Genomic DNA, 57312 nt, shown 5'->3' on the forward strand with positions numbered 1-57312 from the left:
GGACGCCGCCGAGCAGTTCGTCACCTGGCTCACCGGCAAGGAGGCGCAGCAGGCGATGGGCGAGTCGTACGCGCTGGAGTACCCGCTCAACCCCGACGCGGCCCTCGACCCGGCCGTCAAGCCCTTCGACGAGCTCGACCCGCCCCAGGTCGACGTCGCCAGCCTCAACGGCCCGCAGGTCACCGACCTGATGACGCAGGCCGGCCTGCTCTGACCGGGACCGGGCGCCGCACACCGCCCCTGCTGCTCGCAGCGGGGGCGGTGGTCGCGCTGCTCGCGCTCGTCCCGCTGGGCTACGTCGCCACCTACGTCGTGGTGATCGGGCCCGTCGAGCTGTGGCACCTGCTCGTCCGGCCACGGATCGGCGAGCTGCTCACCAACACCCTCACCCTCACCGCCTCCTGCATGGCCGCGACCGCCCTGCTCGGGGTCGTGCTGGCCGTGCTCGTCGAGCGCACCGACCTCCCCGGTCGCCGGGCCTGGCACGGCCTCCTGGTCGCACCGCTGGCGGTGCCGGCGTTCGTCAACGGCTACGCCTGGGTCTCCCTCGACCGCAGCGTCCACGGCTTCGGTGGCGCGTTCGCGGTGGTCACGCTGTCGTACTACCCGCTCGTCTACCTCCCCGTCGTCGCGATGCTGCGCCGCCTCGACCCGGCGCTGGAGGAGTCGGCCTGGTCGCTGGGCCACTCGCGGGCCCGCACGCTCGCCACGGTCGTGCTCCCGCAGCTGCGGCCGGCGCTGCTGGGCGGCGCGCTGCTGGTCGGGCTGCACCTGCTCGCCGAGTTCGGCGCGCTCTCGCTGCTGCGCTTCCCCACCTTCACCACCGCCATCTACGACCAGTACGGCTCGACGTTCAACGGCGCCGCCGCCACGGCCATGGCCGGCGTCCTGGTCCTGCTCTGCCTGGTGCTGCTGCTCGCCGAGCTCCGCCTGCGCGGCGACCGCCGCTACGCCCGGATCGGCCGCGGTGCCGCGCGCACCTCGGTGCCGCTCGGGCTCGGCGCCTGGCGCTGGCCGCTGCTCGCCACGCTCGCCGGCGTCGTGGTGCTGGCGGTCGGCGTGCCGGCGTTCTCGCTGGTGCGCTGGCTGGTCGTCGGTACGTCGACGGAGTTCCCGCTCGGCGACCTCACCGAGGCGCTGGCCTCGACCGTCGTCCTCGCCCTCCTCGGCGCACTGGCCACCACGGTCGCCGCCGTGCCGGTGGTGTGGCTGGCCGTGCGCCACCGCGGCCGGGTCTCGACGCTGATCGAGCGCAGCACCTACGTCGCCAACGCGCTGCCCGGCATCGTCGTCGGCCTGGCGCTCGTCGTCGCGTCGCTGCGCCTGGTGCCGCCGGTCTACCAGACCGCGACCCTGCTCGTCGCGGCGTACGCCATCCTCTTCCTGCCGCGCGCGGTGGTCACTGTGCGTGCCGGGCTGGAGCAGGCGCCCGCGGTCCTCGACGACGTCGCGCACAGCCTCGGTACCGGGCCGCTCGAGACCGCGCGCCGCGTGACGCTGCCGCTCATCGCGCCCAGCCTGGGGGCGGGCGCGGCGCTGGTCTTCCTGGCGATCTCCACCGAGCTGACCGCCACCTTGATGCTGTCCCCCATCGGCACCCGGACCCTCGCCACGGAGTTCTGGTCCGCGTCGTCCGAGCTCCGCTACGGAGCCGCCGCCCCCTACGCCCTCCTGCTGGTGCTCGTCTCGATCCCCGCGACGGTGCTCCTCATGCGGCAGGAGCGACTCTCCCTCCAGGAGGCCATGCCATGAGCTCCCTGACGATCACCGAGGTCACCAAGGACTTCGCCTCCACCGGACCGGGCCGCTCCGCGACCCGCGCCGTCGACGCGGTGAGCCTGCACGTGCCGCACGGCTCGTTCACCACCGTCCTCGGCCCCTCCGGGTGCGGCAAGACCACCCTCCTGCGCCTGATTGCGGGCTTCCTGCTCCCCGACGGCGGCTCGATCGCCTTCGGCGACACCGTCGTGGCCGGCGACGGCGTCAAGCCGATGCCCCCGCAGGTGCGCCGGGTGGGCTACGTCCCGCAGGAGGGCGCGCTGTTCCCCCACCTCGACGTGGCCGCCAACATCGCCTTCGGTCTCCCGCGCGAGGACCGGGGTCGCGGCGGCGACGACCGGGTCGCGGAGATGCTCGACCTCGTCGAGCTGCCCGCCGACTTCCGCCACCGCCGCCCCGACGAGCTCTCCGGCGGCCAGCAGCAGCGCGTCGCGCTCGCCCGCTCCCTCGCGCCGCGCCCGGCGGTCGTGCTGCTCGACGAGCCGTTCTCCTCCCTCGACGCCAGCCTGCGCGGCAGCACCTCGCTCGCCGTGCGCCGGGCGCTCGCGGCCAGCAACACCACGGCCCTGCTCGTCACCCACGACCAGAACGAGGCGCTGTCGCTGGCCGACCAGGTCGCGGTGATGCGCGCCGGGCGGCTTGTGCAGTCGGCCAGCCCCAGCGAGGTCTACCTCTCCCCCAGCGACCCCCAGGTCGCGGAGTTCGTCGGCCGCGCGGTCGTCCTGCCCGGCACCGCGACCGCCAGCCGCGCGACCTGCCCGCTCGGCGAGGTCGTCCTGACCGAGCCCGGCGAGGGGCCGGTGTCGCTGATGATCCGCCCGGAGCAGATCTACGTCGACCTCGCGCACGCCGAGGGGGTCCGCGGGACGGTCGAGGAGCTCAGTTACTACGGCCACGACTGCGCCGTGCAGGTCCGCCTCGACGACGGCACGCCCGTGCTGGCCCGGATGGCGGGCGTGCGCCATCCCGTGCCCGGTGACGTGGTCCACCTCCGGGTGACCGGCCTGGTCCGCGCCTACCGTCCCGTCGCCCACCCCCCGGCCTCGTGACCCTCACCCCCACCCGGCCGTCGCTGCGGCCGGTGCTCGACCACGTCGCCGCCGGCGAGGCCCCGGCGCTCGTCGCCGACGGCCGCACCCTCAGCCACACCGAGCTGGCCGGGCTGGTCGCCGAGCGCGCCCGCTCGTGGGGCCCGGCTCGCCGGCTGGTGCTGGTCGAGGGCGCCAACGACCTCGGCTCCGCGGTGGCCTACCTCGCCGCGCTCCAGCACGGCCACGTCGCGCTCGTCGTGCCCGACGGCAGGCCCGCGCAGCGCGAGGCGGTCCTCGCCGCCTACGACCCCGACGTGGTGTGCACCGCCGGCGCACCCGACGACGTGCGCCGCGCCACCAGCGCGCACGACCTGCACCCCGACCTCGCGCTGCTGCTCAGCACCTCGGGCAGCACCGGCTCGCCCAAGCTCGTGCGGCTCTCGCGCGACAACGTCGCGAGCAACGCCGCCGCCATCGCCGACTACCTCGGCCTCACCCCGGCCGACCGTGCGATCACGGCGCTGCCGCTGCACTACTGCTACGGCCTGTCGGTGCTGCACTCCCACCTCATCGCGGGCGCCAGCGTGGTGCTCACCGACCTGAGCGTCGTCGACGAGTGCTTCTGGGACCTCTTCACCGCGACCGGGGCGACCAGCCTCGCCGGCGTCCCGCACACCTTCGACCTGCTCGACGCCAGCGGCTTCGCCGAGCGCGACCTCCCGACGCTGCGCCAGGTCACCCAGGCCGGAGGACGGCTGGCCCCCGAGGCGGTGCGCCGCTGGAGCCGCGCCGGTCGCGAGCGCGGCTGGGACCTCGTGGTGATGTACGGCGCCACCGAGGCCACCGCCCGGATGGCCTGGCTCCCGCCCCACCTCGCCGAGGACCACCCCGCCGCGATCGGCGTCGCCGTGCCCGGCGGCGCGCTCCGCCTCGACGAGTCGGTCGACGACCGCCCCGACGTCGGCGAGCTCTGCTACTCCGGGCCCAACGTGATGATGGGCTACGCCCACACCCCCGCCGACCTGTCGCGGGGCGCCGGCCCCGACGAGCTCCGCACCGGCGACCTCGCCCGCCTGGTGGACGGCCTGTTCGAGGTGGTCGGGCGCCGCAACCGCTACGGCAAGGTGTTCGGCCTCCGCCTCGACCTCGACGCCGTCGAGTCGCACCTGCGCGCCGAGGTCGACCGTCACGCCCGCGTGGTGGCCACCGACCGGGCCGTCCACGTCCTGCTGCGCCACGGTCGCGGCAACGAGGCCGCCCGCATCCTCGTCGTGGACCAGTGCGGACTGCCCGTCCACGCCGTCGAGGTCCACCTGCTGGCCGAGGACCCGCTCACGCCGAGCGGCAAGGTGGACCGCGCGGCCCTGCTCGCCCTGGCCACCGCCGCGGAGCAGGACGACCGGCACGAGCGGGACGGGCGGGCTGCCGACCCGGGCGTCCGCGACGTGCGCGCCGACCTGGTGCGGGTGCTGGGACGACCCGACGCCCGCGACGACGACTCCTTCGTCTCCCTGGGCGGCGACTCGCTGTCCTACGTCGAGCTGGCGACCCGGCTGGCCGACCACTTCCCCGACGGCGTGCCCGCCGGCTGGCACACCCGCACGGTCGCCGAGCTGCAGCGGCTCGCCGACACCGCCGCGGCGCCGGCCCCGGACCGGCGGCGCCGGTGGGTGCGCCTCGACACCACCGTCGCGCTGCGGGCGCTGGCGATCCTCTTCGTCGTCGCCAGCCACGTCGACCTCGTGCACCTCGAGGGCGGCGCCCACCTGCTGCTCGCCCTGGCGGGCTTCAACTTCGCCCGCTTCCAGCTGTCCGCGGCGGGCGGTCCCCGCACGCGGCTGCGCCACGGCCTGGCGGGGCTGTCCCAGCTGGTGGTGCCGTCGGTGCTCTGGGTCGGCACCGTCGCGCTCGTCCTCGGCAGCTACGACTGGACCACGACGTTCTTCCTGCGCGAGCTCGTGAGCTCCTCGGAGTGGGACGACCAGTGGCAGCTGTGGTTCCTGGAGTCGCTCGTGTGGCTCACCGTCGGCGCCCTCGCGCTCACGTGCGTGCCGGCGCTGCACCGCCGCGAGCGGCGGGACCCGTTCCGGTTCGCCCTGGCCGTGCTCGCCGTGACCGCCGGCGCTCGCTTCGCCGAGGTCGGGCTGCGCGCCGGGCCGACGGAGCGCTACACCACCCTCGTCGTCGCATTCTTCTTCGCCCTCGGCTGGGCCGGTGCCCGCGCCGACAGCACCCGGCGCCGGGTCCTGGTGTCGGTGCTGGCGACCGTGCTGACGGTCGGCTTCTTCGGCCAGGCCCACCGCGAGGCCATCGTGCTGGGCGGCTTCCTGCTGATGCTGTGGCTGCCCCACGTGGGTGTCCCGGCTCGCCTGGCGCGGGTCGCGGGGGTGCTCGCGAGCGCCAGCCTGTTCGTCTACCTGACCCACTGGCAGGTCTACCCCCGGCTCGAGGACGCGGGCCACCAGTGGCTGGCGCTGGGCGCCTCGCTGGCCGTCGGCATCGCCTACGGGCGCCTCGTGCGTCCGTTGCACCATGCGGTCGGACGGGCCGTGCTCGGCTCGCGGTAGCCTGCCCAGCGGTACGCCCCCCGGCCGCCCCCGGCCGTCCAGATCCGTGTCACCGCCAGGAGTCCAGCGTGAGCTTGAAGAAGGTCCTGATCGCCAACCGTGGCGAGATCGCCGTCCGCGTCATCCGCGCCTGCAAGGACGCCGGCATCGGCTCCGTCGCGGTCTACGCCGACCCCGACCGTGACGCGCTCTTCGTCCGGCTCGCCGACGAGGCGCACTCCCTCGGTGGCGCGACCCCCGCGGAGTCGTACCTCGACATCGCCAAGATCATCGCCATCGCCGAGAGGTCCGGCGCCGACTCCGTGCACCCCGGCTACGGCTTCCTCGCCGAGAACGCCGACTTCGCCCAGGCCGTCATCGACGCCGGGCTGGTCTGGATCGGCCCGCCGCCGGCCGCGATCGAGGCGCTCGGCGACAAGGCGAAGGCCAAGCACATCGCGGACAAGGCCAACGCCCCGCTCGCGCCCGGCACCAAGGACCCGGTCAAGGACGCCGACGAGGTCGTCGAGTTCGCGAAGGCCAACGGGCTGCCGGTCGCGATCAAGGCCGTCTTCGGCGGCGGCGGGCGCGGCCTCAAGGTCGCCCGCACCCTCGAGGAGATCCCCGACGCCTACGAGTCGGCCGTCCGCGAGGCCGTCACCGCCTTCGGTCGCGGCGAGTGCCTGGTCGAGAAGTTCCTCGACAAGCCGCGCCACGTCGAGACCCAGTGCCTGGCCGACCAGCACGGCAACGTCGTGGTCGTCTCCACCCGCGACTGCTCGCTGCAGCGCCGCAACCAGAAGCTCGTCGAGGAGGCGCCCGCGCCGTTCCTCTCCCAGGAGCAGCTCGACGAGCTCTACGACTCCTCCAAGCGGATCCTCAAGGAGGCCGGCTACCACGGCGCCGGCACGTGCGAGTTCCTCGTCGCGCAGGACGGCACGATCTCCTTCCTCGAGGTCAACACCCGCCTCCAGGTCGAGCACTGCGTCTCCGAGGAGGTCACCGGCATCGACCTCGTGCGCGAGATGTTCCGCATCGCGGCCGGTGAGGAGCTCGGCTACGACGACCCCGAGATCCGCGGTCACTCCATCGAGTTCCGCATCAATGCCGAGGACGGCGGCCGCAACTTCATGCCCGCCCCCGGCACCCTGTCGGCGTGGTCGCCGCCGAGCGGCCCGGGCGTGCGCCTCGACGGCGGCTACGAGAACGGCGAGACCGTCCCCGGCTCGTTCGACTCCCTCATCGCCAAGCTGATCGTCACGGGCACCACGCGCACCCAGGCGTTGGAGCGCTCGCGCCGCGCCCTCGACGAGTTCGTCGTCGACGGCATGCCGACCGTGATCCCGTTCCACCGTGCGGTGGTCTCCGACCCGGCCTACGTCGGTTCCTCCACGCCGTCGGGCGAGGGCGAGTTCACCGTCTACACGCAGTGGATCGAGACGGAGTTCGACAACCGGATCGAGCCCTACTCCGGCGCCGTCGCCGAGGCCGACGAGCCGGGCGAGCGCCAGAAGGTCACCGTCGAGGTCGGCGGTCGCCGCCTCGAGGTCGTCCTCCCGGCCGGCCTCGGCGGGCTCTCGGTCGGCAGCGGCGGGTCCGGCGGAGCCAAGAAGGCCGGCAAGCGCGCGGCGAAGAAGGCCGGCGCCGCCGCCTCGGGCGACGCGGTCACCTCCCCGATGCAGGGCACCATTGTCAAGGTCGTCGTCGCCGAGGGCCAGGAGGTCGCCGAGGGCGACACCATCGTGGTGATGGAGGCGATGAAGATGGAGCAGCCGCTCAAGGCCCACAAGGCCGGCACCGTCACCGGCCTCCAGGCCGAGGTCGGCGCCACCGTCACCAACGGCGCGGTCATCTGCGAGCTCAAGGACTGACAAGTTAGATAGCGAGCGCTCGCTTTCTGTGTCAGACTGACGGGCGTGACCACCGCGCCCGTCCGTCGTACCCAGGCCGAGCGCCGGGAGGGCACGATCGCGGCGCTGCTCGACGCGACGGTCGCGTGCCTGGCCCAGAGCGGGTACGCCGCCACCTCGACCGCCGCGGTGTGCGCGCGGGCGGGCGTGAGCCAGGGGGCGCTCTTCCGGCACTTCCCCACCCGGCAGTCCCTGCTCGTGGCGACCGCCGAGCACGTGGCGCGCCGCAACGTCGAGGAGTTCCGCACCTCCGTGGGGCTCGAGGTGGGCACGGTGGACGAGGTGGCGGCCGTGCTCGGCCGGCTCCGCACGGTCGTCCTCTCCCCCGCCAACCAGACGTGGCGCGAGCTGCTGGTCGCGGCCCGCGCCGACGGCGAGCTGCGCGCGGCGCTGCTGCCGGCCAGGGAGTCGCTCCAGGCGCAGATGCTGGCCGCCGCCGGCGAGCTCTGGGCCGACCGGCTGCCGCCCGACGACCTCGCCGCGGTGCTGAGCATCGTGGTCAACATGCTCGACGGGCTGGCGTTCTCCGCGCTCGACCCCGACCCCGCGGCGCCACCGGGGCGCACGGTCGAGCGGGCCCTGCGCCTGCTCGCCGAGATGATCGTCCGCCACTACCCCGAGGAAGCCCGATGAGCACCCCCGACACCTTCACCCCCGACGTCGTCGTCGTCGGCGCCGGCCTGGCCGGCCTGGTCGCCACCCACGAGCTGGCGCTGGCCGGCAAGCGGGTCCTGGTCCTCGACCAGGAGAACCGCGCCAACCTCGGGGGCCAGGCCTGGTGGTCGCTGGGCGGGCTGCTCTTCGTCGACAGCCCCGAGCAGCGCCGGATGGGCATCACGGACTCGTTCGACCTGGCCTGGCAGGACTGGCAGGGCTCGGCGCAGTTCGACCGGCTGGGCGACGGCACCGACGGCCCCGGACGCGGCGAGGACCACTGGCCGCGGCGCTGGGCCGAGGCCTACGTCCGGTTCGCGCACGAGGAGAAGCGCGACTACCTCCGCGCCCTCGGCCTGCGCTCGCTGCCGTTCGTCGGCTGGGCCGAGCGCGGCGACGGCCGCGCGCTGGGCCACGGCAACTCCGTGCCGCGCTTCCACCTGACGTGGGGCACCGGCCCCGAGGTGGTGCGGATCTTCGCCGAGCCCGTGGAGCGCGCCGAGGCGTCGGGCCTGGTCAGGTTCGCCTTCCGCCACCGCGCCGACGAGCTGGTCGTCGAGGACGGCGCCGTCGTCGGCGTGCGCGGCACCGTGCTGGCCGAGGACTCCTCTGAGCGCGGCGTGAAGTCGTCTCGCGAGGCGGCGGGCTCCTTCGAGCACCGCGCCCCCGCCGTCGTCGTGACGAGCGGCGGCATCGGCCACAACCACGAGCTGATGCGTCGCAGCTGGCCCACCGAGCGCGTCGGCCCGGCGCCCGAGCACATGATCAGCGGGGTCCCCGCCCACGTCGACGGCCGGATGCAGGGCATCGCGGTCGACGCCGGCGCCACGATGGTCAACAAGGACCGGATGTGGGCCTACGTCGAGGGCATCCACAACTGGGACCCGGTCTGGCCCGACCACGCCATCCGCATCCTGCCCGGCCCGTCGTCGATGTGGTTCGACGCCACCGGCAGGCGGCTCGAGGGCATGTCGGGCGTCCCGGGTGCGGACTCGATCGGCGCGATGAAGCAGATCCTGGCGGCCGGCCACGACTACTCGTGGTTCGTGCTGACGCAGTCGATCATCGAGAAGGAGTTCGCCCTGTCGGGCTCGGAGCAGAACCCCGACATCACCGGCAAGGACCTGAAGTTCCTCGCCCAGACCAGGCTGGCGAAGGGCGCGCCGGGCCCGGTCGAGGCGTTCAAGGAGCACGGCGTCGACTTCGTGGTCGCCGACACGCTCGGCGAGCTGGTCACCGGCATGAACGCGCTGGCGCGGGGGCCGCAGCTCGACGCCGAGGCGCTGGAGCGCGAGATCGTCGCCCGCGACCGCGAGGTCACCAACGACTTCAGCAAGGACGTGCAGGTGATGGCGATCCACAACGCGCGCCGCAGCCGCACCGACAAGCTGATCCGGGTCGCGAAGCCGCACCGGATCCTCGACCCCGCCCACGGCCCGCTCATCGCCGTGCGCCTCAACATCCTGTCCCGCAAGACGCTCGGCGGGCTGGAGACCGACCTCGACGGCCGCTGCCTGGCCGCCGACGGCGCCCCCGTCCCGGGCCTGTACGCCGCAGGCGAGGTCGCCGGCTTCGGCGGTGGCGGGGTCCACGGCTACAACGCACTGGAGGGCACCTTCCTCGGCGGCTGCATCTTCTCCGGGCGCGCGGTCGGGCGGGCGCTCGCGCGCCAGGCGCGGCGGTGACGGGCTGGCTCAGGCGGTGGCCAGCAGGAGTCGGCCCTCGGGCGCGTCGGCCGGCCCCTTCACGTGGTGCGTCACGGAGGTGAACCCGGCCGCTGCTGCAACGTCTGCGACCTCTGCCTCGGTGTCGTACAGACGGTGTCCCGCGACCGGGAAGCGCTTCTGGGCCATCGCGGGCATGTGCTGCCGCAGCTGGTAGCCCAGCGCGAGGAGGCCTCCCGGGCGCAGGCTCGAGCGGATCGCGGCGAGGTCGGCGACCGGGTCTCGCAGGAAGTACAGGACGTGGTTGGCCATCACGGCGTCCGCCGGCGCACACGCCGCCAGCGACGCGATCCCGCCCTCGACGAGGGTCAGCCGGCCCGACGCGCACGCAGTGCCGTTCCGCCTGCGCGCCTGCGCGAGCATGACCGTGGAGAGGTCGACGCCCCACACGTGCGCCTCGGGGAACTGCGCCAGGAGCGCCTGGAGCCCCACGCCCGGTCCCGGCCCGAGCTCGGCGACCCGGGTCGCCCCGGGACCGAGCCGTTCGCCCGCCCGCTCGACGACCCAGCGGCTGAGGGCCGCGTTCCCCCTGGCCATGCCGAGACCGACGACGGCACCGAGGATCCCTGACGGACGACCGAACTGCTGCGCGAGGCCCATCCGGCCAGTATCGGCTCGCACGGGCCCCGCGGGAAGCGGTCGTCGTTCAGACGGTGGGGACCGTCCCGCCGTCGATGACGTACTCGGCGCCGACGATCGAGGACGCCCGGTCGGAGACGAGGAAGCCGACCAGGTCCGCGACCTCCTCCGGCGTGGCGAAGCGGCCGAGCGGGACCCCGCCGAGCGAGTCGAAGATCGTCTGCTTCGCCTGCTCGCGGGTCAGGTCGTTGCCGCGGGCGAGGAGGTCGACGAAGCCCTCGTAGGCCTCGGTCTGGATGCCGCCGGGGCTCACCGCGTTGACCCGCACGCCTCGTGGCGCCACCTCGTTCGCAAGGCCCTTGCTGTAGGTGCGGAGCGCCGCCTTGGCCGCGGCGTAGGGCAGCGTGGCGTCGTGCAGCGGCATGACGCCCTGGATCGAGGTCACGTGGACGACCGCCCCGGACCCCGCCCCGACCATCGCCGGCAGCAGCGCCCGGTCCAGGCGTACGGAGCCGAGGAGGTTGAGGCCCAGCTCGGCGAGCCAGTGCTCCTCGCCCGCGGCCGCGAACCCGCCCGGCGGGGTCGACGAGCCGCCGACGACGTGCACCAGGACGTCGAGCGGGCCCTCGACGGAGACCCGGGCGGCCACGGTGTCGACGCCCGCGACGGTGGAGGTGTCCGCCTCGATGAAGCGGTCGGGCCGTGGGTGGCCGTCGGGCATCGTGCGCGCGGACGTCCAGACGTCCGCGCCCATCTCGCGCAACCGCTCCACCACCGCCCTCCCCGCACCCCTGGACCCGCCGGTGACCAGTGCCCGGCGGCCGTCGAGGCGGTCGCGTCCGGATGTGGACATGGTGTGCTCCTCTCCTGGCCGGGCGCCGTCAGACCGTGATCTCGAGCTGCTGGATCGTGTCGTCGGCCAGCGTGAAGATCATCCGGAGGTCGACCTCGCCGCCGGGGAAGTCGCCCGAGAGGTGGCTGCCCACCTCCCACACGTCGTCCGCAGGTCGCGAGACGGATCCGAGCGTGGTCTCGACCCGGTAGTCCTGCGCCGACCGGTCGAAGACCTCGAAGGTCGCCTGACGGCCGTGGAGCGTCTTCCCGTCGTCGAGGACCGCGACGTCCTCGGCGAGGTAGGTCATCGCCGTCGCGAAGTCCTGGGCCACGTGGGCGCGGAGGTAGCTCGCCAGGACCTCGGGGAGCGCGTCCCAGTCGAAGGTCGTCGTGTCGGTCGAAGCCGTCGTGTCGTTCATGGTGTCGTCCTCTTTCGTGGGTGGTGGTGACGTCGACCCACGCTGCCGCCTCCCCGTCCGGCAGGGTCAAGGGCGGGACTCTCCCCCGGGGAGAGGGTGCAGACTGCCGCCATGCTGGCCATCGGGGAGTTCTCGAGACTGACGCACCTGAGCGTGCGCACCCTGCGTCGCTACCACGAGGCGGGCCTGCTGGTCCCCGCCGCGGTGGACCGCTCCACCGGCTACCGCTCCTACGACGCGGACCAGATCCCGACCGCGCAGGTGATCCACCGCCTCCGCGAGCTCGACGTCCCGCTCCCGGACGTGCGGCGGATCATCGACTCCAGCGACCCGGGCAACCGCGCCGCGCTCGTGTCGGACCACCTGGCGCGCCTGGAGGCCGAGCTCGACCGGACCCGCGCCGCGGTCGTGTCACTGCGCCGCCTCCTCGACCCCGACCCCGTCCCGCTGAGCGTCGAGCTGCGGGCCGTGCCCGAGACGGGGGTGGCCGCGATCGAGGACGACCTCGAGATCGACGCCGTCGACGCCTGGTTCGCGGGGGCGATGGCCGAGCTCCGCGCCGCGGTCGGCACCCCGGCCGGACCAGCAGGCGGGGTCTACGACAACGCCCTCTTCGAGGACGGCCGGGGCCACGTGCTGCTCCACCTGCCGGCCGCGGACCCGCCGCACCGCGGGAGGGTGCGCCCGGTCACCCTGCCGGCGGTCGAGCTGGCGGTCGCCACCCACGTGGGGTCCCACGACGACGCCGACATCACCTACGGCGAGCTCGGCTCCTGGGTGGTGGCCAACGCGCTCGCGGTGGCCGGCCCCGTCCGGGAGACCTACCTGGTCGGGCCCGCCGACGACCCCGACCCGGCCGCGTGGCGCACCGAGATCGGGTGGCCGATCTTCCGGATGGCGTAGGACCTGGCGGCCAGCCGGCCTCGTGGCCGAGGCCCGGTGGCGTCTGACGCCGGGCGAGTGTGCGTCCGCTCACCGGGGGCCCGGACATCGCCGGCCATCCTCCAGGAGTGCGGTGTCTGTGACGTACCAGGCACGTCACGGACACCGCACTCCCGACGGCCGCGTCAGCCCTTCCACTCCTCAGCGAGGAGCGCGTAGGTGTAGCCGTCGATCCAGCCGAGCTCGGCGTGGAAGGAGTCCTTGACGCCGTGCTGCTCGCGTCGCATCCCCAGCTTCTCCATGACCCTCCACGACGCGACGTTGTCGGCGAAGCAGCCGGCCTGGACCCGGCGGAGCCCCAGCCGGGCGAAGGCGTTCGCGAGCGCGTCGCGCGCCAGCGCCGTCGCGATGCCCCGGCCGGCGTGGTCCAGGTGCACGAAGTACGAGAGGCGCCCCTCGCGACCGGTGAGCTCCGCCCCGTTGCCCGACTGGCCCATGCCGTCGACGACGCCGAGGGCCGCCTGGCCGACCATCGCGCCGTCGAGGACCGCCACCACCCGGTGGTGGTCGCGGCCGTCGTAGGCCGCCCACTCGGCGACGTACTCCTCGGCGTCCTCGATGCGCTGCTGCAGGAACCAGCGGGTCACGTCGGGCCGGTGGCGCCACGTGAGGAACTGCTCGGCGAGCTCGCCTGTCGGAGAGGTGAGCCGAAGCCCTGAGGTCGTCATGTCGGGCGACTCTAGACAGGTACGGGGCTCGCCAGGTCCGGTCGGCCTCGTCGCCGCGTCTGCATACGCGCCCGGGCGCCGCACGTGCGGCGGTTCCTGCCCACGACTTCACTTGCGCGGGGTCACCTCGCCGAACGCGCGCCCCTACACGTGTACGACGCCGTGCTCGTCGGAGCGGGAGAGCCGGACGTAGCGCTCGTGGCGTGTCGTCGTAGGGGACGGCGTGGTCGTAGTCGACGCTGTCGCGGGTGGCTGATCTGGGGGAGTAGGGGTAGCAGTCAGCGCACTGCTGGCGCACCTCGCGGGGCATGATCCATCCGCCCGACCGACTTCGGGCGAAGCGCTCCCGGGCGGGCACTGCCGGTGTTCTACTGTGGTTCGCGTCGCTCCGTCCTGGGTCGTTGCGCTTCTGGAGCGAGGGTTGTCGATGTCTGCTGTGCGCCGCACGTCCGTGTTCGTGGTGGGTGGCCTGGCGGCCTCGGCGCTGGCCTGGGTGCCGGCCGCCGCTCCGGCGCTCGCCGAGCCGGTGACGCCGACGTACACCACGGCCGGCCTCGCCACCGGCGCCAGCCCCTACTCGGTCGCGGTCGGTGATCTCGACAGTGACGGCGACCAGGACCTGGTCACCGCCGACTCCAGCGCGTCCACCGTCACCGTCCTGACCCGAGGCGTGGGCAGCGGCTACACCCCGACCGCCACGGTGTCCACCGTGGTCGCCGGTGCCGGGGTGGGCCCCGCCTCGGTGGCGATCGGTGACCTCGACGACGACGGCGACCAGGACCTCGTCACCGCCAACGTCGACGGCAGCGTCACCGTGCTGACCCGTGACTCCGGGGGGTCCTACGCCGCAAGCACCGCCTCGCTCACGGGCACCGGCTCGTACTCCGTCGCCATCGGTGACCTCGACGGTGACGGCGACCAGGACCTGGTCACCGCGAACCGTGACGAGGACTCCGTCAGTCTGCTGACCCGCGACCCCGGGGGCACGTTCACCCGCACGGACGTCGGCGTCGGCGCCCCCGGGAGTGAGCCGCTGTCGGTGGCGATCGGTGACCTGGACGGCGACGGCGACCAGGACCTGGCCACCGCGAGCTCCGGCTCCGACCAGGTCTCCGTCCTCACCCGCGGGCCCGGCGGGGCGTACACCGCCACGGAGCACCCCGCCGGGGACTATCCGGTGTCGGTGGCGATCGGAGACCTCGACCGGGACGGCGACCAGGACCTGGCCACCGCCAACGCCTTCTCGGACGACGTCACGGTGCTGACCCGCGGTGCCGACGGCGCCTACTCCTCCACCGCGCCCGTTGCCACCGGGAGCTTTCCGTACTCGGTGGCGATCGGGGACTCCGACGGTGACGGACGCCAGGAGCTCATCACCGCCAACGCCGGTTCGGACGACGTCACGATCCTGACCCGTGGCTCCGGTGGCACCTACACCCCGGCGATCGCCGGCACCACCGGCACCAGCCCGATCTCGGTGGCGATCGCGGACCTCGACCGTGACGGGGACCAGGACCTCGTCACCGCCAACGTCGGCTCGAACAACGTGACGGTGCTGACGAACACCGCCGGGCACCGGCCGCCGAACTACTACGCCTCGACCACCGCCGGGGCGACCGGCGACGGTCCGTACTCGGCGGCGATCCGGGACCTCGACCGCGACGGGGACCAGGACATCGCCACCGCCAACTCCAGCTCGAACGACGTGACCGTCCTGACTCGCGGCACCGCCGGCACCCACGCCTCCACCGTCGCCGGGACTACCGCGAGCCTCCCGTTCTCGCTGGCCATCGCCGATCTCGACGGCGACGGCGACCAGGACATCGCCACCTCCAACGCCGACTCGAACAACGTCACGATCCTGACCCGCGGCACCGCCGGCACCTACACCTCCACCATCGCCGGCACCACCGGCGGTGGCCCCTACTCGCTGGCCATCGGGGACCTCGACGGCGACGGCGACCAGGACCTCGCCACCACCAACTACGCCTCGAACAACGTCACGATCCTGACCCGCGGCGCCGACGGCACCTACACCTCCACCATCGCCGGCACCACCGGCGGTGGCCCCTACTCGCTGGCGATCGGGGACCTCGACGGCGACGGCGACCAGGACCTCACCACCGCCAACTACACCTCGAACAACGTCACGATCCTGACCCGCGGCGCCGACGGCACCTACACCTCCACCATCGCCGGCACGACCGGGGCTTCCCCGGTCTCGCTGGCGATCGGGGACCTGGACGGCGACGGGGACCAGGACCTCGCCACCGCCAACCTCGGCTCCAACAACGTCACCGTGCTGACCCGCGGCGCCGCCGGCACCTACACGCGGACCGTCGCGGGCGCCACCGGGAGCTCCCCGATCTCGCTGGCGATCGGGGACCTGGACGGCGACGGGGACCAGGACCTCGCCACCGCCAACCTCAGCTCCAACAACGTCACCGTGCTGACCCGCGGCGCCGCCGGCACCTACACCTCCGCCATCGCCGGCACGACCGGAGCTACCCCGGTCTCGGTGGCGATCGGGGACCTCGACGGCGATGGCGACCAGGACCTCGCCACCGCCAATGTCACCTCGAACAACGTCACCATCCTCACCGCCGGGCGCGACGAGGCGACTCCGACGACCACGGACAACGTGCCGACCGGGCCCCGGAACGCACCGGTGCCCGTGACGTTGACGGCCGACGACACGGGTGGGTCAGGCATCCGGGAGATCCGGTACGCCGTCGGCACTGCTCCCGGCACCCCGACCACGCTGTACAACCCGGCTTGCAAGCCCACCCTCGGCAACGGGGAGTCCATCCGCTACTTCGCGGTCGACAACGCCGGCAACGCCGAGACCGCCCACACCTCGATCGCGGCCCAGGTCGACACCACCAGGCCGACGGTCACCTTGTCGGCACCCACCGGGCCGGTCGGCGGCCCGTTCACCGTGACTGCCACCTTCTCCGAGGCCGTCACCGGTCTCGACGCCTCCGACTTCACCATCGGCAACGGCACCGCCGGCACACTGACCGGGTCGGGCGCCACCTACACGCTGTCCGTCACCCCGGCCACCGACGGCACCGTGACGGTCGACCTGCCCGCCGGATCCGCCACTGACGCTGCCACGAACACGAACACCGCGGCCGCCCAGCTGACCCGCACCGCTGATCTGACCCGACCCAGCGTGACCCTGTCGGCGCCCGCGGGCCCGTCCAACGGCCCGTTCACGGTGACCGCGACGTTCTCCGAAGCCGTGACCGGTCTGGACGCCTCCGACTTCGCCATCGGCAACGGAACCGCCGGCACCCTGACCGGGTCGGGCGCCACCTACACGCTGCCCGTCACCCCGGCCACCGACGGCACCGTGACGGTCGACCTGCCCGCCGGATCCGCCACCGACACCACCGCCAACCCCAACACCGCCGCCACCCAGCTGACCCGCACCGCGGACCTGACCCGACCCAGCGTGACCCTGTCGGCGCCCGCGGGTCCGGTCGGCGGTCCATTCACGGTGACCGCCACCTTCTCCGAAGCCGTGACCGGTCTGGACGCCTCTGACTTCGCCATCGGCAACGGAACCGCCGGCACCCTGACCGGGTCGGGCGCCACCTACACGCTGCCCGTCACCCCGGCCACCGACGACACCGTGACGATCGACCTGCCCGCCGGGTCCGCCACCGACACCGCCGCCAACCCCAACACCGCGGCCACCCAGCTGACCCGCACAGTCGCGCAGCCGACGTTCTCGACCGGTCCGGACGCGACCGTCACCGGCACCCCGGTCGTCGGCGGCACCCTCGCCGCCGACACAGGGACCACCGTCCCACCGGCCGAGTCGTTCACCTACGCCTGGTCTGCCGACGGCACCCCGATCGCCGGCGCGACAGCCTCGACGCTGACCCTCGACGCCAGCCAGCTCGCCAAGACGATCACCGTCGCGGTCACCGCGACGAGGACCGGTTACGACGACGCCACCGACACCTCGGTGGCCACCTCGCCGGTCGGCGCGGGGACCTTCAACCCCACCCCGGCTGCCGCAGTGACCGGCACCGCCCACGTCGGGCAGACGCTGACCGCGACCACAGGGGCGCCCGTCCCGTCCCCTGACTCCTACGCCTACACGTGGTACGCCGACGACGTCGCCGTTGCGGGACAGACCGGCCCGCAACTGACGCTGACCAGCGCACTGGCGCACCGTCGGATCAGTGTCGAGGTCACCGCGCGCCGGGCCGGGTACACCGACGCGGTGTCCCGCTCGACCGCGACCGACCCGGTTGCCGCCGACCTGGCACCACAGCTGACCCTGGACGTCAGCGCCGCCACGACGGCCGGGCGGGCCACCGACGGCACCGCTGCCGTCCGGCGCGGCACCAGGATCACCATCACCTGGTCGGCCACCGAGGGCGCCACCGTGACCGCGACCGGTGAGCTCGGCGAGATTCTCGCCCGGCGCTACCCCCATGGCCCGCTCCCCACGAGCGGCCAGGTCACACGCAAGCTCAAGCGGACCGGCCTGCACCGGTTCCGGATGCAGGCCACCGGCCCCGGCGGGAGCACCGGCGCGTACGCCGCCATGACCGTCGTACGGGGACCGACCCGCTTGCGGGTCGAGGCGCCGGCGGTGGCCAGGTCCGATCAGAGGGTGGCGCTACGCGTGACCGGTCTGGGGGGCCACGAGCGGTACACGATCATCCTGACCCGGGCCGGTACCCGGACGCCGATCGTGTCGGCCATCACCGGCCGCGCCAACCGGGCCGGCGTCATCCACCGACGCCTCCTGCTCCCCGACCTCGCGGCCGGCAAGCGGCGAGTCACCGTCACGGTCACCGGGCGCACCACTCGCAGGACCGGGAACACCACCATCCGGCTGAGATAGGCGGCCCGGAGAGGCATCAACACCTCAGCAACGCCTGCAGCGCAGGGCTCCGGGAGCTGGTCACGTCGCCTGGACCACCGGCGCCGCACCCGCGCGCCGGTGGTCGCGCGGGCTGACGCCGCGCTCCCGCTTGAAGGCCGCGCTGAGCGCGAAGGGGCTGGCGTAGCCGACGCGGTGGGCCACCGAGGCGACGGTGGCGTCGGGCTCGAGGAGCAGGTCGGCGGCCAGCGTGATCCGCCAGTCGGTGAGGAACGCCATCGGCGGCTCGCCCACGAGCTCGGTGAACCGGCGGGCGAAGCCGGCCCGGGACACCCCGGCCCGCGCGGCGAGCTCCGCGACTGACCACGGGTGGGCGGGATGGTGCTGCATCAGCCGGATCGCGGGACCGACGACCGCGTCGGCCTGCGCGTCGTACCACGCGGGGGCGTCGCTGCGCGGGCGCGCGAACCAGGTGCGCAGCAGGGTGATCAGCACCAGGTCGAGCAGCCGGTCGAGCACCGCCTCCTGCCCCGGGGCCTCGCGCACCACCTCGTCGGCCAGCAGTCCGAGGAGCGGGGTGTCGAGCTCGTCGGCGCGCAGCACCAGGGTGCGCGGCAGGGAGCGGACGAGGCGGCGGGTGACCTCGCCCTCGAGCTGGTAGACGCCCGTGAGGAGGACCGTGTCGCCGACGGTGCTGTTGCCCCAGGTCCGCACGCCCTGGCGCATCTCCTCGACCACGACGTGACCGTCGACCGTCGTGCAGACCTGGCCGGGACCGATGACCACCTGGTCGGCGGTCCCGGGGTCGTCCGCCATGGTCCAGTGCTCCGGACCGACCCACACGACGACGTCCCCCGGCCCGAGCCGGACCGGCTCCTCACCGTCGGGCCGCACCCACGCGTGGCCCCGGACCACCGACGTCACCGACAGCGGCGCCTCGTCCTCGAGCCGCACCGACCACGGCGGGTCGAGCAGGATCCGGAGGAGGAACGCGCGCCGCGCGCGCGGACCGTCGAGCAGCGCGCTCAGGGCGTCCATCCGGCCACGATAGACGTCCGCGCATGTGCGCGCGGTCCTCGACCATGGAGATCCTCCACGCGAGACGGTGGGATCGGGACATGACCACGCACTCGCTCCCCCTCCCGTCCCAGACCCTCACCGTCGCGGCCGTCGTCGTCGCCGGGCTCCAGGCGGGGACCTACTTCACCTGGGCGACCGGCGTCATGCCCGGGCTCGCGCGCACCGACGACCGCACCTTCGTCGCCACGATGCAGCAGGTCAACGTCGCGATCGTCAACCCGGTCTTCATCGCGACCTTCCTCGCCGCGCCGGTGCTCGCGGGCGCGGTCGCCGCGGTGGGTGGCGCCCCCGCCCGGACGTGGGCGATCGCCGCGACGGCCCTGGCCGTCGGGACGGTGCTGATCACGGTGGCGGGCAACGTCCCGCTCAACGACGCGCTGGCCGCGGCGGGGGCGGTGGACCGGATCCAGGACCTGGCCGCCGTCCGCTCCGACTTCGAGTCCCGCTGGGTCGTGCTCAACGCGTGCCGGGCGCTGACCTCCGCCGGCGCCCTGGCCTGCCTGGGCGCAGCAGTCCTGCGGATGCGGGGCTGAGGTCACTCCAGGCCGACGGCGGCCACCAGCAGGTCGAGGTGGTGCTCGAAGACGTCCTTGGGATCGGTGAACGTGGCCGCGCCGTACTGCCCGAACAACTCGAAGCTCACGCAACCGAACAGCGCCGCCCACGCCAGCAGCCCGCGGGCGACGAGGCCGTCGGGTGCGGTGATGCCCATCTCGCGGCGGATCCGCGCGAGGTCGCGCGCGAGCCGACGCGGCCCGACGGGCTCCTCGGCGACCACGCCGACGCCCGCGACCCCCGCCTGCCAGGCGTCCTCCCACACCTCCACCAGCCGGCGCACCACGCGCGTCCCCGGTCCGGTCGTCTGCTCGGCCGGCGCCTCGTAGCCCGGCACGGGACTGCCGAAGAGCAGGGCGTACGTCGCAGGCTCGGCGAGCGCCCACGTGCGGACCGCGCGCCCGACCGCCCGCATCCGACCCGCGTGGTCGCTCCGGTCCACCTTCGCCTCCGCGGCGTCGACCGCGTCGCCGAGCTCGTCATAGCCGTCGACGACCAGCAGGGTGAGCAGGTCGTCCCGGCTCGCGACGTAGCGGTAGACGGCCGACGACACGACGCCCAGGTCACGGGCGACCGCCCGCAGGGACAGCGCCGCGGCGCCGTCCGTGGCGAGGTGCGCGCGACCGATGCGGACGATGTCGCGCATCGTCTGCTCGCGGGCCCGGGCGCGGGGCGAGGTCTCCGACATCCCACCAGTGTGCCACGTCCGTGAGCGCTGATGACTTATGAGAGCACTGCTCTTGCTTTTGGTCCAGAGAGAGTGCAGGATGCTCGAACGAGAGCAGTGCTCTCTTTTCACACACCATCACCCGCAGGAGAAGCCATGTCCGTCCACGTCGTCACCGGAGCCGGTCCCGTCGGCTCGACCGTCGCCCTCCAGCTCGCCGAGGCGGGCGAGCAGGTCCGCCTGCTGACCCGCTCCGGGTCCGGGCCCGACCACCCGCTCGTGGAGCGGCGGCGCGTCGACGTCTCGCGACCCGACCAGCTCGACGAGGCCTTCGCCGGCGCCGTCGCGGTCCACCACTGCATCCACGGCTCGCGCTACGACGCCCGCACGTGGCGCGCCGAGCTGCCGCAGGCCGAGCGCGTGGTGCTCGAGACGGCCGGCCGCGCCGGCGCCGTGGTGGTCTTCCCGGAGAGCCTCTACGCCTACGGGCCCGTCGACGGGCCGATCACCGAGGACCTGCCCCGCGCGGCCACCACCGGCAAGCTCGGCGTCCGCACCGAGCTGCTCGCCCAGCGCGACGCCTCCCCGACGCCGACCGTGAGCGTCGCCGCCTCCGACTTCTACGGACCGCTCGTGCGCAACGCGCACGCCGGCGAGCGCATGGTGCCCACCGTCCTGGCCGGACGCACGATGCGCGTCGTCGGGAGCGCGGACCAGCCCCACTCCTTCACCTACGTCCCCGACCTGGCGGCCGCGATGATCCGGGCGGCCGCCCGCGAGGACCTGTGGAACTCGTTCCTGCACGCCCCGACGTCCCCGGCACTCACCCAGCGCGAGCTGGTGGCGATGGTCGCGGCGGCCGCCGGCGTACCCGTCCCCAAGGTCTCCGCGGTGCCGGCCGGGCTCTTCTCCGCCCTGGGCCTGGTCTCGCGCGACATGCGCGAGCTGGCCGAGACCTCCTACATGTTCAGCGCACCCTTCGTCCTCGACTCCGGCCCCAGCGAGGAGCGGCTCGGCCTCACCCCGACGCCGCTGGAGGAAGGTCTCGCGGCCACCGTCGCCTGGTGGCGCGCCCAGCTGGCGGTCGCCGCCTGAGGGGTGAGCCACGGTACGGACGAGTAACCCACCTCACCCCGCCCACTCGGTAGGTTGCGGCCCATGTTCTCCAAGGTGCTCGTCGCCAACCGTGGCGAGATCGCAGTCCGGGCCTTCCGAGCGGCGCGCGAGCTCGGTGCGCGCACGGTCGCCGTCTTCCCCTACGAGGACCGGGGCTCCGAGCACCGGATGAAGGCCGAGGAGGCCTACCAGATCGGTGAGGAGGGGCACCCGGTCCGGGCCTACCTCGACCCCCAGGCGATCGTCGCGGTCGCGGTGCAGTGCGGCGCCGACGCGATCTACCCCGGCTACGGCTTCCTGTCGGAGAACCCGGCGCTCGCCGAGGCCTGCGCCGAGGCCGGCATCACCTTCATCGGCCCCAGCGCCGACGTGCTCACCCTCACCGGCAACAAGGCGCGCGCGATCGCGGCCGCGAAGGCCGCCGGGGTGCCGGTGCTGGAGTCCGTGCCGCCGTCGACCGACGTCGACGAGCTCCTCGCCGCCGCCGAGCAGATCGAGGCGCCCCTGTTCGTCAAGGCCGTCGCGGGCGGCGGCGGCCGCGGCATGCGGCGCGTCGACGACCGCGCCGACCTCCGCGAGGCCATCGAGACCTGCATGCGCGAGGCCGAGGGCGCGTTCGGCGACCCGACGGTGTTCATCGAACAGGCCGTCGTCGACCCGCGCCACATCGAGGTCCAGATCCTCTCCGACGGCACGGGCACCGACGAGGGCGTCATCCACCTCCACGAGCGCGACTGCTCGGTCCAGCGACGCCACCAGAAGGTCGTCGAGATCGCCCCGGCGCCCAACCTCGACCCCGACCTGCGCGAGCGCATCTGCGCCGACGCCGTTCGGTTCGCCCGCGAGATCGGCTACAAGAACGCCGGCACCGTCGAGTTCCTGCTCGACCCCACCGGCAGGTACGTCTTCATCGAGATGAACCCGCGCATCCAGGTCGAGCACACCGTGACCGAGGAGGTCACCGGGGTCGACCTCGTCCAGTCGCAGATGCGCATCGCCGCCGGCGCCACCCTCGCCGACCTCGAGCTCACCCAGGAGTCGGTGCAGCCGCGCGGCTTCGCGCTCCAGTGCCGCATCACCACCGAGGACCCCGCCAACGGGTTCCGGCCCGACACCGGCCGGATCACGATGTACCGCTCCCCCGGCGGCCCGGGCGTCCGCCTCGACGGCGGCACCACCTACACCGGCGCCGAGATCAGCCCCCACTTCGACTCGATGCTGGCCAAGCTCACCTGTCGCGGCCGCACGTTCGAGGCCGCGGTGCAGAAGGCCCGCCGCGCGCTGCTGGAGTTCCGCATCCGCGGCGTCTCCACCAACGTCGGCTTCCTCCAAGCCGTCCTGGCCGACCCCGACTTCGCCGCCGGCGGCGTCACCACGTCGTTCATCGAGGACCACCCCCAGCTGCTCAAGGCGCAGGTCGGCGGCGACCGCGCCACCCGCCTGCTGGAGTTCCTGGCCGACGTCACCGTGAACCAGCCGCACGGCGCCGCCCCGGTCACCGTCGACCCGGTCACCAAGCTCGCACCGCTCGACCGCACCCAGCCGCCGCCCGACGGCACCCGCCAGCTGCTGCGCGAGGTGGGCCCGGAGGAGTTCGCCCGCCGGCTCCGCGCGCAGGACGGCGTCGCGGTCACCGAGACGACGTTCCGCGACGCGCACCAGTCGCTGCTCGCGACCCGCGTGCGCACCCGCGACCTGCTCGCCGTCGCCGGCCACGTCGCCCGGACGACGCCGCAGCTGTGGTCGGTCGAGTGCTGGGGAGGGGCGACGTACGACGTGGCCCTCCGCTTCCTCAACGAGGACCCGTGGGAGCGGCTGGCCGCGCTGCGCGAGGCGATCCCCAACATCGGTCTGCAGATGCTGCTGCGCGGCCGCAACACCGTCGGCTACACGCCCTACCCGACCGAGGTCACCGAGGCGTTCGTGCAGGAGGCCGCCGAGACCGGCATCGACGTGTTCCGCATCTTCGACGCCCTCAACGACGTCTCGCAGATGCGCCCGGCCATCGACGCGGTCCGCGCCACCGGCACGTCGGTGGCCGAGGTCGCGCTCTGCTACACCGGCGACCTCTCCTCGCCGAGTGAGCGCCTCTACACCCTCGACTACTACCTCCGCCTGGCCGAGCAGATCGTCGACGCCGGCGCCCACGTGCTGGCCATCAAGGACATGGCCGGACTGCTGCGCGCGCCGGCCGCCCGCACGCTCGTCACGGCGCTGCGCGAGCGCTTCGACCTGCCGGTGCACCTCCACACCCACGACACGCCCGGCGGCCAGCTCGCCACCCTCCTGGCCGCGATCGACGCCGGCGTCGACGCCGTGGACGCCGCCTCCGCCGCCATGGCGGGCGGCACGTCGCAACCCGCGCTCTCCGCGCTCGTCTCCGCGACCGACCACTCCGAGCGCGAGACCGGGCTCTCGCTGGCCGCCGTCAACGCGATGGAGCCCTACTGGGAGGCCGTGCGCCGCGTCTACGCGCCCTTCGAGTCCGGCCTGCCCGCCCCCACCGGTCGCGTGTACCGCCACGAGATCCCCGGCGGCCAGCTGTCCAACCTGCGCCAGCAGGCGATCGCCCTCGGCCTGGGTGAGCGCTTCGAGCAGGTGGAGGACATGTACGCCGCCGCCAACGACATCCTCGGCAACGTCGTGAAGGTGACGCCGTCGTCGAAGGTCGTCGGCGACCTGGCCCTCGCCCTGGTGGCCGCCCACGCCGACCCGGCCGAGTTCGAGGCCGACCCGGGCTCCTACGACGTCCCCGACTCCGTGGTCGGATTCCTCAACGGCGAGCTCGGCGACCCGCCGGGTGGCTGGCCCGAGCCGTTCCGCACCAAGGCCCTGGCCGGTCGCACGTGGAAGAAGCCGGCCGAGGAGCTCACCGCCGAGCAGCGGGCCGGCCTCGGGACCGACCGTCGCGCGACCCTCAACGAGCTGCTCTTCCCCGGCCCCACCGCCGCGTTCCGCGAGTCCCGCGAGGCCCACGGCGACCTGTCCGGCGTCTCGACCATCGACTACCTCTTCGGACTGCGCCGCGGCGAGGAGCACCGGGTGCGGGTGCGCGAGGGCCGCGAGATGCTCTTCGGCCTGGAGGCGATCGGCGAGCCCGACGAGCGCGGCATCCGCACGGTCATGGCCACCGTCGACGGCCAGCTCCGTCCGGTGCAGGTCCGCGACCGCAGCGTCTCCGCCGACGTCGCCTCGGCCGAGCGCGCCGACCCGAAGGCCACCGGCCACGTCGCCGCGCCCTACGACGGCGCCGTGACGGTGCTGGTCTCCGAGGGCGACACCGTCGAGGCCGGCCAGACCGTCGCCACCATCGAGGCGATGAAGATGGAGGCCTCCATCACCGCGCCCGTCGCCGGCACGGTGAGCCGCGTGGCGATCCCCTCGACCAAGGCGGCCGAGGGCGGCGACCTGGTGCTGGTGATCGGCTGAGCGCACCCGCCCCAGGGGTGCAGTTTGCGCATTCGTCCGCGCAGCGGACGCGGCGTCCCTAGCCTTCAGCGGTGCAGCACATCCGCGTGACCGCCCTCGGCCTGTCCGCCCTCCTCCTCCTCGCCTCTCCCACCGCTGCCGGCGCCGGTCGCGCCGACGCCTCGCCGGCGGCCGGTTCGCCCGGCGACACGGTGTCCGCGGCCGCGGCCGCGCCGAAGGTGGCGCCGGCAGTCACGACGACCGAGCGCGACCACCGCAGGAAGCCCCGCTTCGAGGTGCTCCCGCCGACCGACCTGCAGGAGCCCGCCCGCGGCGCAGCCGCCATCCGGCAGCTCGGCGACGACCTGCCCGTGGTCGCTGCCGCGAACGACCTCACCGCGGCCGAGCTGCGGACCACCCTGCGGGAGGACACGACCCTGTGGGTCGCCCCGACCGGCCAGCTCGTCGTCAAGGAGCAGGTCCACAGGGGAGAGGGCTTCGCCCCCGCCGCGTCGCCCTCGGCCCCGCTCGACCAGGCGCTGTCGTTGCACAGCCTCCCCGGTTCGCAGCACACCCTCTACCTCGACTTCGACGGCGTCGGCGTCACGTCCGGCAGCGTCTGGGCGCAGTACTTCGACCTCCCTGCCGGCAGCTACGAGGGTTGGGACCCGATGGGCGACGGCCCCGGCTTCTCCGCCGACGAGCGCGCCGCCATCGCGGACATCTGGACCCGTGTCGCGGAGGACTACGCGCCCTTCGACATCGACGTGACCACGGCCGATCCCGGCGAGGCGGCGCTGGTCCGCAACGGTGCCGACGACACCGCGTTCGGCACCCGGCTCGTCATCACCGACAGCACGTCGGCACCCGCAGCCCTGTGCCCCGACGGGTGCGGAGGAGTCGCGCTGATGGGCCAGGTCGACCGCCTGGCACCGGTCGGCGAGCCGGCCTGGGTGTTCGCCGGCTCCGTCGGGCAGTCGCCCAAGGGCATCGCCGAGGCCGCCTCGCACGAGGTCGGCCACACGTTCGGCCTCGCCCACGACGGCCTGGTCGCCGACGGCGACACCGCCGCCCAGGACTACTACCTCGGCCACGGCACGTGGGCGCCGATCATGGGTGCGGCCTACTACCGGCCCGTCACCCAGTGGTCGAACGGCTACTACCCCGGTGCGGACAACAACGAGCGCGACGTCGACCTCATCGCCGCGATCGCCGGCCGCCGCACCGACGAGGGCGGCGACACCTGGGACTCCCCGCTGCGCGTCCCCGACACCACGGCGTACATCACCGCCGAGGACGACGTCGACACCTACCTCGTCGACGACTGCACCAGCGGCGCGCACATCGCGGCCGCGGTCACCGGGGGTGGCGCTGCGAACCTCGACGTCGACCTCACCGTCGCCCACCCCGGCGGGTCGGTCGTCGCACACCCCAACCCCCTGGTCTCCAGCGTCGACACGCCCGACCACTGGCCGTGGTACGGCGGAGCCACCTACGTCGGCAAGGCCGCCGCGGGCCTCGACGCGGAGGCGGCCGTCCCCGAGGGCGGTCCGTACGTGGTGCAGGTGGGCAGCAGCCTGGGGTGGACCTCCGACGACGGCAGGACCGACTACTCCACCGACGGCAGCCTGGGCGCGTACCGGCTCGTGGTGCAGGGGTGCAGCACCCCCGACGTGGCCCCGAGCCGGCCCACCGGGCTGACGCTCACCGTCTCCGGCGCCGACCTGGTCGCGAGCTGGGGCGCCCCGGCCAACACCGGCGGGCAGCCGGTCACCGGCTACCGCGTCACCCTCAACGGCAAGGACGCCGTCGACCTCGGCGCCGACGTCACCACGCGGACGTTCCCCGGCGCGGCCACCCGCAACTCGACCGTCGCCGTCCGCGCGATCAGTGCCGTCGGGGTCGGGGGTCCCGCATCGGCGACCTCCAACCCGACGACCGTGCCGAGCCAGGTCACCGACGTGGCCGTCGCGACCGAGGGCGTCACGTGCTCCGGCCTCCGCAGCATCCGGGTCGCCTGGACCTCGCCGGCCACCAACGGCGGCTCCACCATCACCGGCTACGAGCTGCGGCAGCGCGACGGCGACAGCTGGTTCAAGGTCTTCGACCTCCCCTCGACGGGCCGCACCGAACGGAGCGAGGTCTGCTTCAACCCCTACCCCGGCGAGGTCTACGACTACCGGATCGTCGCCCTCAACGCCAACGGTGAGGGCGAGGCCTACGACTTCACCGCCCTCCTCAAGGGCAAGCCGACCCGCATCACCCCGACCATCACCACCGATCGCGACGCCCGCACGGTCACCGTCGACTGGGCGACGCCCTTCGACGGCGGCGAGCCGATCCAGCGGATCTTCCTCACCCTGACCACCGGGACGTTCGCGAACCCGGTCACGGTGACGCTCCCGCCCGGCGCCACGACCTACACCTTCACCGGAGTGCGCACGGGCCACAAGCACGTGCTCCTCGCCGCGTCCAACCTCTGGGGGCCGGCCAACGCGACGGAGTACTCCTCTGCGCAGAGCGACACGTCGTTCGACATGCCCGCGATCTCGCCCTTCCCGGACCGGGTGGAGCCGATCTCGATCCGGGTGACCTCGGCTGATCGCGCCACCGGCACCCTCCGGGTCGCCTGGGACCCCGTGGTGCCGGCTGATCCCGGCCACGACCCGATCCTCTGGTACGACGTGTGCGTCGACGTGCCGGGCGGCGTCCACCTGCCGGGCGACGTCGACTTCGGCGACGGCGCCACCCGCGGCACCGACCTCTGCGAGGACCGCACCACGCTGGCGCTCACCGCCGACGCCACGTCGACCCCCCACATCGACCTCACCGGCCTGACCGTCGGCGACCACCTGGTCTCGATCACGCCGGTCAACCCGGGCGGTCCGGGCTACCTCTCCACCATGGCCACGCTCGACTTCAAGCCGACCGCGATCACCTGCCCGGCGAGCTACTCCTCCACCAACCACCAGCTGAGGTGGGAGTGGGAGTGGTTCGACACCAACGTCAACTACTGGAGCGTGCGCACCCGACGGGCGCCGGAGACGGCGTGGACCGTGGTGTCGGACAGCCTCCCGTACTACACGACCTCGATCCCGATCTCCCCCGGCCAGTGGGAGGTCGAGGTGACCGCCCACCTGCGCACCGGGCGCACCGGCGCTCCCGTGGTCTGCGGCGTCACGGTGCCCGACGGCCCGGTGACCCCGACGCCCACCGACCCCACGCCCACCGACCCGACCCCGACCGACCCGACCCCGACCGACCCGACGCCCACCACCCCGGACGTCCCGGGACAGCCTCCGGTCGTGACGCCCCCGACCCCGCCGGTCGTCACGCCCCCGACGGCACCCACCGGCGGCACCGGCACGCCGGCCCCGCCGCGCGTGCCCGACGCACCGGGACGCCCCACCGTCAAGCCGGGCAGCAAGGGCGGCAAGGCCACGGTCACCGTGACGTGGGCCGCGCCGCGCTCGGCCGGCTCCGGTCCTGTCACCGGCTACGAGGTCGTGGTCTACCGCCTGAAGAAGGGCAAGCCGGTGGTCGCCTCCCGCATGACCGTGACGGCGGGCAAGCGCGTCGCCGAGCTCACGCTGAAGGCCGGCTCCTACCAGGTCGCGGTGCGGGCCAGGAGCGCGGCCGGGTGGGGCGCGACGTCGTCGATGTCGAAGGCGTTCTCGCCCCGCTGAGGCCTCCCGGCGCCGCGGTCAGCCTTGGTTGGTGACCGTGGCGTCGGGGTCGGGCTCGGCGTACTCCGTGACGTCGGGGTCGTCGCCCGTGACGGCGCGGAAGAGCTCGGTGGCCACGGCGCGCATCCCGTTGATCTTCGGGTGGAACGGCGCCGCGACACCGGGACGCAGCCGCGGCCCGTTGACCCACGCCTTGCCCTTCGCGCACACGTCGTGGCCCTCGGAGACGGCCTCCATGTCGATGTAGGACGCCCCGCCGGCCTCCGCGCCGCGCCGCAGCGCGTCGTTGAGCGTCCCGGCCACGGCTGCGACGCTGCCGAGGTCGGCCCCCGACGCGCCGACCGCGCTGCAGGTGCCGTCGGTCGGGAGGATGTCGGGGTAGCCGACGACGTAGACGTCGGCATCGGGGGCGATCCGCGCGATGTCGCGCACGGCGGTGCGCACGTGCCCGGCCACCTTCCGCGCGTCGGCCTCGAGGCGACCCACGTCGCAGGGGGCGCTCGCCCCGTCCTGGCAGCGGATCAGCGACTCGTAGATGCCGAAGTCGTTGCCGCCCATGCCGAGCGTCACGAGGTCCGTGTCCGCGCTCAGGGCGTCGAGCTGGGGGGCCGTCCTCGTGCCGTCGAGCAGCCGCATCGTGCCCGTGAGGTCGGCCGTCGTGGCGCCGGAGCAGGTGACGTCGGTGTAGCTCTCGACGTCGAGCCAGTCGGCGAGGAAGGCCGGGTAGTTGTCGCGCGAGCGGTAGCACCCGGTGGGGTCGTTGCGCATCGTCGTGATCAGCGGCCCGGCCGAGAACGAGTCACCGAGGGCGACGTAGTCGATCCCGGTGGTCACCGGCAGGGGCTTGGTCAGGTCGCGCAGGGGGCCGTCGGGGGCCGCGGCGCCGTCCGAGCAGGCGGAGGTGGTCGAGGCGGCCAGGGCCAGCACGCCGAGCAGCCCGGCGAGGCGTCGTCGGGTGCTCACGGGCGCACGCGTCCCTGCTGCCGCGGGGTCACCGAGAAGGTGAACCAGTCGGAGCTGAGGCCCAGCGCCGAGCGCACGGTGTCGCCGTCGACCCGCACCGAGCCGGCCGTGCCGGTGAAGGCCATGTCGGTGACGCGGCCGCCCCACTCGCCGTTGCCGTCGCGCGAGGTGACCTCGATGCCGGTCAGGTCGCCGACCTGCGGCCACTGCGCCTCGATCCGCGCGTCGTCGACCGTCGCGGTCCACGTGGCCCACCTCGGGTTGTCGACGCCGTCGTAGGGGTCGGGCTGGGCGACGAGGTAGGGCATCGAGCCGGCGGACGACCAGCCACCGTTGCTCGCCGAGAACTGCGTGAAGGCCGGGCGGCCGTCGTAGGACAGGCCCTGCTGCGCCGTGGCCCGGATCGCCTCGGTCGCGGCCGGGTGCTCGGCGTCGACTCCCCCGTAGACCTGGCACTGCGAGGTGTCGCAGAGGTCGTAGTGCCCGGCTGCGGGGTGCGAGCGCTCGAACGCGGCGTAGGTGCGGGCGGCGACCGACTGGGCGCTCACCGCCGCGGGCTGCCAGAGGGCGGGGACCTCCTGCGGCACGACCCCGCGGAGGTAGGCCTCCAGGCCGAGCCGGTTGACGGTCTGGCGCTTCCCGTCGCGGCCGGCGACCGACTGCAGCGAGCCGCGGTAGCGGTGGCGGCCGGCGGGGGTGACCAGGGTCAGCGGGCCGCTCGTCGAGGACAGCTCGGCCTCGCCGCGGACCGTGCGCCAGGTGCGCCACCCGCCAGCGGCGCTGCGCTGCACGACGGTGTCGCCCCCGGCGCCGACCAGGCGCCACCGCCGGGCGGACCCCGACGGGAGAGCGCGGGTGCGGCCGGTGGACAGGCTGGTCACGCGGGTGCCGGGCTGGGCCAGCACCTGGACGTCACGACCGGTGTCGGCGGTGATCAGCACCCGGACCTTGCCGCGGAGGCGGGTCCAGGTCGTGCCGGGGTAGTAGAACTCCACGATCTGCTGCCACCCGAGCCCCTGCAGCGCCGCACCCTGGGCGCCGTACTGGGACAGGCCGTGCCCGTGGCCGTAGCCGTGGCCGGTGATCGTGATCGCGGTGGCGCCCGGCGTGGACCAGGTCTCCACCTTCCTGCGCGGCTCCGCGGCCGAGGCGGGCGCCGACGCCAGCACGGGCAGCAGCGCCGCGCTGGTGGCCAGCGCGAGCAGGGTGCGGGTGCGGGACATGGGCGGTTTCTCCCCCGAGGTCGACGTGCAGGACGCGGAACCTCCGAGCGTACAGGCGTACGCCGACGCGCTGCAGGCGGACGCCGGGCCTGCCAGACTCGACCCATGGCCGGAGGATGGTTCGGGGGACGGCGCCGCAGGCGCGAGGACGAGCTGGCCGCGAAGGAGCGCTGGCGTCTCGCCCGGCGCATGGTCGACGAGGACGTCACGGTGCTCGGCGAGCAGCTCGCCGACCTCCACGTCGACACCCTCGGCGACCAGCTCGACCCTGCGTCGCGCGACCACTACCGCCGCGCCCTCGAGCACTACGACCAGGCCAAGCACCTCCTCGCCGCCAGCGTGACCGAGGAGGACGTCGCTGCCGTCGAGCAGGTCACCGCCGACGCCCGCTACCACCGCGCCGCGGTCCTCGCCCTGCGCGACGGCGACCCGCTCCCCCAGCGCCGCGAGCCCTGCTTCTTCGACCCGCGTCACGGACCGGCGGTGCAGGACGTCGCCTGGACGCCGCCGGGAGGCACCACACGGACGATCGCCGTCTGCGCCTCCGACGCCCGCCGGCTGGGGTCCGGCGACGAGCCGCTGGTGCGGCTGGTGCGGGTCGGCGACCGGTGGGTGCCGTGGCACCTCTCGGGCGGCGTCGTCGGCACCGGCGACGCCGCCGCCAGGCTGGCCCAGGACCCCTCCTACGGCGTGCACGGCCAGCAGAACCTCGCCCAGGCCCACCTCAACCGGGCCGTCGACGGCCCCAACGGTGCCGGCTACATGGGCTCCTGAGCCACGGCGCCCCTGCACTGTCGCACCCGCCTGTGACACTGGCAGCGTGCCCGAGGGAGACAGCGTGTGGAAGCTCGCCCGGCGACTGGACCGCCAGCTCGCCGGTCACGCCGTCGTGCGCTCCGACTTCCGCACCCCGCGCCTGGCCACGCGTGACGTCGCCGGCCGCACGGTGCTGGGCCACGACACCCACGGCAAGCACCTGCTGACCCGCCTCTCGGGCCTGGCCGGGTCCCCCGCGGCCACGCTCCACAGCCACCTCCGGATGGACGGGTCCTGGTCGACGCTCGCGCCAGGCAAGCGGCTGCCCGGGCGCGTGCAGCCCCACGTGCGGCTCGTGCTCACCCTCGACGACGACCGCACCGTCCACGGCATCCGGCTCCACGACCTCGACCTGGTGCCGACCGACCGCGAGCACGACCTCGTCGGGCACCTCGGTCCCGACCCGCTGCGCGAGGACTGGGACGCCGACGAGGCGGTGCGCCGGCTCCGCGCCGACCCGGCGCTGCCCCTGGTCACCGCGCTCCTCGACCAGCGCCGGATGGCCGGTCTCGGCAACCTCTGGGCCAACGAGCTCGCCTTCCTCGTCGGCGTCAGCCCGTGGACGCCGATCGGCGACGTCGACGTGGAGCGACTGGTGGGGCGGGCGGCCACGATGCTGCAGCACTCGGCCACCGTCGACGGCGCCTACCAGGTGACCACGGGGTCGCCGGTCAGGGGCGACGACCACTGGGTCGTCGGGCGCCAGCGCTTCGGCTGCCGCCGGTGCCGCGGACCGGTGAGCACCGCCGAGGAGGTCGCCGGCGACGCCGCCAACCGCTTCACGTGGTGGTGCCCGGCCTGCCAGCCCGGCCCGGGCCCGGAGGCCCGGGTGGGGGTCAGACCCGGTGCAGCCGCCGCGCGGCCTCGGCGATCGAGCCGCTCATCGAGGGATAGACGGTGAAGGCGTGGGCGAGCTGGTCGGCCGTCAGCGACTCCGCGACCGCGATCGAGACGGGGTGTATCAGCTCGGAGGCCCGCGGTCCCACGACCACGCCGCCCACCACGATGCCCGTGCCGGGACGGCAGAAGAGCTTGACGAAGCCGTCGCGGACGCCCTGCATCTTGGCGCGCGCGTTGCCCGCGAGCGGGAGGGTGACGACCTCGGCGGTGATCTCGCCGGCGTCGACCGCCTGCTGCGACCACCCCACGGTGGCGATCTCGGGCGAGGTGAAGACGTTGCTCGAGACCTTCTTGAGGTCCAGCGGCGCGACCGCGTCGCCGAGGAAGTGCCACATCGCGATCCGGCCCTGCATCGCCGCCACCGAGGCCAGCATCAGCACGCCGGTGCAGTCGCCCGCGGCGTAGATGCCGCGCGCGGTGGTGCGCGAGACCCGGTCGACGACGATGAAGCCGCCGTCGTCGGTCGCCACGCCCGCCTCCTCGAGGCCGAGGTCGGCGGTGTTGGGGATCGAGCCCAGCGCGAGGATGCAGTGGCTGCCGGTGACGGTGCGCCCGTCGGTCAGCGTGACCGTGACCTCGTCGCCCTCGCGGGTCACCGACTGCATCCGGGACTTCCCGAGCACGTGCATGCCGCGCCGGGTCAGCACGTCCTCGAGCACCGCGGAGGCGTCGGCGTCCTCGCCGGGCAGGACGCGGTCGCGACTGCTGACGAGGGTGACGTCGATGCCGAGCGAGAGGTACGCGCTGGCGAACTCCGCGCCGGTGACGCCGGAGCCGACCACGATGAGCTTCTCCGGCACCTCGGTCAGGTCGTAGACCTGCTCCCAGGTGAGGATCCGCTCGCCGTCGGGCTGGGCGCTCGGCAGGGTGCGGGGGGCGGCGCCGGTCGCGACGATGATCGCGTCGGCCTGCAGCACCTCCTCGCCCACGTGCACGGTCAGGTCGGGGCCGAGGCGACCACGACCGGTGACCACCCGCACGCCGTCGCGCTCGAGGCGGGCGGCGATGTCGGCGGACTGGTCGGCGGCGAGCTGCTTGACCCGCGCGTTGACCCGGGCCAGGTCGACCGTGATCGAGGTCGCCGCGTCGCCCTGGTGGTCGTGGAAGTTGACCCCGAGCTCCTGCGCGGTCGACATCTCGGTCATCAGCTCGGCCGTGGCGATGAGCGTCTTGCTCGGCACGCAGTCGGTGAGGACGGCGGACCCGCCGACACCGTCGGTGTCGACCACGGTCACCGTGGCGCCGAGCTGGGCGGCGACGTGGGCGGCCTCGTAGCCGCCCGGCCCGCCGCCGACGATGACGATGTGGTCGGACATCAGAGGTTGATCATGTGGCCGGCGATGCCGTGGACGGCCTCCTTGACGGCCTCACCCAGCGTCGGGTGCGCGAAGACGTTGCGGGCGACCTCGTCGGCGGTCAGGTCCCACTTCTGGGCCAGCGTCATCACCGGCAGCAGCTCCGTGACGTCCGGGCCGATCATGTGGGTGCCGATGATCTCGTTGTGCTCGGCATCGGCGACGACCTTGACGAAGCCGACCGCCTCGCCGAGACCCATCGCCTTGCCGTTGGCGGTGAAGGGGAACGTTGCGGTCTTGACGTCGTAGCCCTTCTCCTTGGCCTGCGCCTCGCTGAAGCCGAAGGAGGCGATCTGCGGCATGCAGTAGGTCGCGCGGGGCACGAAGTCGTACTCGACCGGCATCGTCTCGGCGCCGTTGATGGTCTCGGCGGCCACGATGCCCATCGCCTCGGCGACGTGGGCGAGCATCATCTTGCCGGTGCAGTCGCCGATGGCGTAGACGTTCGGGACGTTGGTGCGCCCGAAGTCGTCGATCGCGATCGCGCCGCGCTCGGTGAGCTCGACGCCGACGTTCTCCAGGCCGTAGCCCTCGACGCGCGGGGCGAAGCCGAAGGCGGCGAGGAACTTGCCGGCCTCGAGGACCTGCTCGTCGCCGCCGGCGGCGGGGGCGACGGTGACCTTGACGCCCGAGCCGGTGTCCTCGACGTTCTTCACGGCCGTGGAGGTCAGCACCTTCACGCCGAGCTTCTTGTAGTGCTTGAGGAGCTCCTTGGAGATGTCGAAGTCCTCGGTGGGCACCATCCGGTCGAGGAACTCCACGATCGTGACGTCGACGCCGAAGTTGGCCATCACGTAGGCGAACTCGACGCCGATCGCGCCCGAGCCGCCGATGATGATCGACTCCGGCAGCTGGTCGGTGAGGATCTGCTCCTCGTAGGTGACGACGTTCTCGCTGAGCTCGACGCCCGGCACCAGCCGGACCGTCGCGCCCGCGGCGATGATGAGGTTGTCGAAGGTGTAGCCGGTGGTCTGGCCGTCCTTGTCCTTCACGTCGATCCCGGTCGCGCTGGTGAGCGTGCCCCAGCCGTCGATCTCGGTGATCTTGTTCTTCTTCATCAGGAAGTGGACGCCCTTGACGATGCCGGCGCTGACGTCGCGGCTGCGCTTGTGCGTCGGGCCGAACGACATCGTCGCGTCGCCCTCGATGCCGAACTTGGCCTTCTCGTGCTGGAGGGTGTGCGCGAGCTCGGCGTTCTTCAGCAGCGCCTTCGACGGGATGCACCCGACGTTGAGGCAGACACCTCCCCAGTACTTCTCCTCCACCACGGCCACCTTCTGGCCGAGCTGGGCTGCGCGGATCGCGGCGACGTAGCCACCGGGGCCGGCGCCGAGGACGAGGGTGTCGAAGTGCGTGTCGGTCACGCCCCCAGCCTAGTTGTCCGGCTCCGCTGGGGCACACCGGGAGGCGACGGCTCGGTAGCCTTCCTCCCGTGACGCTCTACGCCGCCTACGGGACGAACCTCGATCCGGCCCGCATGGGCGAGCGCTGCCCCCACTCGATCCTGCACTCCACGGGCTGGCTGACGGGGTGGCGGCTGACCTTCGGCGGGGAGGAGCACGGCTGGGACGGCGCCCTGTCGACCATCGTGCAGGACCCGTTCGAGCAGGTGTTCGTCGCGGTCTACGACGTCACGCCCGAGGACGAGCGGGCCCTCGACGGCTGGGAGGCCGCCGACACCGGGCTCTACCGCAAGACCAAGGTGCGGGTGCAGACCATGACCGGCCCGCTGGTGGTGTGGGCCTACGTCCTCGACGCCTACGAGGGCGGGCTGCCCTCCGCGTCCTACCTCGGGGTGCTCGCCGACTCCGCCGAGGCCGCCGGCGCCCCCGAGGACTACGTCGCGGCGCTGCGCCGACGCGCCTGCCGCTCCACCGGTCTCTGAGCCCTGGCCCTAGAGTGCGGGCCATGAGCGACCAGAGCCCGTACGACGCCGCCACCTCCGCCGCCGAGAAGCTCGCCGAGCTGACCGGGGTCGAGCACCACGACATCGCCCTGGTCCTGGGCTCGGGCTGGCTGCCGGCCGTCGACGCGCTCGGCGAGGCGACCGCCGAGATCTCCACGACCGACCTCCCGGGCTTCAGCGCGGCCGCCGTGGCCGGCCACAGCGGCAAGATCCGCTCGATCCGCAACGGTGGGAAGAACCTGCTCGTGTTCTTGTCCCGCACCCACTTCTACGAGGGCAAGGGCGTCGCGGCGGTCGTGCACCCGATCCGGACCGCCGCGGCCGCCGGCTGCTCGGCCATCGTGCTCACCAACGGCTGCGGGGGCCTCAAGGAGGGCTGGCAGCCCGGCCAGCCGGTGCTGATCTCCGACCACATCAACCTCACCGGCACCAGCCCGATCGTCGGCGCGAACTTCGTCGACCTCACCGACCTCTACAGCCCGCGCCTGCGCGCGATGTGCAAGGAGGTCGACCCGACCCTCGACGAGGGCGTCTACGTCCAGTTCCCCGGCCCCCACTACGAGACGCCCGCCGAGGTGCGCATGGCCGGGATCATGGGCGGGCACCTGGTCGGCATGAGCACCACCCTCGAGGCGATCGCGGCCCGCGAGGCCGGCATGGAGATCCTCGGCATCAGCCTGGTCACCAACCTCGCCGCCGGCCTGAGCGGCGAGCCGCTCAACCACGAGGAGGTCCTCGAGGCGGGCAAGGCCGCCGCGAGCCGGATGGGCGGCCTGCTCAGCCAGGTCGTCACCCGGATCTGACGTGCGCGTCCTCGTCACCGGCGCGGCCGGCAGCCTCGGCCGGACGATCTGTCCCGGCCTGGTCGCCGCCGGCCACGACGTCGTGGGCCTCGACCTGGTCCCGGCGCCCGACGGCACCACCTTCGCCTGGCACGAGGCCGACTGCGCCGACCCCGACGCCGTCGAGGCCGTCCTCGACGCCGAGCGCCTCGACGCCGTGGTGCACCTCGCCGGCTTCCCCGACGAGGCGTCGCTGCCGACCGAGCTGACCTCCCACGTCGTGACGACCGCCGCGCTGCTCGACGCGATGGTCGCCCACCGCGTGCCGCGCATCGTGTACGCCTCGTCCAACCACGCCGTCGGACGCACCCCGCGCGAGGAGGGGGTGCTGACCGAGCACGCGCTCCCCCGCCCGGACACCTACTACGGCGTCGCCAAGGTGGCGGCCGAGGCGCTCCTGCGCCTGTTCGTCGACCGCCACGGCCTCGACGCGGTGGCCTGCCGGATCGGCTCGTTCCTCGAGCAGCCGGCCACCGTGCGCGGGCTGTCGACCTGGCTCTCCCCCGGCGATGCGGTCCGGATGGTGCTCGCCGCGCTCACCGCACCCTCGCCCGGGTACGCCGTGCTCTACGGCACCAGCGCCAACACCCGCGGCTGGTGGGACCTCGAGCCGGGCCGACGGCTGGGCTTCGAGCCGCAGGACGACGCCGAGGACTTCGCCGACCAGGTCGAGCCGGGACCCGACGACGAGGCCGAGGCCGAGCACGTCGGCGGACCGTTCGCGCTCGAGCGCTTCCACCGCCCGGCCCTGGGGTCCTAACGGGACCCCTTGACTTGGAGCGCACTCCAAGTCCGACACTGGTGCGGTGACCAGCCTGAGCATCGCCGAGGCCGCCGAGCAGACCGGCCTCACCGCGCACACCCTCCGCTACTACGAGCGCGACGGGCTGATGCTGCGCTCGGTGGAGCGCGCGTCGTCGGGCCATCGGCGCTACACCGACGAGGACCTCCGCTGGATCGAGATGGTGACCCGCCTCCGCGCCACCGGCATGCCGATCCGCGACGTGCGCCGCTACGCCGCCCTGGTGCGCGAGGGCGCCGGCAACGAGGACGAGCGGCTCGCGCTGCTGCTGGCCCACCGCCAGACCGTGGAGCAACAGCTGGCCGAGGTCACCTCGCACCTGCGTGCGATCGACCACAAGATCGCGATCTACGAGCACACGGTCAGGCCTGCCTCCTGACAGGTGTTCCCCAGGTCGGCGCACCCGCTCTTGACTTGGAGCGCGCTCGAAGGAGTTGGGTGGAGTCATGACCACACCAGACATCGGACAGCGCACCCTCGGCACGACCTCCGCCCTCGCCCTCAGCACCCTCGGCCTCGGCTGCATGGGGATGTCGGAGTTCTACGGCACCCCTGACGAGCAGTCCGGCATCGACACCATCCACCGCGCCCTCGACCTCGGCGTCAGCTTCCTCGACACCGCCGACATGTACGGCCCGTTCACCAACGAGCAGCTCGTCGGCCGCGCGATCGCCGGTCGTCGCGACGAGGTGCAGCTCGCGACGAAGTTCGGCAACGAGCGCAACCCCGACGGGTCCTGGGTGGGCATCAACGGCTCCCCCGACTACGTCCGATCCGCCTGTGACGCGTCGCTGCAGCGCCTCGGGGTCGACCACATCGACCTCTACTACCAGCACCGCGTCGACAAGTCGGTCCCCATCGAGGAGACGGTCGGGGCGATGAAGGAGCTCGTCGAGGCCGGCAAGGTGCTCCACCTCGGTCTGTCCGAGGCGGGCGCGGAGACCATCCGCCGGGCCCACGCCGTCCACCCGATCACCGCCCTGCAGTCGGAGTTCTCCCTCTTCACCCGCGACATCGAGGACGAGGTGCTGCCGGTCCTGCGCGAGCTCGGCATCGGCCTGGTCCCGTACTCCCCGCTGGGGCGCGGCATCCTCACCGGCGCCGTCTCGCGCGAGACGCTGGAGGCCGGCGACTCGCGCGCGGCCGGGCGCTTCCCGCGCTTCGAGGGCGAGGCCCTCGACGCCAACCTCGCCCTCGTCGAGAAGGTGACGGAGCTCGCGGCGCAGAAGGACTGCACGCCCGGCCAGCTCGCCCTCGCCTGGGTGCTGGCCCAGGGCCAGGACGTGGCGCCCATCCCCGGCACCAAGCGCGTGAAGTACCTCGAGGAGAACGTCGGCGCGGTGGGCGTCGAGCTCACCGGCGACGACCTCGCCGCGCTCGAGCAGGCCGTCCCGCGCGACGCGGTGGTCGGCGAGCGCTACGGCGACATGTCCACGATCGACGCCTGACCGTCCCGGGGCCGGGGTCGGGCGCGCCGCTCAGGTCGCGGCGATCCCGACCCGGCCCTCGCGGAAGGCGTCGACGAACAGCGCGTGGTCCGCACGGACCTGGGCTGCGTAGGCGATGCCCCAGTCGCACAGCCAGCCGACGTAGTCCTTGCGGCGACCCTCGAGGGACCGCGCGATCGCCTCCTCGACCTGGAAGTCCACGAGGTCCTGCTGGCTGTCCTCGTCGGAGGCGCAGTGGATCTTCGCCGTCGCCCGGCCCAGCAGCTCGACCACGGCGCGCATCTGGTCGGGCTCGTTGATCTCGTCCCAGTCGAGGTCGACCTCGTAGGGGGAGACCTCCGCGACGACGTAGCCGACGCCGTCGATGCTGGTGTGCCCGAGCAGCGGGTCGGTGTGCACCTGGAGCGCACGCTGGCTGACCACCGTCCGCTGGCCCTCGTGCTCGAAGTAGGCGTCGACCTCGGCGGTGTCGACGAAGCGGCTCACGGCCGGGACGTTGGCCTGCTTCATGCTGAGCACGACGTCGTTGTCCAGCGCCTGGCTGTAGCCCTCGACGAGCACGTTGTAGGCCGGCAGGCCGGCGCTGCCGATGCCGAAGCCCGACTTGCCGACCACGTCGCGCAGCTCGTAGAACAGCGCGCGGTCGAAGCGCTTGGACTGCGGGATCGTCTCGAGGTAGTGCTCGAACGCGGCGACCACCTTCGCCCGCTCGTCGCGCCCGAGCCGGCGCACCGAGGCGTCCTCGCTGAAGCGGCGCACCCCCTTGGTCATCACCGTCATCTCGTCGAGCAGGTCCGCACGACGCATCGAGCGCGCCTCCTCGAGCGCGACGAGCACCGGACCGCCGGCCGAGTCGAGGGTGAGCTCGAAGTCGTCGTCGCAGTCGGACTCGACGTAGTGGTTGACCTGCGAGAGGTACGAGCGGGCGTAGCGGGCGATGAGCTTGCGGATCGCCTCCTCCGGCAGCGCCTTCTGCCACGCCAGCAGCGCCAGGCTGGCCGCGAAGCGCTGGAGGTCCCAGGTGAAGCGCCCCAGGTAGGCCTCGTCGAAGTCATTGACGTCGAAGACGAGGCGGCCGTCGGAGTTGAGGTAGGTGCCGAAGTTCTCCACGTGCAGGTCGCCGTGGATCCAGATCCGCTCGGCTCCGTGTCGCGACCAGTCGTCGGTCTCGGCGGTCACGTCGCGGTAGAACAGGCACGCGGTGCCGCGGTAGAAGGCGTGCGGGTCGCGCGCCATCTTGCGGTACTTGGCGCGGAAGGCGGCGGGGTCGGCACGCATCAGCGGGGCGAAGGCGTCGCGGAGCACCTCCACGATGACGGACGTGCGGTCCCCATGCTCGTGGTGCTTCGCGTCACTGGTCACGTCCGCACTGTAGGGCGCGACCGCCGGCGCGTGGAGGACTGCGGCAGGATGGGGCCATGGCAACCACACAACTGGGCGACACCACCGTCAGCACCGTCGGCGAGCTTCCTGCGGTCGGCTCCAAGGCGCCGGGCTTCGACCTGGTCGACGCGAAGTTCCAGGCCCTCACCGACTCCTCGGTGGCCGGCAAGCGCGTCGTGCTCAACATCTTCCCGAGCATCGACACCGGCGTGTGCCAGGCGAGCGTGCGGACGTTCAACGAGCTCGCGTCCGGCCTCGACAACACCGCCGTGGTCTGCGTCTCGCGCGACCTTCCGTTCGCGCAGGCCCGCTTCTGCGGCGCAGAGGGCATCGACGCCGTCCTCGTCGGCTCGGCCTTCCGCTCCTCGTTCGGCCAGGACTACGGCGTCGCCATCGACGGCGGCGGCTGGGACCAGCTGTTCGCCCGCGCAGTCGTCGTCCTCGACACCGACGGCACCGTCCTGTACACCCAGCTCACCGACGCGATCGGCCAGGAGCCCGACTACGACGCCGCGGTCGCCGCCCTGTCCTGACCTCCTGCTGCCCGCCCCCGGCCCCGGCCGGGGGCGGGCTCACACCCTGAGGCGAGCCAGTCGTGCTCGACCTGCGGCAGCACCTGCGCCTCGAGCAGCACCTGCGCGAGGTCGCGGTCGCCCATGCAGGCGCGGAAGAACATCGGCACCGTGAGGCCGTGCCCGGGCCGGTGGACCACCTCGATCGGGTCGTCGCGCTCGACGACGCCTGCCTCGCGCACCGCGAGGTACGCCCCGGTGCGCCCGTGCTCGGCGAAGCGCCGGACCCACCGCGGCTCGGCCATGTGGGCGGCGAAGGTGCGGCACGGCACCCGCGGGCCGCAGACCTCGAGCAGCACCGCGCCCACCCGCCACTGCTCGCCGATCTCGGCGGCGTCGACGTCGAGGCCGCTGGTCGTGAGGTTCTCCCCGAACATGCCGTCGGCGAGCTCGCGGCCGATCTCGCGCTCCCAACGGTCGAGCTCCTCGCGCGCGAACGCGTAGACCGCCTGGGTGTCGCCGCCGTGGTGCTTGCGGCTGCCGATCTCGTCCCCGACGACCCCGCTGCCGAGGCCGCCGCGCTTCGGCCCGGGGTCACGCACGGTGATCCGGTCGACCGGGTGCTTGCGGATGCCGCTGGGCCGGCGCAGCCCGGCGACCGTGGCCAGCGCGCCGGCGTTGACCGACAGGACGGTGGCGCTCACGTCGCGGGCGAGACGCGAGCGGTGAGCAGCCTCAGGGTCTCCTGCAGCTGCTCGAACTCGTCCTTCACCAGCCCGATCTGCTCGACCATGTCGCAGTGGATCGCCTCGGCGTGCTGGCGAAGCGCCTCGCCCCGCTGCGCGAGGGACACCACGACCAACCGCTCGTCGACGTCGTCGCGGCGCCTCTCGACGAGACCGCCCGCCTCCATCCGCTTGAGCAGCGGGGTCAGGGTGCCGTGGTCGAGGCGGAGCCGGGCCGCGATGTCGCGCACCGTGGAGCTCTCGTGCTCCCACAGCACGATCAGCACGAGGTACTGGGGATAGGTGAGGCCGAGCTCGGTGAGCACCGGGCGGTAGGCGGCCGTCACCGCACGCGAGGCGGCGTAGAGGTCGAAGCACAGCTGGTCGTCGAGCGGCACGGCCTTCGGCGTCCCCAGCGTCCCCATGTGCGGCATTCTGCCCTACACCCGATACCTTGTGCACAAGTGGTGTGTGCGCAAGGCAATGCCGCAGCGGGGAGTCTGGGAGGGCGCCTGTGGCTGGACGAGCAACACCCGACGACGAGCAGGGCACCGACGTGACGCTCGAGGACCTGCTCGAGCGGTCCGGGAACCAGGACACGGCAGCGTTCGCGACGATGTACGACCGGCTCGCCCCCCGCGTGTACGGGCTGGTGACGTGCCTGGTGCGCGACCCCGACGCCGCGGAGCAGGTCTGCTGCGAGGCGTTCCTCGAGGTGTGGCGCCGTGCGGCGACGTACGACCCCGCGAGCCCCGGCGCAGCCGCGTGGGTGCTGGGGATCGCCCACCGGGTGGCGCTGCGCGCGGCCGGCCTCACCCGCCTCCAGGCCGATGCGCTGCACCTCGCCCGCTTCGACGGGCTCGACCACCGGTCCATCGACGCGCACCTCGGCGCCGAGGACCCCGCGACGACGCTGCTCACCAGCGGGCTGCGGAGGCTGGCGGCGGCGGGCGGCCGGTGACCACCTCGGATCAGGAGTCGCCGGTGTGGCAGACCGCCTCGATGTTGTTGCCCTCGGTGTCGCGGACGAACGCGCCGTAATAGGCCGGGTGGTACTCCGGCCACAGGCGTGGCTCGTGCAGCGACTCCGCACCCGCGGCCACCGCCTCCGCGTGCCAGGCCCGCACCGTCGCGGCGTCGGGCGCGGCGAAGGCGACGTGCACCTCGCGGTTGGGGCCGACCCCGTCGAAGGTGCTGATCCAGAAGTCGGGACCGTCGGTGCCGTAGCCGATGGCCACGCCGACGTCCATGACGCGGCGGTGGCCCAGGACGCCCAGGACCCGGTCGTAGAACCCCGCCGCCCGCGCGAGGTCGGTGCAGTTGATGCCGAGGTGATCGATCATGGTCAGATCCTGACAGCGCCCACCGACAGCGGCTGCCGATAGCGTGCGGACCATGACCGCACCGACCGAGCTGATCGACCAGGCCCGCGCGTGGGCCGCAGAGGACCCCGACGAGCAGACCCGCGCCGAGCTCGAGGCGCTCGTCGCGGCCGCCGAGCGCGGTGAGGAGACCGACCTGGCCGACCGCTTCGCCGGCACCCTCGAGTTCGGCACGGCCGGCCTGCGCGGCGCGCTCGGTGCCGGGCCCAACCGGATGAACCGGGTGGTCGTCACGCGCGCGGCAGCCGGCCTGGCGGCCCACCTCCGCGCCACCGGTCACGCGGGTGGCTCGGTGGTGATCGGCTACGACGCCCGCCACAACTCCGACGTCTTCGCGCGCGACACCGCCGAGATCATGACCGGCGCCGGGTTCAAGGCGCTCGTCATGCCCCGCACCCTGCCGACGCCGCTGCTGGCGTTCGCGATCCGCGAGCTCGGCTGCGCGGCCGGCGTGATGGTGACCGCCAGCCACAACCCGCCCCAGGACAACGGCTACAAGGTCTACCTCGGAGACGGCAGCCAGATCGTGCCGCCCGCCGACGAGCAGATCGCCGCGCAGATCGCCGCGGTCGGCGCGATCGCCGACCTCCCCCGCGGCGACGCGGGCCGGCCGGTCGGCGAGGAGATCGTCGACCGCTACCTCGACACCGTCGCCGGCCTCGCCGAGGACGGCCCGCGCGAGCTGTCGATCGTCTACACGCCGCTGCACGGCGTCGGAGGCTCGACGGTGGCCCAGGTGCTGGAGACCGCGGGCTTCGAGGCGCCCCACGTGGTCGAGGAGCAGGAGCACCCGGACCCCGAGTTCCCCACGGTCTCCTTCCCCAACCCGGAGGAGCCCGGTGCGATGGACCTCGCGATGGCCCTGGCCGCGCGTCAGCGCGCCGACCTCGTCGTGGCCAACGACCCCGACGCCGACCGCTGCGCCGTCGCGGTGCCCGACGCCCACGGCTGGCGGATGCTGCGCGGCGACGAGGTGGGGGCGCTGCTGGCCCACCACCTGCTCGCCCGCGGCCGCGCCGGCACCTACGCCAACTCGATCGTGTCCTCCAGCCTGCTCGGCAAGATGGCCGCTGCCGCCGGCCAGCCGCACGAGGAGACGTTGACCGGCTTCAAGTGGATCGGCCGCGTCGAGGGCCTCGCCTTCGGCTACGAGGAGGCCCTCGGCTACTGCTGCGACCCCGAGCACGTCCGGGACAAGGACGGCGTCTCGGCGCTGCTGCTGGTGTGCGAGCTCGCCGCGCAGGCCAGGGCCGAGGGGCGCACCCTGACCGACCTGCTCGACGACATCGCCCGCACGCACGGCCTGCACGCCACCGACCAGCTCTCGGTGCGCTTCGAGGACCTCTCCGAGATCGCCGCCACGATGGACCGGCTGCGCGCCGCTCCCCCGCAGGCCCTCGGCGGCCTGGCCGTCGAGCGGGTCGAGGACCTCGCGCAGGGCACCGACCTCCTCCCGCCCACCGACGGCCTGCGCTACTCCCTCGCCGAGGGCGCGCGCGTCATCGTCCGCCCGAGCGGCACCGAGCCCAAGGTGAAGTGCTACCTCGAGGTCGTGGTCCCGGTCGAGGAGGGCGTCGAGGACGGCGTCGACGCCGCCCGGATCTCCGCCGCGGGCCGCCTCGACGCGATCAAGGCCGACCTGCGCGGCGTCGCGTTCGGCCAGCCCGCGGAGGCCTGACGTGCGCGGGCGTGCCGCAGCACTCGGCCTGGCCCTCGCGGCCGGCGTGCTGGTCCCCGCACCCGCGACGGCGGCTGGGACGGCGACGGGGACGGGGACGGCGTACGACGGCGCCCGTGAGCGCGCTCCGCGCACCTGGCTCGTCGGCCCGGGCCGAGCGCTCGCCGCCCCCAGCGCCGCGGCGGCGGTGGCCGGCGACGGCGACACGGTGCTGATCGACGCCGGCACCTACTCGGGCGACGTGGCCACCTGGACCCAGGACGACCTCACCCTGCGCGGCGTCGGCGGGCGCGCCCACCTGCGCGCCGACGGCACCGACGCCCAGGGCAAGGCGATCTGGGTGATCGCCGGCGACCGCACCCGCGTCGACCGGGTCGAGATGAGCGGCGCGGCGGTCCCCGACGCGAACGGCGCCGGCATCCGGCAGGAGGGCACCGACCTCACGGTCACCCGCAGCTGGTTCCACGACAACCAGGAGGGGATCCTCACCGGCGCCGACCCCGAGAGCGACGTCGTCGTGCGGCGCTCGCGCTTCTTCCGCAACGGGGCGGGCGACGGCTACTCGCACAACCTCTACGTCGGCGCCGTCCGCTCGCTGACCGTGACTGGCAGCTGGCTGTGGGGTGCCGACGTGGGCCACGAGCTGAAGTCCCGCGCGGCCCGCACCACCATCGTGGGCAACCTCATCGACGACGGCGACGCCACCGCCAGCTACTCCATCGACCTGCCCAACGGCGGGCGCGCGCTCGTCGCGGGCAACGTCGTCGTGCAGGGACCGCGCTCGGAGAACCCCACGCTCGTCTCCTACGGCGCCGAGGGGCTCACGAACGCCTCCCACCGGCTCTGGGTGGTCCACAACACCTTCGTCGACCGACGCTCGAGCGGCACGTTCGTGGCGCTCGCCGAGGGGAGCGTCGCCACCCTGCGCAACAACCTGCTCGTCGGTCCGGGTGACCTCACCGCGGGCGCGAGCGCCTCCGCGCGGGCGAACCGCCGCGTCGGCACCGAGTCGTTCGTCGATGCCTCCGCCGGTGACTTCCGGCTCGTCGCGTCCTCCCCCGCCGTGGACCGCGGCGTCCGGGTGCCGCGGCGCTGGCGCCCCGCCCTGGAGTACGTCGCCCCCGCCGGGTCCGTCCGGCGACCCGTCGTCGGCCGTCCCGACCTCGGGGCCTTCGAGCTGCGCTGACCGGGTTCGCCGATTCGGCCTCGGGGCGGGCCGGGGTGCACGACGATGTGCGCCATGGGTCAGACCGGTCGACAGCTCCGCTCGCGCACCGCCAAGGCGATGGGTGAGCGCGCCTCCGGCACCTCCACCGCCCCCGGTCGTCGGCCGAGCGCCCCGGCACCCTCGTGGCGCGAGCGGGCCGGCTACCTGTTCGACAACTCGATGTCGCGGGGGACCCCCGCGCTGATCGCGTGGCTGAGCGCCCTCACGCTGCTGCTGATCGTGTTCTTCGCGCTCGTCACGATCGGCCTCGGCCTGCGTGGCCCCGGCGACGGCGAGGGGTTCGGCGACGAGGTCTTCAACGCCCTCCTCCACGCCCTCGACCCCGGCACCGTCGCCGGCGACGTCGGCCACCCGTGGCGCTACATCCTCACCATGCTCGCCCTCACCGTCGCCGGGCTGTTCATCGTCAGCGCGCTGATCGGCGTGATCGCCGCCGGCATCGACGCCAAGATCGCCGAGCTCCAGCGCGGCCGCTCGCTGGTGCTCGAGCGCGACCACACCGTGATCCTCGGCTGGTCGGAGTCGATCTTCACCATCCTGCGCGAGCTCGCCATCGCCAACGAGAGCCGCCGGCGTCCGGTCGTGGTCGTCCTCGCCGACCGCGACAAGGTCGAGATGGAGGAGGAGATCCGCGCCAAGGTGCCCGAGACCCGCGGCACCCGGATCGTGTGCCGCAGCGGCTCGCCGATGGACGTCGACGACCTCGCGGTCTCCAGCCACCGCAGCGCCCGCTCGGTCATCCTGCTCGCGCCCGCGGGCTCGGAGGACCCGGACGCCGAGGTGATCAAGACCCTGCTGGCCCTGACCCACGAGGGCCCGGACGGCCCCCGCATCGTCGCGGAGATCCGCAACCCGACCAACCTCGAGGCGGCCCGCCTCGTCGGCGCCGAGCGCACCACCCTCCTCGACATCCGCGAGACGGTCGCCAAGCTCGTCGTGCAGACCTCGCGCCAGTCGGGCGCCTCCGCCGTCTACGTCGAGCTCTTCGACTACGACGGCGACGAGATCTACTTCCTCGCCGACCACGGCCTCGACGGCCTCACGTACGCCCAGGCCCAGCACCGCTTCGAGAGCGCCAGCCTGATCGGCCTGGTCGGCGCGGAGGGCAGCCGGCTGAGCCCACCGCCCGACACCGTCGTCGCCGGCCACACGCTCGTCCTCGTCGCGGAGGACGACTCCGTCCTCGACGCCTCCGGCGCCGCGCACGCCGAGCCGGTCGAGGAGCACCTCGGGCAGACCACGCCGGTCCCCCAGGAGCCGGGCCGCGCGGTGATGATCGGCTGGAACGAGCGCGCGCCGCTCATGCTCGCCGAGCTCGACCGGTACGCCGACCCCGGCTCGACCATCACCGTGCTCACCAGCCTCGGCGAGCCGCGGGTGCCCCCGCTGCGCAACCTCGCCGTCGAGGTGGTCCACGGCGTCACGACCGACCGCGCCACCCTCGACCAGCACGTCGTCGCCGGCCTCGACCAGGTCATCGTGCTCTGCTACTCCGACGACCTGCCGGCCCAGGCCGCCGACGCCAGGACGCTCGTCACCCTGCTCCACGTGCGCGACATCCTGGCCCGCCTCGGCAGCGAGACCGCCGTGGTGAGCGAGATGATGGACGACCGCAACCGGGTGCTCGCGCAGGTCGCCGACATCGACGACGTCGTGGTGAGCGGGGAGTTCGTCAGCCTCATCGTCACCCAGCTCTCGGAGGACGCCCGGCTCGAGGCGGTCTTCTCCGAGCTCCTCGGCGCCGACGGCGCCGAGATCTACCTGCGGCCGGCGGAGTGGTACGTCCGACCGGACGTCGAGGTGTCGTGGGCCAGCGTGGTGGAGGGCGCGATCCGGCGCGGCGAGACAGCGATCGGCTGGAAGTCCGACCAGCTCTCCGCCAGCGGCGCGGAGTTCGGCGTGCGGGTCAACCCGCCCAAGTCGGCGACGTTGACCGTGCGACCGGGCGACCGGGTCGTCGTGCTCGCCCAGGACTGACCCGTGCGCGGCACGCCCACCGCGCAGCGGGCAGCGCTCAGAGGAAGAAGCTGACCAGCAGCAAGAGGACGGAGCCGACGACCAGCACGATCGGCACCATCGCGGGCTCGCGTCGCACCGCGTCGGGCAGGGCCAGATGCTCGCGCGAGCCGGGTCGTACGCCCTCGCGGGAGCGGGCCTTGTCGACCAGGTCGTGGAGGCGGTCCTCCACGAAGTCGGCGTAGTGCATGCCCTCGGTGGGCGCGAGCGCGGCGTCGGTGGCCAGGCCGCCCGGGCGGTGGCGCGAGGTGAGGGCCTTGCGCCACGTCCGCCCCACCACCGTGGACACCCAGCGCCGGTCGGCGGCGCGCACGACCAGCACCTGGCGCACGGCCATCTCCTCGACGGCCGCCAGCCGGACGTGGACGGTCTCGGCGAGGTTGCGCATGACGAGGTGCTCGGTGGTCACCCACAGCGCCGGGCGCAGCATCGCGGCCCACGCCAGGACCCCGACGAGCAGCGCCGCGGCCGCCACCCACAGGGGGAAGCCGTCGTCGGCGTAGGCCACCCCGGCGACGACCACGACCGCGGCGAGGACCATTGCCATCCAGCCGGTCACACGACCGCTGGTGGCGTGGAACCGCTCCACGACCGTGCCGTCGTCGTGCTGCACGCGTGCCATGGGAGGGCCTCCGATTTGGGCAGGAGTTGGCCCTCCTCGGATTGTCGGGCCGTCGGCGGCCAACTCTATGCTGGGTCGGTGACACCCACTCCCAGCTCGACGGCGAGCGCCCCCTCGACCCACGGTGCCTTCGACGACATCGTGCGCTCCGACTCCTCGCTCCGCCGCTTCCTCCACGGCCTCCCGGGGGTCGACCAGGTCGGGTGCGAGGCCCGCGCCGCCGGTCTGGCCACCCGGTCCATCAAGACCACGGCGAAGGCCTTCGCCATCGACCTGGCCATCCGCATGGTCGACCTGACCACCCTCGAGGGCCAGGACACCCACGGCAAGGTCCGCGCGCTCGCCTCCAAGGCGATGCGCCCCGACCCCGCCGACCCGACCTGCCCGGCCACCGCGGCGGTCTGCGTCTACCCCGACATGGTCGGCACCGCGCGGCAGACCCTGGGCGACAGCGGCGTGCACGTCGCGGCCGTGGCCACCGCCTTCCCCAGCGGTCGCGCGGCGATGGACATCAAGCTGGCCGACACCCGCGACGCCGTCGAGGCCGGGGCCGACGAGATCGACATGGTCATCGACCGCGGTGCGTTCCTCTCGGGTCGGTACCTCGACGTCTACGAGGAGATCGCCCAGGTCAAGGAGGCCTGCGGCGACGCCCACCTCAAGGTCATCTTCGAGACCGGGGAGCTCCAGACCTACGACAACGTCCGCCGGGCCAGCTGGCTGGCGATGATGGCCGGCGGCCACTTCATCAAGACCTCCACCGGCAAGGTGCAGCCGGCCGCGACCCTGCCGGTCACGCTGATCATGCTCGAGGCGGTCCGCGACTTCCGCGAGCAGACCGGCCAGATGGTCGGCGTGAAGCCGGCCGGTGGCATCAAGACCACCAAGGACGCCATCAAGTACCTCGTGATGGTCAACGAGGTCGCCGGTCCCGACTGGCTCGACCCCGACTGGTTCCGCTTCGGCGCCTCCACGCTGCTCAACGACCTGCTGATGCAGCGCACCAAGATGACGACCGGTCGCTACTCCGGTCCCGACTACTTCACGCTGGACTGAGGCAGATGAGCAACGTCTTCGAGTACGCCCCCGCACCCGAGTCGCGCGCCGTCGTCGACATCAAGCCGTCCTACGGCCTGTTCGTCAACGGCGAGTTCGTCGACGGCAGCGGCACGTCGTTCAAGACCGTCAACCCCGCCACCGAGGAGGTGCTGGCCGAGGTCGCCGAGGCCAGCGACGCCGACGTCGACGAGGCCGTGAGGGCCGCCCGCCGCGCCTACACCCGCGTGTGGTCGCGGATGTCGGGCGCCGAGCGCGCCAAGTACCTCTACCGCATCGCCCGGATCATCCAGGAGCGCGGGCGCGAGCTCGCCGTGCTGGAGTCGATCGACAACGGCAAGCCGATCAAGGAGTCGCGCGACGTCGACGTCCCGATCGTCGCGGCGCACTTCTTCTACTACGCCGGCTGGGCCGACAAGCTGGAGTACTCCGGCTACGGCACGACCCCGCTCGGCGTCGCCGGCCAGGTCATCCCCTGGAACTTCCCGCTGCTGATGCTGGCGTGGAAGATCGCCCCGGCGCTGGCCTGCGGCAACACCGTCGTCCTCAAGCCGGCCGAGACCACCCCGCTGACCGCGCTGCTGTTCGCCGAGATCTGCCAGCAGGCCGACCTCCCGCCGGGCGTGGTCAACATCGTCACCGGCGCCGGCGCCACGGGCCGCGCGATCGTCGCGCACCCCGACGTCGACAAGGTCGCCTTCACCGGCTCCACCGAGGTCGGCAAGGCCATCGCCCGCGCCGTGGCCGGGACCGACAAGAAGGTCACCCTCGAGCTCGGGGGCAAGGCCGCGAACATCGTCTTCGACGACGCGCCGCTCGACCAGGCCGTCGAGGGCATCGTCAACGGCATCTTCTTCAACCAGGGCCACGTCTGCTGCGCAGGCTCGCGCCTGCTGGTGCAGGAGTCGGTGGCCGACGAGGTGATGGCGCGACTCAAGCGCCGGATGGCCACGCTGCGCGTGGGCGACCCGCTCGACAAGAACACCGACGTCGGCGCGATCAACTCCGCGGAGCAGCTCGCCAAGATCCGCGAGCTCTCCGACATCGGCGAGGCCGAGGGCGCCGAGCGCTGGTCGGCCCCCTGCGACCTGCCGTCGAACGGCTACTGGTTCGCCCCGACCGTCTTCACCGGCGTCTCCCAGGCCCACCGCATCGCCCGCGAGGAGATCTTCGGCCCCGTCCTGTCGGTGCTGACCTTCCGCACGCCCTCCGAGGCCGTCGAGAAGGCCAACAACACCCCGTTCGGCCTCTCGGCCGGCGTGTGGACCGACAAGGGCTCGCGGATCCTGTCCGTGGCCAACCGGCTGCGCGCCGGGGTGGTGTGGGCCAACACGTTCAACAAGTTCGACCCCACCTCGCCGTTCGGCGGCTACAAGGAGTCCGGCTACGGCCGCGAGGGCGGTCGCCACGGCCTCGAGGCCTACCTGAAGGGAGCGGACGCGTGAGCCGCATCGACGTGCGCAAGACCTACAAGCTCTACATCGGGGGCCAGTTCCCCCGCTCCGAGTCCGGACGGTCCTACATCGTGAACGACGCCAAGGGCCGCCTCCTGGCCAACGCCGCCCAGGCCTCCCGCAAGGACGCCCGCGACGCCGTCGTCGCCGCCCGCGCCGCGTTCGGTGGCTGGTCCGGCCGCACCGCCTACAACCGGGCGCAGGTCGTCTACCGCGTCGCCGAGGTGATGGAGGGCCGCCGCGAGCAGTTCGAGGCCGAGCTGCGCGCCGCCGAGGGCCTCTCCCCCGCCCGCTCCCGCACCTACGTCGACGCCGCGATCGACCGGCTCGTCTGGTACGCCGGCTGGGCCGACAAGCTCACCCAGGTCGTCGGCAACGCCAACCCGGTCGCCGGCCCCTACTTCAACCTCTCCACCCCCGAGCCGACCGGCGTCGTCGCCGTCGTCGCCCCGCGGGGCCCCCTGCTGGGCCTCGTCAGCGTCGTCGCGCCGCTGATCATCACCGGCAACACGGTCGTGGTGATCGCCAGCGAGCCGCACCCGCTCACCGCGATCACGCTCGGCGAGGTCATGGCCACCAGCGACCTGCCCGGCGGCGTGGTCAACGTGCTCACCGGCGCGCAGGCCGAGATCGCCCCGTGGCTGGCCTCCCACATGGACGTCAACGGCCTCGACCTCACCGGCGTCGAGGACGTCGCGCTGGCCACCGAGCTCGAGGCAGCCGCGGCCGACAACCTCAAGCGCGTGCGCCGACCGGCCCCCGACACCGACTGGCTGGCCGAGCCGGGCCTGGACCGGATGACCCGCTTCGTCGAGGTCAAGACCGTCTGGCACCCGATCGGCGTCTGAGCCGCCCCCGCGCACGACGAAGGCCCCGGGAGATCCTCTGCGGATCTCCCGGGGCCTCTCGTCGTGCGTGCGGGTCAGCGGTTGAGCAGCGCCTGGGCGAGCACCCCGAGGATCTCGTTGGGGTTGTTCACCAGGTAGTTCTGGCCGCCGGTCGCCGCTGCGATCTGCTCGAGCTCACCGGTGTCGGAGTCCTGCGAGATGCCGATGATGATCACCTTGACCGGCTTGGCCGGGTCGCGGACCGACTTGAGCTGGTTGACCAGCGACTCCAGCGACAGCGAGCTGGAGTCGTCGCTGGCGCCGTCGGTGAAGATCACCACGGAGTTGAACCACGCCGGGTCCCACTTCTCCTGGGCGTACTTGTACGCCGCCAGCGTGGTGTCCATCAGGCCCGTCGCGCCGCGCACGCGGCCCACCAGGGCGTCGGCCTCCTTGCGCACCACGTCGCCGTGGGTGCCCGCGTCGCCGGCGTCGGCGTCGAGCCGGTCGAGGCCGGCGTACTCCTGGTAGGAGACCCCACCCTCGCCGCGGTTCTTGGAGAAGCCCCAGATGCCGATGCGGGCGGTCTCGGGGAAGGCGTCCAGCGCGACCTGCGAGGCGTTGACGGCCAGCTGGATGCGGGTGGTGTCACCGATGGCGGTCTTCATCGAGCCGGAGAGGTCGACGACCGCGAGGATGCTTGAGGGCACCGACAGCACGCGCCACTGGCGCAGGGTGTCGTCGGTGGTCTTCTGCGCGACCTTCGGCAGCACCTTGGCCGCGCCCAGGCCTATGCCGTTGGGCAGTGCCGCACCGTCAGGACCGCGGAGCTCCGCGGCGGCGACGGCGTCCACACCGGCGCTCGAGCTGAACCAGCGGCCGATCGCACGGGCCACGCGGGCGGACAGGTCGCCGCCGGAGGCCATCACGTCCAGGCTGCCGCGGTTCACGTCGACGAGCGGGTACTGCAGCATCGGCGCGCCGGTCTGCGGCGCGACGAGGGTGAGCTGGTCGTTGCTGCGACGGGCGGCGAGGTAGGCCTGCTCCGTGGCCGGCACGAGCTGCGTGCTGGACGCGGTGATGTCGGCCAGGTCGCTCTCGGTGGAGCCGCCGTCGACGGCGCGCTCGCCGAAGGTCTGCGCGACCGGGACGGTCTTCTCCTCGATCGTCTGGGCGGTCTCGCCGGTGGCCTTCATCTCGGCGTACGGAGCCAGCAGCGCGAGCGCCGAGGCACCCTGCGCGCTCGGGTCGGACATGGCCAGCGCGCCGCTGTCGAGGGCAGCCGCCCACGAGGCGGGCGCCTTCGCGGCGGGGCCGCCGACGAGGCCGACCGGCGTCTGGGCGAGGACCTCGGAGACCGGCGTGCCGGTCCAGCCGGCCCCGGTGAGCTGGCCCTTCCAGGTCGGGCTGTCCGGGATCCAGATCTCGGGGAGCTCGGCGTTGGGGTCGGCCAGCAGCGCGACGACGTCCTTCACCGTGCCCGACGTGACCTTGACGTCGATGCAGGGCTCGTCCTCGTTGACGCTCTTGACGGCCTGCTCGACCAGGTCCTCCATCACGGGGGCCGTGGTCAGGCGCACCTGCTCCGAGACGCAGTCGGCGGCCTCGGAGTCACTGGCGCCGCCCTTGACCATGAAGAAGACCAGGGCGCCGACGAGCAGCAGCAGGGCCACACCGCCGACGAGCAGCTTGTTGCCACCCAGGGCGGTCGGCCGGTGCCGCCCTCCCGAGGTGTCGGCGCCGTCGGGCGCAGGTGTCGAGTCGTCGAGACTCATGGGTCCTCCCACAGGAACATCGATCTGAAGTCTGGGCGAGACTAGTCCTCGGCCCACCCCTCCGAGGGCCGAACGAGGAAAAGAGTTCGTGAGCATGAGCACAGCCCAGGTGGTCGTCCTGGCCGGTCCCAGCGGCGCCGGGAAGTCGCGTCTGGCCGAGCGGCTCGGCCTGCCGGTCCTCCGGCTCGACGACTTCTACAAGGACGGCGACGACCCGTCGCTCCCCCGCATCACCCACGGCGCCAACGCCGGGCTGGTGGACTGGGACGACCCGGCCTCGTGGCACCGGGAGGACGCCCTGGCCGCGCTCCGCGAGCTGTGCGCGACCGGCCGCAGCGAGGTCCCGGTCTACGAGATCGCGCAGAACGGCCGGTGCGGCTCGCGCACCGTCGACCTCGGCGACAGCCGCCTGTTCGTCGCCGAGGGCATCTTCGCCCCCGACGTCGTGGCCGCCTGCCGCGAGGAGGGGATGCTCGCGGCGGCGTACTGCATCACCCAGCACCCGCTCGTCACCTTCTGGCGGCGGCTGACCCGCGACCTGCGCGAGCACCGCAAGCCCCCGCTGGTGCTGGTGCGCCGCGGGCTGGCGCTGATGCGCGACCAGCAGCGCGTGGTCGCCCACGCGCTGCGGTCGGGCTGTCGCCGGGCGACCGGCGACCGGGCCTACGCCGAGCTGACCGCCGCCTCGAGGGCGGCGTAGCCGGGCTTGATGACGTCGTCGATGAGCGTGAGGCGCTCGTCGAAGGGCAGGAACGCCGACTTCATCGCGTTGATGGTGAACCAGCGCAGGTCGCCCAGCGAGTAGCCGAACGCCTCCACCAGTCCGTGCATCTCCTGCGTCATCGACGTGCCGCTCATCAGGCGGTTGTCGGTGTTGACGGTGACCCGGAACCGCAGGTCGGTGAGCAGCCCGATCGGGTGCGCGGCGAACGACTCGGCGGCGCCGGTCTGGATGTTGGAGCTCGGGCACATCTCCAGCGGGATGCGCTGGTCGCGGACGTAGGCCGCGAGCCGGCCCAGCTCGACCGAGCCGTCGTCGTGGACGGTGATGTCGTCGATGATCCGCACCCCGTGGCCGAGCCGGTCGGCGCCGCACCACTGGATCGCCTCCCAGATCGACGGCAGGCCGAACGCCTCGCCGGCGTGGATGGTGAAGTGGGCGTTCTCGCGCTGGAGGTACTCGAAGGCGTCGAGGTGGCGGGTGGGCGGGAAGCCGGCCTCGGCGCCGGCGATGTCGAAGCCGGCGACACCGCGGTCGCGCCACGCGATGGCGAGCTCGGCGATCTCCATCGAGCGGGCCTGGTGGCGCATCGCGGTCAGCAGCTGGCGTACGACGATCCTGCCGCCCGAGGCGGCCATGCCCGCGTCGAAGCCCTCCTGGACCGCGGCCACGACCTCGTCGAGGGTCATCCCGCCGCCGACGTGCTGCTCGGGGGCGTAGCGCACCTCGGCGTAGACCACGCCGTCGGCGGCCAGGTCCTCGACGCACTCACGGGCGACCCGCGCGATCGCGGGGCCGTTCTGCATGACCGCGACGGTGTGGTCGAAGGTCTCGAGGTAGCGCACCAGCGAGCCCGAGTCGGCCGACTCGGTGAACCAGCGCCCCAGCGACTCCGGGTCGGCCGCCGGGAGCTCGTGGCCGATCTCGGCGGCGAGCTCGACGATGGTCTGCGGGCGCAGCCCGCCGTCGAGGTGGTCGTGGAGGAGGACCTTGGGTGCGGCCTGCACCTGGTCGCGCGTGGGAGTGCTCATCCGCCCATCCAACCAGTGCCCGCTCGCGGGCGAGCACTATGTTCGACCCCATGCGCACCTTCACCTCGCTCGACGACGTCGCCGCCGCCTCCGGTTCCGAGATCGGCACCAGCGAGTGGCTCGTGGTCGACCAGGCCCGCATCGACGCCTTCGCCGACGCCACCCTCGACCACCAGTGGATCCACGTGGACGCCGAGGCCGCGGCCGCCGGGCCCTTCGGGACGACGATCGCGCACGGCTTCCTGACCCTGAGCCTGCTGCCCCACTTCGCCTCGCAGGTGTTCCGCCTCGAGACCCCCGGGGCCCGGCTCAACTACGGCCTGGAGAAGGTGCGCTTCCCCTCCCCCGTCCCCGTCGACGCCCGGCTGCGCTCGCACGTGCGGTTCGGCGAGGTCCGCGACCTGCCCGCGGGCAAGCAGCTCATCGTCGAGCACACCGTCGAGATCGAGGGCGCACCCAAGCCCGCGTGCGTCGCCCAGCACGTGGTCCTGCTGCTGGCCTGAGGCGGCTCAGCCGATCCGGTCGAGCACGATCGGGCCCGGCGTGAGGTCCGCGCCGTCCTCGATGTCGTAGCCGCCCTCCAGGGACGCCAGCGCCCGCCCGAAGCGGTCCGGCTCGTCGGTGTGCAGCGTGAACAGCGCGTCGCCCTGGGTGACCCGGTCGCCCGGACGCGCGTGCCACACCACGCCGGCACCGGCCTGCACCGGGTCCTCCTTGCGGGCACGGCCCGCGCCGAGGCGCCACGCGGCCAGGCCGACGGCCATCGCGTCGAGGCGGGTGAGCGTGCCGGAGGCCGGGGCGTGGACGACGTGCGTCTCGCGGGCCTGCGGGAGCGGGGCGTCGGGGTCGCCGCCCTGGGCGCGGATCATCTTCTTCCACGCGTCCATCGCCGAGCCGTCGGCGAGCCTGTCCGCGGGGTCGACGTCGCTGCGCCCGGCGCCGGCGAGCATCTCGCGGGCCAGGGCCAGGGTCAGCTCGACCACGTCCGCGGGGCCACCACCGGCGAGCACCTCGACCGACTCGGCGACCTCCACCGCGTTGCCGGCGGTGTTGCCGAGCGGGGTGGCCATGTCGGTGAGCAGCGCGACCGTGTGCACGCCGGCGTCCGTGCCGAGGGCCACCATGGTCTCGGCGAGCTCGCGCGCAGAGCCGAGCTCCTTCATGAAGGCGCCGCTGCCGACCTTGACGTCGAGGACGAGCGCGCCGGTGCCCTCGGCGATCTTCTTGCTCATGATCGAGCTCGCGATCAGCGGGATCGCCTCCACGGTGCCGGTGACGTCTCGCAGCGCGTAGAGCTTCTTGTCGGCCGGGGCGAGCCCGTCACCGGCGGCGCAGATGACCGCGCCCACGTCCTCGAGGATCGCGAACATCTCCTGGTTGCTCAGCGCCGCGCGCCACCCGGGGATCGACTCGAGCTTGTCGAGCGTGCCCCCGGTGTGGCCCAGGCCGCGGCCAGAGAGCTGCGGGACCGCGACGCCGCAGGCGGCGACGAGGGGCGCGAGCGGCAGGGTGATCTTGTCGCCCACGCCGCCGGTGGAGTGCTTGTCGGCGGTCGGGCGGGAGAGGGAGGAGAAGTCCATCCGCTCGCCGGAGGCGATCATCGCCGCGGTCCAGCGGGCGATCTCGGTGCGGTTCATGCCGTTGAGCAGGATCGCCATCGCGAGCGACGACATCTGCTCGTCGGCGACCTCGCCGCGGGTGTAGGCGTCGATCACCCAGTCGATCTGGCTGTCGGTGAGCTCCTGCTTGTCGCGCTTGGCGAGGATGACCTCGACGGCGTCGTGTGCGGCCACTTACTTGCTCTCTTCCGTCGTCGTCGCTGTCGTCGCTGCTGTCGTCGCTGCCGTCTTCGCCAGGTCGTCGGGACCGAAGGCGTCGGGCAGCACCTCCGCCATGGGCCGGATGCCCGAGACGGTCCACAGCAGCAGGTCACGGCCGCCGTGCTCGAACAGCAGCTGGCGGCACCGGCCGCACGGCATGATCACCTCGCCGTCGCCGTTGACGCACACGAAGTGCGTCAGCCGGCCGCCGCCCGTGGCGTGCAGCTGGGAGACCAGCCCGCACTCCGCGCAGAGCACCACGCCGTAGGCCGCGTTCTCCACGTTGCAGCCGACGACGGTGCGGCCGTCGTCCACCCGCGCGGCGGCGCCGACGGCGTACCGGGAGTACGGGGCGTAGGCGTGCCCCATCACCTCGACCGCCG

The 57312-nt window shown here is 73.3% G+C and carries 48 protein-coding genes and 1 pseudogene (1 of these 49 running past the window's edge); 30 read left to right on the forward strand and 19 right to left on the reverse strand.

All coding sequences use genetic code 11. The features are described 5' to 3' along the window. The 7 genes and pseudogenes from ACFFJG_RS18010 to ACFFJG_RS18040 all read left to right on the forward strand — a co-directional run. Positions 1-214: pseudogene (locus tag ACFFJG_RS18010) on the forward strand (iron ABC transporter substrate-binding protein); the annotation flags it as partial. Positions 215-261: 47 nt separating this feature from the next. Continuing rightward, positions 262-1752: an ABC transporter permease gene (locus tag ACFFJG_RS18015; RefSeq protein WP_378520156.1), complete on the forward strand. Its 1491-nt coding sequence runs from the start codon at positions 262-264 to the stop codon at positions 1750-1752. Next, on the forward strand, positions 1749-2828 hold the full coding sequence (locus ACFFJG_RS18020) for an ABC transporter ATP-binding protein (protein WP_378520157.1): 1080 nt from the start codon (positions 1749-1751) through the stop codon (positions 2826-2828). Before ACFFJG_RS18015 ends, ACFFJG_RS18020 begins: the two co-directional genes overlap by 4 nt. After that, complete coding sequence (locus ACFFJG_RS18025) at positions 2825-5377, forward strand: AMP-binding protein (RefSeq protein WP_378520158.1); 2553 nt, start codon at positions 2825-2827, stop codon at positions 5375-5377. Before ACFFJG_RS18020 ends, ACFFJG_RS18025 begins: the two co-directional genes overlap by 4 nt. A gap of 68 nt (positions 5378-5445) precedes the next feature. Then, on the forward strand, positions 5446-7227 hold the full coding sequence (locus ACFFJG_RS18030; protein WP_378520159.1) for an acetyl/propionyl/methylcrotonyl-CoA carboxylase subunit alpha: 1782 nt from the start codon (positions 5446-5448) through the stop codon (positions 7225-7227). Between the two features lie 45 nt (positions 7228-7272). Then, complete coding sequence (locus ACFFJG_RS18035; RefSeq protein WP_378520160.1) at positions 7273-7899, forward strand: TetR/AcrR family transcriptional regulator; 627 nt, start codon at positions 7273-7275, stop codon at positions 7897-7899. Beyond that, a complete protein-coding gene (locus tag ACFFJG_RS18040; RefSeq protein WP_378520161.1) occupies positions 7896-9605 on the forward strand; it encodes an FAD-binding dehydrogenase in 1710 nt (569 codons plus the stop codon). The genes ACFFJG_RS18035 and ACFFJG_RS18040 overlap by 4 nt, the downstream gene beginning before the upstream one ends. A gap of 9 nt (positions 9606-9614) precedes the next feature. Here the strand turns inward: ACFFJG_RS18040 and ACFFJG_RS18045 are convergent, their stop codons facing one another. Genes ACFFJG_RS18045 through ACFFJG_RS18055 form a run of 3 tightly spaced genes read right to left on the reverse strand, consistent with a single transcriptional unit; the run spans position 9615 to position 11476 of the window. Beyond that, a complete protein-coding gene (locus tag ACFFJG_RS18045; protein ID WP_378520162.1) occupies positions 9615-10244 on the reverse strand; it encodes a class I SAM-dependent methyltransferase in 630 nt (209 codons plus the stop codon). A 46-nt stretch (positions 10245-10290) separates the two neighbouring features. After that, positions 10291-11076, reverse strand: coding sequence for an SDR family oxidoreductase (locus ACFFJG_RS18050; protein WP_378520163.1), 786 nt, complete (start codon positions 11074-11076; stop codon positions 10291-10293). Positions 11077-11104: 28 nt separating this feature from the next. Next, positions 11105-11476: a hypothetical protein gene (locus ACFFJG_RS18055; RefSeq protein WP_378520164.1), complete on the reverse strand. Its 372-nt coding sequence runs from the start codon at positions 11474-11476 to the stop codon at positions 11105-11107. Positions 11477-11587: 111 nt separating this feature from the next. Between ACFFJG_RS18055 and ACFFJG_RS18060 the strand changes: the two genes are divergently transcribed. After that, positions 11588-12379, forward strand: a complete 792-nt coding sequence (locus tag ACFFJG_RS18060; protein ID WP_378520165.1) for a MerR family transcriptional regulator — start codon at positions 11588-11590, stop codon at positions 12377-12379. Between the two features lie 164 nt (positions 12380-12543). Here ACFFJG_RS18060 and ACFFJG_RS18065 read toward each other — a convergent pair whose 3' ends face one another. Next, positions 12544-13086, reverse strand: coding sequence for a GNAT family N-acetyltransferase (locus ACFFJG_RS18065; RefSeq protein ID WP_378520166.1), 543 nt, complete (start codon positions 13084-13086; stop codon positions 12544-12546). A 427-nt stretch (positions 13087-13513) separates the two neighbouring features. Here ACFFJG_RS18065 and ACFFJG_RS18070 point away from each other — a divergent pair, with 427 nt between their 5' ends. After that, positions 13514-17953, forward strand: a complete 4440-nt coding sequence (locus tag ACFFJG_RS18070) for a beta strand repeat-containing protein (protein WP_378520167.1) — start codon at positions 13514-13516, stop codon at positions 17951-17953. Positions 17954-18013: 60 nt separating this feature from the next. On the opposite strand, the gene ACFFJG_RS18075 is transcribed toward ACFFJG_RS18070, so the two are convergent. Further along, positions 18014-18970 (reverse strand): AraC family transcriptional regulator, encoded by a 957-nt coding sequence (locus ACFFJG_RS18075; protein ID WP_378520168.1) that lies wholly within the window; start codon positions 18968-18970, stop codon positions 18014-18016. An 80-nt stretch (positions 18971-19050) separates the two neighbouring features. Between ACFFJG_RS18075 and ACFFJG_RS18080 the strand changes: the two genes are divergently transcribed. Then, a complete protein-coding gene (locus tag ACFFJG_RS18080) occupies positions 19051-19545 on the forward strand; it encodes an anthrone oxygenase family protein (protein ID WP_378520169.1) in 495 nt (164 codons plus the stop codon). 2 nt (positions 19546-19547) lie between these two features. On the opposite strand, the gene ACFFJG_RS18085 is transcribed toward ACFFJG_RS18080, so the two are convergent. Beyond that, entirely contained in the window at positions 19548-20255 is a 708-nt protein-coding gene (locus tag ACFFJG_RS18085) for a TetR/AcrR family transcriptional regulator (RefSeq protein WP_378520170.1), read from the reverse strand. 135 nt (positions 20256-20390) lie between these two features. Here ACFFJG_RS18085 and ACFFJG_RS18090 point away from each other — a divergent pair, with 135 nt between their 5' ends. The 3 genes from ACFFJG_RS18090 (at position 20391) to ACFFJG_RS18100 (ending at position 28444) form a co-directional block, all read left to right on the forward strand. Next, positions 20391-21329, forward strand: a complete 939-nt coding sequence (locus ACFFJG_RS18090) for an NAD-dependent epimerase/dehydratase family protein (protein WP_378520171.1) — start codon at positions 20391-20393, stop codon at positions 21327-21329. 63 nt (positions 21330-21392) lie between these two features. Then, positions 21393-24779 (forward strand): pyruvate carboxylase, encoded by a 3387-nt coding sequence (locus ACFFJG_RS18095; RefSeq protein ID WP_378520172.1) that lies wholly within the window; start codon positions 21393-21395, stop codon positions 24777-24779. A gap of 71 nt (positions 24780-24850) precedes the next feature. Next, positions 24851-28444 carry a fibronectin type III domain-containing protein gene (locus tag ACFFJG_RS18100; protein WP_378520173.1) on the forward strand — a complete coding sequence of 1198 codons (3594 nt, stop codon included), beginning with the start codon at positions 24851-24853 and terminating at the stop codon, positions 28442-28444. Positions 28445-28462: 18 nt separating this feature from the next. Here ACFFJG_RS18100 and ACFFJG_RS18105 read toward each other — a convergent pair whose 3' ends face one another. Further along, positions 28463-29407, reverse strand: coding sequence for an SGNH/GDSL hydrolase family protein (locus tag ACFFJG_RS18105; protein WP_378520174.1), 945 nt, complete (start codon positions 29405-29407; stop codon positions 28463-28465). Beyond that, positions 29404-30630 (reverse strand): SpoIID/LytB domain-containing protein, encoded by a 1227-nt coding sequence (locus tag ACFFJG_RS18110; RefSeq protein ID WP_378520175.1) that lies wholly within the window; start codon positions 30628-30630, stop codon positions 29404-29406. The genes ACFFJG_RS18105 and ACFFJG_RS18110 overlap by 4 nt, the downstream gene beginning before the upstream one ends. Positions 30631-30735: 105 nt before the next feature. Between ACFFJG_RS18110 and ACFFJG_RS18115 the strand changes: the two genes are divergently transcribed. Further along, positions 30736-31404, forward strand: coding sequence for a hypothetical protein (locus ACFFJG_RS18115; protein WP_378520176.1), 669 nt, complete (start codon positions 30736-30738; stop codon positions 31402-31404). A gap of 46 nt (positions 31405-31450) precedes the next feature. Continuing rightward, the gene (locus tag ACFFJG_RS18120) at positions 31451-32347 is read left to right on the forward strand and encodes a DNA-formamidopyrimidine glycosylase family protein (RefSeq protein WP_378520177.1); all 897 of its coding nucleotides are present in this window, start codon (positions 31451-31453) and stop codon (positions 32345-32347) included. Here ACFFJG_RS18120 and ACFFJG_RS18125 read toward each other — a convergent pair. Beyond that, positions 32283-33662, reverse strand: coding sequence for an NAD(P)H-quinone dehydrogenase (locus tag ACFFJG_RS18125; protein ID WP_378520178.1), 1380 nt, complete (start codon positions 33660-33662; stop codon positions 32283-32285). The genes ACFFJG_RS18120 and ACFFJG_RS18125 overlap by 65 nt on opposite strands. Continuing rightward, positions 33662-35065 (reverse strand): dihydrolipoyl dehydrogenase, encoded by a 1404-nt coding sequence (gene lpdA / locus ACFFJG_RS18130; RefSeq protein ID WP_378520179.1) that lies wholly within the window; start codon positions 35063-35065, stop codon positions 33662-33664. Before lpdA ends, ACFFJG_RS18125 begins: the two co-directional genes overlap by 1 nt. 68 nt (positions 35066-35133) lie before the next feature. Here lpdA and ACFFJG_RS18135 point away from each other — a divergent pair, with 68 nt between their 5' ends. The 5 genes from ACFFJG_RS18135 to ACFFJG_RS18155 all read left to right on the forward strand — a co-directional run bounded on the left by ACFFJG_RS18135 (position 35134) and on the right by ACFFJG_RS18155 (position 38699). Beyond that, entirely contained in the window at positions 35134-35586 is a 453-nt protein-coding gene (locus ACFFJG_RS18135) for a gamma-glutamylcyclotransferase family protein (RefSeq protein ID WP_211733106.1), read from the forward strand. A gap of 23 nt (positions 35587-35609) precedes the next feature. Then, positions 35610-36410 (forward strand): purine-nucleoside phosphorylase, encoded by an 801-nt coding sequence (locus tag ACFFJG_RS18140; protein WP_378520180.1) that lies wholly within the window; start codon positions 35610-35612, stop codon positions 36408-36410. A gap of 1 nt (position 36411) precedes the next feature. Beyond that, positions 36412-37209, forward strand: coding sequence for an NAD-dependent epimerase/dehydratase family protein (locus ACFFJG_RS18145; protein ID WP_378520182.1), 798 nt, complete (start codon positions 36412-36414; stop codon positions 37207-37209). Positions 37210-37255: 46 nt separating this feature from the next. After that, a complete protein-coding gene (locus tag ACFFJG_RS18150; protein WP_378520183.1) occupies positions 37256-37630 on the forward strand; it encodes a MerR family transcriptional regulator in 375 nt (124 codons plus the stop codon). A gap of 67 nt (positions 37631-37697) precedes the next feature. Continuing rightward, on the forward strand, positions 37698-38699 hold the full coding sequence (locus ACFFJG_RS18155; RefSeq protein WP_378520184.1) for an aldo/keto reductase: 1002 nt from the start codon (positions 37698-37700) through the stop codon (positions 38697-38699). 30 nt (positions 38700-38729) lie between these two features. Here the strand turns inward: ACFFJG_RS18155 and ACFFJG_RS18160 are convergent, their stop codons facing one another. After that, positions 38730-40061 carry a DUF2252 domain-containing protein gene (locus ACFFJG_RS18160; RefSeq protein ID WP_378520185.1) on the reverse strand — a complete coding sequence of 444 codons (1332 nt, stop codon included), beginning with the start codon at positions 40059-40061 and terminating at the stop codon, positions 38730-38732. 56 nt (positions 40062-40117) lie between these two features. On the opposite strand from ACFFJG_RS18160, the gene tpx reads away from it, so the two are divergent. Beyond that, entirely contained in the window at positions 40118-40615 is a 498-nt protein-coding gene (gene tpx, locus ACFFJG_RS18165; RefSeq protein ID WP_378520186.1) for a thiol peroxidase, read from the forward strand. Here tpx and ACFFJG_RS18170 read toward each other — a convergent pair. Together ACFFJG_RS18170 and ACFFJG_RS18175 are read right to left on the reverse strand one after the other, a co-directional pair. Then, complete coding sequence (locus tag ACFFJG_RS18170; RefSeq protein ID WP_378520187.1) at positions 40585-41298, reverse strand: MOSC domain-containing protein; 714 nt, start codon at positions 41296-41298, stop codon at positions 40585-40587. The genes tpx and ACFFJG_RS18170 overlap by 31 nt on opposite strands. After that, complete coding sequence (locus tag ACFFJG_RS18175) at positions 41295-41744, reverse strand: MarR family winged helix-turn-helix transcriptional regulator (RefSeq protein WP_378520188.1); 450 nt, start codon at positions 41742-41744, stop codon at positions 41295-41297. The genes ACFFJG_RS18170 and ACFFJG_RS18175 overlap by 4 nt, the downstream gene beginning before the upstream one ends. 89 nt (positions 41745-41833) lie before the next feature. Here ACFFJG_RS18175 and ACFFJG_RS18180 point away from each other — a divergent pair, with 89 nt between their 5' ends. Then, positions 41834-42280 (forward strand): sigma factor, encoded by a 447-nt coding sequence (locus tag ACFFJG_RS18180; RefSeq protein ID WP_378520189.1) that lies wholly within the window; start codon positions 41834-41836, stop codon positions 42278-42280. Positions 42281-42290: 10 nt separating this feature from the next. Here the strand turns inward: ACFFJG_RS18180 and ACFFJG_RS18185 are convergent, their stop codons facing one another. Beyond that, a complete protein-coding gene (locus tag ACFFJG_RS18185; protein WP_378520190.1) occupies positions 42291-42662 on the reverse strand; it encodes a VOC family protein in 372 nt (123 codons plus the stop codon). A gap of 52 nt (positions 42663-42714) precedes the next feature. Here ACFFJG_RS18185 and ACFFJG_RS18190 point away from each other — a divergent pair, with 52 nt between their 5' ends. From ACFFJG_RS18190 to ACFFJG_RS18200, 3 genes are read left to right on the forward strand one after another with little or no spacing between them, the layout of a single operon-like run. Further along, positions 42715-44379 carry a phospho-sugar mutase gene (locus tag ACFFJG_RS18190; RefSeq protein WP_378520191.1) on the forward strand — a complete coding sequence of 555 codons (1665 nt, stop codon included), beginning with the start codon at positions 42715-42717 and terminating at the stop codon, positions 44377-44379. Between the two features lies 1 nt (position 44380). Then, entirely contained in the window at positions 44381-45565 is a 1185-nt protein-coding gene (locus ACFFJG_RS18195) for a right-handed parallel beta-helix repeat-containing protein (RefSeq protein WP_378520192.1), read from the forward strand. Positions 45566-45619: 54 nt separating this feature from the next. Continuing rightward, entirely contained in the window at positions 45620-47584 is a 1965-nt protein-coding gene (locus ACFFJG_RS18200) for a CASTOR/POLLUX-related putative ion channel (protein WP_378520193.1), read from the forward strand. A gap of 37 nt (positions 47585-47621) precedes the next feature. Here the strand turns inward: ACFFJG_RS18200 and ACFFJG_RS18205 are convergent, their stop codons facing one another. Further along, positions 47622-48245 carry a hypothetical protein gene (locus ACFFJG_RS18205; RefSeq protein WP_378520194.1) on the reverse strand — a complete coding sequence of 208 codons (624 nt, stop codon included), beginning with the start codon at positions 48243-48245 and terminating at the stop codon, positions 47622-47624. 78 nt (positions 48246-48323) lie between these two features. Between ACFFJG_RS18205 and deoC the strand changes: the two genes are divergently transcribed. From deoC to ACFFJG_RS18220, 3 genes are read left to right on the forward strand one after another with little or no spacing between them, the layout of a single operon-like run. Beyond that, complete coding sequence (gene deoC, locus ACFFJG_RS18210; RefSeq protein ID WP_378520195.1) at positions 48324-49301, forward strand: deoxyribose-phosphate aldolase; 978 nt, start codon at positions 48324-48326, stop codon at positions 49299-49301. Between the two features lie 5 nt (positions 49302-49306). After that, positions 49307-50746, forward strand: a complete 1440-nt coding sequence (locus tag ACFFJG_RS18215) for an aldehyde dehydrogenase family protein (protein ID WP_378520196.1) — start codon at positions 49307-49309, stop codon at positions 50744-50746. Continuing rightward, the gene (locus ACFFJG_RS18220) at positions 50743-51603 is read left to right on the forward strand and encodes an aldehyde dehydrogenase family protein (RefSeq protein WP_378520197.1); all 861 of its coding nucleotides are present in this window, start codon (positions 50743-50745) and stop codon (positions 51601-51603) included. The genes ACFFJG_RS18215 and ACFFJG_RS18220 overlap by 4 nt, the downstream gene beginning before the upstream one ends. Positions 51604-51677: 74 nt before the next feature. On the opposite strand, the gene ACFFJG_RS18225 is transcribed toward ACFFJG_RS18220, so the two are convergent. Continuing rightward, complete coding sequence (locus ACFFJG_RS18225; protein ID WP_378520198.1) at positions 51678-53357, reverse strand: substrate-binding domain-containing protein; 1680 nt, start codon at positions 53355-53357, stop codon at positions 51678-51680. A gap of 94 nt (positions 53358-53451) precedes the next feature. Between ACFFJG_RS18225 and ACFFJG_RS18230 the strand changes: the two genes are divergently transcribed. After that, positions 53452-54057, forward strand: coding sequence for a nucleoside/nucleotide kinase family protein (locus tag ACFFJG_RS18230; RefSeq protein ID WP_378520199.1), 606 nt, complete (start codon positions 53452-53454; stop codon positions 54055-54057). On the opposite strand, the gene ACFFJG_RS18235 is transcribed toward ACFFJG_RS18230, so the two are convergent. Further along, positions 54021-55109: an adenosine deaminase gene (locus tag ACFFJG_RS18235; RefSeq protein ID WP_378520200.1), complete on the reverse strand. Its 1089-nt coding sequence runs from the start codon at positions 55107-55109 to the stop codon at positions 54021-54023. The two genes, ACFFJG_RS18230 and ACFFJG_RS18235, sit on opposite strands and share 37 nt — an antisense overlap. A 50-nt stretch (positions 55110-55159) precedes the next feature. Here ACFFJG_RS18235 and ACFFJG_RS18240 point away from each other — a divergent pair, with 50 nt between their 5' ends. Then, positions 55160-55612, forward strand: a complete 453-nt coding sequence (locus ACFFJG_RS18240; protein ID WP_378520201.1) for a MaoC family dehydratase — start codon at positions 55160-55162, stop codon at positions 55610-55612. A gap of 6 nt (positions 55613-55618) precedes the next feature. Here ACFFJG_RS18240 and ACFFJG_RS18245 read toward each other — a convergent pair whose 3' ends face one another. Together ACFFJG_RS18245 and ACFFJG_RS18250 are read right to left on the reverse strand one after the other, a co-directional pair. After that, positions 55619-56902 (reverse strand): thymidine phosphorylase, encoded by a 1284-nt coding sequence (locus ACFFJG_RS18245; protein ID WP_378520202.1) that lies wholly within the window; start codon positions 56900-56902, stop codon positions 55619-55621. Beyond that, positions 56903-57312 carry the 3' portion of a cytidine deaminase gene (locus ACFFJG_RS18250; RefSeq protein ID WP_378520203.1) on the reverse strand. The gene runs 34 nt beyond the window's last position, so the window shows 410 of its 444 coding nt (coding positions 35-444); its start codon lies off the right edge, out of view; the stop codon is at positions 56903-56905.

Source organism: Nocardioides zeicaulis (assembly GCF_042432345.1).
Lineage (GTDB): Bacteria > Actinomycetota > Actinomycetes > Propionibacteriales > Nocardioidaceae > Nocardioides > Nocardioides zeicaulis.

Excerpts from the sequence above, each read along its gene's own strand:
- ACFFJG_RS18020 (WP_378520157.1), top strand. The coding sequence starts at position 1,749 with ATGAGCTCCCTGACGATCACCGAGGTCACCAAGGACTTCGCCTCCACC.
- ACFFJG_RS18040 (WP_378520161.1), top strand. The coding sequence starts at position 7,896 with ATGAGCACCCCCGACACCTTCACCCCCGACGTCGTCGTCGTCGGCGCC.
- ACFFJG_RS18045 (WP_378520162.1), bottom strand. The coding sequence starts at position 10,244 with ATGGGCCTCGCGCAGCAGTTCGGTCGTCCGTCAGGGATCCTCGGTGCC.
- ACFFJG_RS18050 (WP_378520163.1), bottom strand. The coding sequence starts at position 11,076 with ATGTCCACATCCGGACGCGACCGCCTCGACGGCCGCCGGGCACTGGTC.
- ACFFJG_RS18055 (WP_378520164.1), bottom strand. The coding sequence starts at position 11,476 with ATGAACGACACGACGGCTTCGACCGACACGACGACCTTCGACTGGGAC.
- ACFFJG_RS18060 (WP_378520165.1), top strand. The coding sequence starts at position 11,588 with ATGCTGGCCATCGGGGAGTTCTCGAGACTGACGCACCTGAGCGTGCGC.
- ACFFJG_RS18065 (WP_378520166.1), bottom strand. The coding sequence starts at position 13,086 with ATGACGACCTCAGGGCTTCGGCTCACCTCTCCGACAGGCGAGCTCGCC.
- ACFFJG_RS18070 (WP_378520167.1), top strand. The coding sequence starts at position 13,514 with ATGTCTGCTGTGCGCCGCACGTCCGTGTTCGTGGTGGGTGGCCTGGCG.
- ACFFJG_RS18075 (WP_378520168.1), bottom strand. The coding sequence starts at position 18,970 with ATGGACGCCCTGAGCGCGCTGCTCGACGGTCCGCGCGCGCGGCGCGCG.
- ACFFJG_RS18080 (WP_378520169.1), top strand. The coding sequence starts at position 19,051 with ATGACCACGCACTCGCTCCCCCTCCCGTCCCAGACCCTCACCGTCGCG.
- ACFFJG_RS18085 (WP_378520170.1), bottom strand. The coding sequence starts at position 20,255 with ATGTCGGAGACCTCGCCCCGCGCCCGGGCCCGCGAGCAGACGATGCGC.
- ACFFJG_RS18090 (WP_378520171.1), top strand. The coding sequence starts at position 20,391 with ATGTCCGTCCACGTCGTCACCGGAGCCGGTCCCGTCGGCTCGACCGTC.
- ACFFJG_RS18095 (WP_378520172.1), top strand. The coding sequence starts at position 21,393 with ATGTTCTCCAAGGTGCTCGTCGCCAACCGTGGCGAGATCGCAGTCCGG.
- ACFFJG_RS18110 (WP_378520175.1), bottom strand. The coding sequence starts at position 30,630 with ATGTCCCGCACCCGCACCCTGCTCGCGCTGGCCACCAGCGCGGCGCTG.
- ACFFJG_RS18115 (WP_378520176.1), top strand. The coding sequence starts at position 30,736 with ATGGCCGGAGGATGGTTCGGGGGACGGCGCCGCAGGCGCGAGGACGAG.
- ACFFJG_RS18125 (WP_378520178.1), bottom strand. The coding sequence starts at position 33,662 with ATGTCCGACCACATCGTCATCGTCGGCGGCGGGCCGGGCGGCTACGAG.
- ACFFJG_RS18140 (WP_378520180.1), top strand. The coding sequence starts at position 35,610 with ATGAGCGACCAGAGCCCGTACGACGCCGCCACCTCCGCCGCCGAGAAG.
- ACFFJG_RS18155 (WP_378520184.1), top strand. The coding sequence starts at position 37,698 with ATGACCACACCAGACATCGGACAGCGCACCCTCGGCACGACCTCCGCC.
- tpx (WP_378520186.1), top strand. The coding sequence starts at position 40,118 with ATGGCAACCACACAACTGGGCGACACCACCGTCAGCACCGTCGGCGAG.
- ACFFJG_RS18175 (WP_378520188.1), bottom strand. The coding sequence starts at position 41,744 with ATGGGGACGCTGGGGACGCCGAAGGCCGTGCCGCTCGACGACCAGCTG.
- ACFFJG_RS18185 (WP_378520190.1), bottom strand. The coding sequence starts at position 42,662 with ATGATCGATCACCTCGGCATCAACTGCACCGACCTCGCGCGGGCGGCG.
- ACFFJG_RS18190 (WP_378520191.1), top strand. The coding sequence starts at position 42,715 with ATGACCGCACCGACCGAGCTGATCGACCAGGCCCGCGCGTGGGCCGCA.
- ACFFJG_RS18200 (WP_378520193.1), top strand. The coding sequence starts at position 45,620 with ATGGGTCAGACCGGTCGACAGCTCCGCTCGCGCACCGCCAAGGCGATG.
- ACFFJG_RS18205 (WP_378520194.1), bottom strand. The coding sequence starts at position 48,245 with ATGGCACGCGTGCAGCACGACGACGGCACGGTCGTGGAGCGGTTCCAC.
- ACFFJG_RS18215 (WP_378520196.1), top strand. The coding sequence starts at position 49,307 with ATGAGCAACGTCTTCGAGTACGCCCCCGCACCCGAGTCGCGCGCCGTC.
- ACFFJG_RS18225 (WP_378520198.1), bottom strand. The coding sequence starts at position 53,357 with ATGAGTCTCGACGACTCGACACCTGCGCCCGACGGCGCCGACACCTCG.
- ACFFJG_RS18230 (WP_378520199.1), top strand. The coding sequence starts at position 53,452 with ATGAGCACAGCCCAGGTGGTCGTCCTGGCCGGTCCCAGCGGCGCCGGG.
- ACFFJG_RS18235 (WP_378520200.1), bottom strand. The coding sequence starts at position 55,109 with ATGAGCACTCCCACGCGCGACCAGGTGCAGGCCGCACCCAAGGTCCTC.
- ACFFJG_RS18240 (WP_378520201.1), top strand. The coding sequence starts at position 55,160 with ATGCGCACCTTCACCTCGCTCGACGACGTCGCCGCCGCCTCCGGTTCC.